Source organism: Novosphingobium sp. (genome assembly GCF_965228995.1).
GTDB lineage: Bacteria > Pseudomonadota > Alphaproteobacteria > Sphingomonadales > Sphingomonadaceae > Novosphingobium.
This window is the reverse complement of the sequence record NZ_OZ245852.1, coordinates 797,750-852,544: the sequence shown is the minus strand read 5'-3', so window position 1 is coordinate 852,544 and position 54,795 is coordinate 797,750. Positions and strand designations below refer to the sequence as shown.

Annotated in this window: 58 protein-coding genes (2 of these 58 only partly in view); 25 read left to right on the top strand and 33 right to left on the bottom strand. The window is 65.4% G+C overall.

The features are described from left to right. Nucleotides 1–1,129, top strand: the 3' portion of a protein-coding gene (locus ACO056_RS03900; RefSeq protein WP_421855298.1) for a RelA/SpoT domain-containing protein. It extends 158 nt beyond the left edge of the window; the window shows 1,129 of its 1,287 coding nt (coding positions 159–1,287); its start codon lies beyond the left edge, outside the window; it ends in the stop codon at nt 1,127–1,129. Between the two features lie 521 nt (nt 1,130–1,650). Here the strand turns inward: ACO056_RS03900 and ACO056_RS03895 are convergent. The 3 genes from ACO056_RS03895 to gyrB form a co-directional block, all read right to left on the bottom strand. After that, a complete protein-coding gene (locus tag ACO056_RS03895; protein ID WP_421852095.1) occupies nt 1,651–2,034 on the bottom strand; it encodes a hypothetical protein in 384 nt (127 codons plus the stop codon). Between the two features lie 221 nt (nt 2,035–2,255). Next, the gene (locus ACO056_RS03890) at nt 2,256–2,510 is read right to left on the bottom strand and encodes a hypothetical protein (protein WP_421852092.1); all 255 of its coding nucleotides are present in this window, start codon (nt 2,508–2,510) and stop codon (nt 2,256–2,258) included. Continuing rightward, entirely contained in the window at nt 2,510–5,047 is a 2,538-nt protein-coding gene (gene gyrB, locus ACO056_RS03885) for a DNA topoisomerase (ATP-hydrolyzing) subunit B (protein WP_421855295.1), read from the bottom strand. The genes ACO056_RS03890 and gyrB overlap by 1 nt, the downstream gene beginning before the upstream one ends. A gap of 162 nt (nt 5,048–5,209) precedes the next feature. On the opposite strand from gyrB, the gene ACO056_RS03880 reads away from it, so the two are divergent. Beyond that, complete coding sequence (locus tag ACO056_RS03880; RefSeq protein WP_421852089.1) at nt 5,210–6,640, top strand: M20/M25/M40 family metallo-hydrolase; 1,431 nt, start codon at nt 5,210–5,212, stop codon at nt 6,638–6,640. A 237-nt stretch (nt 6,641–6,877) separates the two neighbouring features. After that, entirely contained in the window at nt 6,878–7,501 is a 624-nt protein-coding gene (locus ACO056_RS03875) for an HNH endonuclease (protein WP_421852086.1), read from the top strand. On the opposite strand, the gene ACO056_RS03870 is transcribed toward ACO056_RS03875, so the two are convergent. The 3 genes from ACO056_RS03870 to ACO056_RS03860 form a co-directional block, all read right to left on the bottom strand. Then, a complete protein-coding gene (locus ACO056_RS03870; RefSeq protein ID WP_421852083.1) occupies nt 7,474–8,727 on the bottom strand; it encodes a TCR/Tet family MFS transporter in 1,254 nt (417 codons plus the stop codon). The genes ACO056_RS03875 and ACO056_RS03870 overlap by 28 nt on opposite strands. Nucleotides 8,728–8,752: 25 nt before the next feature. After that, complete coding sequence (locus ACO056_RS03865; RefSeq protein ID WP_421852080.1) at nt 8,753–9,763, bottom strand: NAD(P)H-dependent flavin oxidoreductase; 1,011 nt, start codon at nt 9,761–9,763, stop codon at nt 8,753–8,755. Between the two features lie 257 nt (nt 9,764–10,020). After that, nucleotides 10,021–11,301, bottom strand: a complete 1,281-nt coding sequence (locus ACO056_RS03860) for an aspartate kinase (RefSeq protein ID WP_421852077.1) — start codon at nt 11,299–11,301, stop codon at nt 10,021–10,023. A 78-nt stretch (nt 11,302–11,379) separates the two neighbouring features. On the opposite strand from ACO056_RS03860, the gene ubiG reads away from it, so the two are divergent. Both ubiG and ACO056_RS03850 read left to right on the top strand, forming a co-directional pair. After that, nucleotides 11,380–12,141 carry a bifunctional 2-polyprenyl-6-hydroxyphenol methylase/3-demethylubiquinol 3-O-methyltransferase UbiG gene (ubiG, locus tag ACO056_RS03855; RefSeq protein ID WP_421852074.1) on the top strand — a complete coding sequence of 254 codons (762 nt, stop codon included), beginning with the start codon at nt 11,380–11,382 and terminating at the stop codon, nt 12,139–12,141. After that, nucleotides 12,141–12,326, top strand: a complete 186-nt coding sequence (locus ACO056_RS03850) for a hypothetical protein (protein WP_421852070.1) — start codon at nt 12,141–12,143, stop codon at nt 12,324–12,326. Before ubiG ends, ACO056_RS03850 begins: the two co-directional genes overlap by 1 nt. A 291-nt stretch (nt 12,327–12,617) precedes the next feature. On the opposite strand, the gene ACO056_RS03845 is transcribed toward ACO056_RS03850, so the two are convergent. From ACO056_RS03845 to ACO056_RS03835, 3 genes are all read right to left on the bottom strand, one after another. Beyond that, nucleotides 12,618–13,025, bottom strand: a complete 408-nt coding sequence (locus ACO056_RS03845) for an acyl-CoA thioesterase (RefSeq protein WP_421852067.1) — start codon at nt 13,023–13,025, stop codon at nt 12,618–12,620. A gap of 65 nt (nt 13,026–13,090) precedes the next feature. Next, nucleotides 13,091–13,438, bottom strand: coding sequence for an arsenate reductase (locus tag ACO056_RS03840; protein WP_421852064.1), 348 nt, complete (start codon nt 13,436–13,438; stop codon nt 13,091–13,093). After that, a complete protein-coding gene (locus ACO056_RS03835; RefSeq protein ID WP_421855292.1) occupies nt 13,435–13,746 on the bottom strand; it encodes an antibiotic biosynthesis monooxygenase family protein in 312 nt (103 codons plus the stop codon). The genes ACO056_RS03840 and ACO056_RS03835 overlap by 4 nt, the downstream gene beginning before the upstream one ends. Nucleotides 13,747–13,907: 161 nt before the next feature. On the opposite strand from ACO056_RS03835, the gene aroC reads away from it, so the two are divergent. After that, nucleotides 13,908–14,993 (top strand): chorismate synthase, encoded by a 1,086-nt coding sequence (gene aroC, locus ACO056_RS03830; protein ID WP_421852061.1) that lies wholly within the window; start codon nt 13,908–13,910, stop codon nt 14,991–14,993. A 148-nt stretch (nt 14,994–15,141) separates the two neighbouring features. Next, entirely contained in the window at nt 15,142–16,452 is a 1,311-nt protein-coding gene (locus ACO056_RS03825) for a dicarboxylate/amino acid:cation symporter (RefSeq protein ID WP_421852058.1), read from the top strand. Nucleotides 16,453–16,455: 3 nt separating this feature from the next. On the opposite strand, the gene ACO056_RS03820 is transcribed toward ACO056_RS03825, so the two are convergent. The 3 genes from ACO056_RS03820 to dapB are packed head-to-tail and all read right to left on the bottom strand — an operon-like array spanning nt 16,456 to nt 18,340. Continuing rightward, the gene (locus ACO056_RS03820) at nt 16,456–16,902 is read right to left on the bottom strand and encodes a hypothetical protein (RefSeq protein WP_421852055.1); all 447 of its coding nucleotides are present in this window, start codon (nt 16,900–16,902) and stop codon (nt 16,456–16,458) included. After that, a complete protein-coding gene (gene nth / locus ACO056_RS03815) occupies nt 16,899–17,606 on the bottom strand; it encodes an endonuclease III (protein ID WP_421852052.1) in 708 nt (235 codons plus the stop codon). The genes ACO056_RS03820 and nth overlap by 4 nt, the downstream gene beginning before the upstream one ends. Next, entirely contained in the window at nt 17,603–18,340 is a 738-nt protein-coding gene (gene dapB, locus ACO056_RS03810) for a 4-hydroxy-tetrahydrodipicolinate reductase (RefSeq protein ID WP_421852049.1), read from the bottom strand. The genes nth and dapB overlap by 4 nt, the downstream gene beginning before the upstream one ends. Before the next feature lie 38 nt (nt 18,341–18,378). On the opposite strand from dapB, the gene ACO056_RS03805 reads away from it, so the two are divergent. Then, on the top strand, nt 18,379–19,095 hold the full coding sequence (locus ACO056_RS03805; RefSeq protein WP_421855289.1) for an NAD-dependent deacylase: 717 nt from the start codon (nt 18,379–18,381) through the stop codon (nt 19,093–19,095). Nucleotides 19,096–19,233: 138 nt separating this feature from the next. On the opposite strand, the gene ACO056_RS03800 is transcribed toward ACO056_RS03805, so the two are convergent. The 7 genes from ACO056_RS03800 to ACO056_RS03770 all read right to left on the bottom strand — a co-directional run bounded on the left by ACO056_RS03800 (nt 19,234) and on the right by ACO056_RS03770 (nt 28,331). Then, nucleotides 19,234–19,995 carry a HesA/MoeB/ThiF family protein gene (locus ACO056_RS03800; RefSeq protein WP_421852046.1) on the bottom strand — a complete coding sequence of 254 codons (762 nt, stop codon included), beginning with the start codon at nt 19,993–19,995 and terminating at the stop codon, nt 19,234–19,236. Between the two features lie 195 nt (nt 19,996–20,190). Continuing rightward, nucleotides 20,191–21,594, bottom strand: coding sequence for a chromosomal replication initiator protein DnaA (gene dnaA, locus ACO056_RS03795; RefSeq protein ID WP_421855286.1), 1,404 nt, complete (start codon nt 21,592–21,594; stop codon nt 20,191–20,193). A 558-nt stretch (nt 21,595–22,152) separates the two neighbouring features. Beyond that, nucleotides 22,153–22,413: a 30S ribosomal protein S20 gene (rpsT, locus tag ACO056_RS03790; protein WP_421852043.1), complete on the bottom strand. Its 261-nt coding sequence runs from the start codon at nt 22,411–22,413 to the stop codon at nt 22,153–22,155. A gap of 148 nt (nt 22,414–22,561) precedes the next feature. Continuing rightward, on the bottom strand, nt 22,562–23,980 hold the full coding sequence (locus tag ACO056_RS03785; RefSeq protein ID WP_421852040.1) for a cytochrome P450: 1,419 nt from the start codon (nt 23,978–23,980) through the stop codon (nt 22,562–22,564). A 57-nt stretch (nt 23,981–24,037) separates the two neighbouring features. After that, the gene (gene hemH / locus ACO056_RS03780; protein WP_421852037.1) at nt 24,038–25,051 is read right to left on the bottom strand and encodes a ferrochelatase; all 1,014 of its coding nucleotides are present in this window, start codon (nt 25,049–25,051) and stop codon (nt 24,038–24,040) included. An 8-nt stretch (nt 25,052–25,059) separates the two neighbouring features. Beyond that, a complete protein-coding gene (locus tag ACO056_RS03775) occupies nt 25,060–27,363 on the bottom strand; it encodes a molybdopterin cofactor-binding domain-containing protein (protein ID WP_421852034.1) in 2,304 nt (767 codons plus the stop codon). A gap of 38 nt (nt 27,364–27,401) precedes the next feature. Continuing rightward, nucleotides 27,402–28,331, bottom strand: coding sequence for an Mrp/NBP35 family ATP-binding protein (locus ACO056_RS03770; RefSeq protein ID WP_421852031.1), 930 nt, complete (start codon nt 28,329–28,331; stop codon nt 27,402–27,404). Between the two features lie 192 nt (nt 28,332–28,523). Here ACO056_RS03770 and hflK point away from each other — a divergent pair, with 192 nt between their 5' ends. The 3 genes from hflK (at nt 28,524) to ACO056_RS03755 (ending at nt 32,181) form a co-directional block, all read left to right on the top strand. Continuing rightward, nucleotides 28,524–29,624, top strand: coding sequence for an FtsH protease activity modulator HflK (hflK, locus tag ACO056_RS03765; protein ID WP_421852028.1), 1,101 nt, complete (start codon nt 28,524–28,526; stop codon nt 29,622–29,624). 1 nt (nt 29,625) lies between these two features. Further along, nucleotides 29,626–30,483, top strand: a complete 858-nt coding sequence (gene hflC / locus ACO056_RS03760; protein WP_421852025.1) for a protease modulator HflC — start codon at nt 29,626–29,628, stop codon at nt 30,481–30,483. 141 nt (nt 30,484–30,624) lie between these two features. Next, nucleotides 30,625–32,181 (top strand): Do family serine endopeptidase, encoded by a 1,557-nt coding sequence (locus ACO056_RS03755; RefSeq protein WP_421852022.1) that lies wholly within the window; start codon nt 30,625–30,627, stop codon nt 32,179–32,181. 63 nt (nt 32,182–32,244) lie between these two features. Here the strand turns inward: ACO056_RS03755 and ACO056_RS03750 are convergent, their stop codons facing one another. The 8 genes from ACO056_RS03750 to ACO056_RS03715 all read right to left on the bottom strand — a co-directional run bounded on the left by ACO056_RS03750 (nt 32,245) and on the right by ACO056_RS03715 (nt 39,127). Further along, the gene (locus tag ACO056_RS03750) at nt 32,245–32,619 is read right to left on the bottom strand and encodes a limonene-1,2-epoxide hydrolase family protein (RefSeq protein WP_421852019.1); all 375 of its coding nucleotides are present in this window, start codon (nt 32,617–32,619) and stop codon (nt 32,245–32,247) included. A 71-nt stretch (nt 32,620–32,690) separates the two neighbouring features. After that, nucleotides 32,691–33,533 (bottom strand): helix-turn-helix domain-containing protein, encoded by an 843-nt coding sequence (locus tag ACO056_RS03745; RefSeq protein WP_421852016.1) that lies wholly within the window; start codon nt 33,531–33,533, stop codon nt 32,691–32,693. A 56-nt stretch (nt 33,534–33,589) separates the two neighbouring features. After that, on the bottom strand, nt 33,590–35,731 hold the full coding sequence (locus ACO056_RS03740; protein ID WP_421852013.1) for a transglycosylase domain-containing protein: 2,142 nt from the start codon (nt 35,729–35,731) through the stop codon (nt 33,590–33,592). Nucleotides 35,732–35,878: 147 nt separating this feature from the next. Continuing rightward, a complete protein-coding gene (gene msrB / locus ACO056_RS03735; RefSeq protein ID WP_421852010.1) occupies nt 35,879–36,277 on the bottom strand; it encodes a peptide-methionine (R)-S-oxide reductase MsrB in 399 nt (132 codons plus the stop codon). Between the two features lie 113 nt (nt 36,278–36,390). Continuing rightward, on the bottom strand, nt 36,391–36,852 hold the full coding sequence (locus tag ACO056_RS03730; RefSeq protein WP_421852007.1) for an NfeD family protein: 462 nt from the start codon (nt 36,850–36,852) through the stop codon (nt 36,391–36,393). Between the two features lie 4 nt (nt 36,853–36,856). Continuing rightward, complete coding sequence (locus ACO056_RS03725; protein ID WP_421855284.1) at nt 36,857–37,801, bottom strand: SPFH domain-containing protein; 945 nt, start codon at nt 37,799–37,801, stop codon at nt 36,857–36,859. Between the two features lie 107 nt (nt 37,802–37,908). After that, complete coding sequence (locus ACO056_RS03720) at nt 37,909–38,598, bottom strand: hypothetical protein (protein WP_421852004.1); 690 nt, start codon at nt 38,596–38,598, stop codon at nt 37,909–37,911. A 163-nt stretch (nt 38,599–38,761) separates the two neighbouring features. Then, nucleotides 38,762–39,127, bottom strand: coding sequence for a CC_3452 family protein (locus ACO056_RS03715; RefSeq protein ID WP_421852002.1), 366 nt, complete (start codon nt 39,125–39,127; stop codon nt 38,762–38,764). A gap of 229 nt (nt 39,128–39,356) precedes the next feature. Here ACO056_RS03715 and ACO056_RS03710 point away from each other — a divergent pair, with 229 nt between their 5' ends. Then, nucleotides 39,357–39,857, top strand: a complete 501-nt coding sequence (locus ACO056_RS03710; protein WP_421851999.1) for a winged helix-turn-helix transcriptional regulator — start codon at nt 39,357–39,359, stop codon at nt 39,855–39,857. A gap of 129 nt (nt 39,858–39,986) precedes the next feature. On the opposite strand, the gene ACO056_RS03705 is transcribed toward ACO056_RS03710, so the two are convergent. After that, a complete protein-coding gene (locus ACO056_RS03705; RefSeq protein WP_421851996.1) occupies nt 39,987–40,328 on the bottom strand; it encodes a UrcA family protein in 342 nt (113 codons plus the stop codon). A 284-nt stretch (nt 40,329–40,612) separates the two neighbouring features. On the opposite strand from ACO056_RS03705, the gene ACO056_RS03700 reads away from it, so the two are divergent. The 5 genes from ACO056_RS03700 to ACO056_RS03680 all read left to right on the top strand — a co-directional run bounded on the left by ACO056_RS03700 (nt 40,613) and on the right by ACO056_RS03680 (nt 43,496). Beyond that, nucleotides 40,613–40,879, top strand: coding sequence for a hypothetical protein (locus tag ACO056_RS03700; RefSeq protein WP_421851993.1), 267 nt, complete (start codon nt 40,613–40,615; stop codon nt 40,877–40,879). Nucleotides 40,880–40,889: 10 nt separating this feature from the next. Continuing rightward, nucleotides 40,890–41,636 carry a metallophosphoesterase family protein gene (locus ACO056_RS03695; protein ID WP_421851990.1) on the top strand — a complete coding sequence of 249 codons (747 nt, stop codon included), beginning with the start codon at nt 40,890–40,892 and terminating at the stop codon, nt 41,634–41,636. 447 nt (nt 41,637–42,083) lie between these two features. After that, nucleotides 42,084–42,716, top strand: coding sequence for a winged helix-turn-helix domain-containing protein (locus tag ACO056_RS03690; RefSeq protein WP_421851987.1), 633 nt, complete (start codon nt 42,084–42,086; stop codon nt 42,714–42,716). Between the two features lie 248 nt (nt 42,717–42,964). After that, the gene (gene infA / locus ACO056_RS03685) at nt 42,965–43,225 is read left to right on the top strand and encodes a translation initiation factor IF-1 (RefSeq protein ID WP_421851984.1); all 261 of its coding nucleotides are present in this window, start codon (nt 42,965–42,967) and stop codon (nt 43,223–43,225) included. A 106-nt stretch (nt 43,226–43,331) separates the two neighbouring features. Beyond that, nucleotides 43,332–43,496 carry a hypothetical protein gene (locus tag ACO056_RS03680; protein ID WP_421851981.1) on the top strand — a complete coding sequence of 55 codons (165 nt, stop codon included), beginning with the start codon at nt 43,332–43,334 and terminating at the stop codon, nt 43,494–43,496. A gap of 79 nt (nt 43,497–43,575) precedes the next feature. Here ACO056_RS03680 and ACO056_RS03675 read toward each other — a convergent pair whose 3' ends face one another. Next, nucleotides 43,576–44,199, bottom strand: a complete 624-nt coding sequence (locus tag ACO056_RS03675; RefSeq protein ID WP_421851979.1) for a c-type cytochrome — start codon at nt 44,197–44,199, stop codon at nt 43,576–43,578. Between the two features lie 191 nt (nt 44,200–44,390). Here ACO056_RS03675 and ACO056_RS03670 point away from each other — a divergent pair, with 191 nt between their 5' ends. The 7 genes from ACO056_RS03670 to ACO056_RS03640 all read left to right on the top strand — a co-directional run bounded on the left by ACO056_RS03670 (nt 44,391) and on the right by ACO056_RS03640 (nt 51,598). Then, on the top strand, nt 44,391–45,281 hold the full coding sequence (locus ACO056_RS03670) for a prephenate dehydratase (protein ID WP_421851976.1): 891 nt from the start codon (nt 44,391–44,393) through the stop codon (nt 45,279–45,281). A gap of 69 nt (nt 45,282–45,350) precedes the next feature. Beyond that, entirely contained in the window at nt 45,351–46,004 is a 654-nt protein-coding gene (locus ACO056_RS03665) for a hypothetical protein (RefSeq protein ID WP_421851973.1), read from the top strand. 8 nt (nt 46,005–46,012) lie between these two features. After that, entirely contained in the window at nt 46,013–47,329 is a 1,317-nt protein-coding gene (locus ACO056_RS03660; protein ID WP_421851970.1) for a DUF4350 domain-containing protein, read from the top strand. Then, nucleotides 47,326–48,282 carry an AAA family ATPase gene (locus tag ACO056_RS03655; RefSeq protein ID WP_421851967.1) on the top strand — a complete coding sequence of 319 codons (957 nt, stop codon included), beginning with the start codon at nt 47,326–47,328 and terminating at the stop codon, nt 48,280–48,282. The genes ACO056_RS03660 and ACO056_RS03655 overlap by 4 nt, the downstream gene beginning before the upstream one ends. A gap of 3 nt (nt 48,283–48,285) precedes the next feature. Beyond that, the gene (locus tag ACO056_RS03650) at nt 48,286–49,623 is read left to right on the top strand and encodes a DUF58 domain-containing protein (protein ID WP_421851964.1); all 1,338 of its coding nucleotides are present in this window, start codon (nt 48,286–48,288) and stop codon (nt 49,621–49,623) included. Beyond that, on the top strand, nt 49,620–50,696 hold the full coding sequence (locus ACO056_RS03645) for a stage II sporulation protein M (protein WP_421851961.1): 1,077 nt from the start codon (nt 49,620–49,622) through the stop codon (nt 50,694–50,696). The genes ACO056_RS03650 and ACO056_RS03645 overlap by 4 nt, the downstream gene beginning before the upstream one ends. Continuing rightward, entirely contained in the window at nt 50,696–51,598 is a 903-nt protein-coding gene (locus ACO056_RS03640; protein ID WP_421851958.1) for an RDD family protein, read from the top strand. The genes ACO056_RS03645 and ACO056_RS03640 overlap by 1 nt, the downstream gene beginning before the upstream one ends. 49 nt (nt 51,599–51,647) lie before the next feature. Here the strand turns inward: ACO056_RS03640 and ACO056_RS03635 are convergent, their stop codons facing one another. After that, nucleotides 51,648–52,094, bottom strand: coding sequence for a hypothetical protein (locus ACO056_RS03635; protein WP_421851955.1), 447 nt, complete (start codon nt 52,092–52,094; stop codon nt 51,648–51,650). Between the two features lie 121 nt (nt 52,095–52,215). Next, nucleotides 52,216–53,145 carry an isoaspartyl peptidase/L-asparaginase family protein gene (locus ACO056_RS03630; protein WP_421851952.1) on the bottom strand — a complete coding sequence of 310 codons (930 nt, stop codon included), beginning with the start codon at nt 53,143–53,145 and terminating at the stop codon, nt 52,216–52,218. Nucleotides 53,146–53,227: 82 nt separating this feature from the next. Between ACO056_RS03630 and ACO056_RS03625 the strand changes: the two genes are divergently transcribed. Further along, entirely contained in the window at nt 53,228–53,695 is a 468-nt protein-coding gene (locus ACO056_RS03625; protein ID WP_421851949.1) for a GNAT family N-acetyltransferase, read from the top strand. Nucleotides 53,696–53,698: 3 nt separating this feature from the next. Here the strand turns inward: ACO056_RS03625 and ACO056_RS03620 are convergent, their stop codons facing one another. Further along, complete coding sequence (locus ACO056_RS03620; protein WP_421851946.1) at nt 53,699–54,475, bottom strand: energy transducer TonB; 777 nt, start codon at nt 54,473–54,475, stop codon at nt 53,699–53,701. 197 nt (nt 54,476–54,672) lie between these two features. Then, nucleotides 54,673–54,795, bottom strand: partial view of an electron transfer flavoprotein subunit alpha/FixB family protein gene (locus ACO056_RS03615; RefSeq protein ID WP_421851943.1) — the 3' end only. 807 nt of this gene lie beyond the right edge of the window; the window shows 123 of its 930 coding nt (coding positions 808–930); its start codon lies off the right edge, out of view — the gene reads right to left on this strand; it ends in the stop codon at nt 54,673–54,675.

The window sequence follows — 54,795 nt, the reverse complement described above, 5'->3', positions numbered from 1 at the left end:
TTCAACAATTCAAAGATGGCTAACTGAATACGGTAAATCATATTATATTGCACAACGCCTTAAGCGCAAACCGCAGATCGCGCGAAAGTTGCGCCGTCTAAGGACGCGCTTGAGTCAGCTGCAAGATATTGGTGGACTCCGAATTATCGTAGCTGATAATAAAGCCGTCGATGATCTGAACAATTTTTTGGATGATCAGATACGAAGTTCGTCTAAGATATCGGTCAAGAGAACAACTGATTACCGTGAACGCGGCCGTGACTTGACGGGCTACAGAGCCGTTCACAAATTGATATTGTGCGAAGAGGCGACTCTTGAACTACAGATTCGCAGTCGAATTCAGCATTACTGGGCTGAAAACATTGAGAAGACATCAATCATCACCCAAACATTTCTCAAAGAGGGAGAGGGTCCTCCAGAACTCCTTGAGTATTTTCGATTTCTTTCAGATATATTTTATGAAGTTGAAAATCACAACTCTATCGCTGGTATAAATAGACTGGATTTTGAGAAAAAAAGACTTGATGCAGAGGCAATTGTCAACTCTCACAAGCTCTCAAGGTCACTGTCAAGTTTCATTGATGAAGATGTTATTAAGACGCTTGGTTCAGTAGAAAAAGGCCGCCGTCAAAGTTTAAATAATTGGATACTTATATTTGACTGGAATTCTGGAAATTTCGTTCTATGGGATGAGGTGGACAGGGATCCCGATATAGCGATAAAGAAGTATGCTGACTTTGAGAAGATTTACAAATCAGAAGATGGTTATGAAGTTGTTCTAATCGGATCATCTGACATCTCTACGGTGAGAGAGACACACAGCCATTACTTTGGTATCTCACCGCCCGAAAATATCTTGCAGAGCCTTGATGACTCTCTAATTGGCATATCATCACATCTAGATTTGAATGTCGATGCACGCCAAATACTTGCAGCGATGTATCGAAAAAAATTTTGGAATACAAAGGCGACTTCGCCTGAAACATTGAAGAATCACTTTTGCAAGAACGTCGCCAACTTCGACACAGCTCTCAGGGCCCTTATAACGAAGGGATTTGTTGTCGAGAGATCACTTGGTGGAATATCACTGGACTTAAAGAAGAAGGCTACGATGGAAGGTTATATCTGAACTCGTGTCGCATCGGTCTCGGTGTCTCACCAAATAACTGAGAAGCGGCAACTCGTTCGGCCCGCTTGACAAAACAAACCAAATAGGTTATACGCCCCACCCAGATCGGGAGCAGGCTAGGCCGGCCTTGCCCTCGCTCCTCTGGTCCGAAGCCACGCGCATAGGGCCAGCGCGACCGGTGCGGGCTGCGGGTTAAAGGCGGGACGTTCTCCCAAGACCTTGGCCAGGCATCTACCGCGCCAGCGCAATCAGTGCCCATGGGTGTGAAAACACCGCAGGATGCCGGCTAGTATGCGAGCCGCCCCCGGTATCCGGACGCTGATCTTCCCAGGCTGAGCCGGGTCAGGACCTGCCCCATCCGGCCACTCGCAAACGATGCAGCACCCGGCGTCCCATCCCGCAGCGAATTCCTTCAAGGAAGTCATGCAGGCGCCGCACCGGTCGCGCGATCTCCCCTCGCTGCCAGCCGCTGCTCCCCCGTGCCCCCAAATCCAACAGGCCCGGAAATCCGGCAGACAAGCCTACTCCGGCAACCACCCCAGCATCTTCGCCAGCAGCACCGCGTCCAGCCCCGCCAGCAGTGCATAGACCGCAAGCCACAAGAGCGGCCGCGGCACTTGCGCCAGATCGGGGCGGCCGGCGGGATGGCAGAGCGAGACGCCCGTACCCACCGCTGGCTTCTTCACCGGGCCGTAAATTGCCTCGATCACCTCGTGCTCGCCGCCCTCGCTGGTAAAGCGATAGACCGGCGCATAGCTGCACGCGCCTTCGTCCCAGATCGAGCGATAGCCCGCCACCACCCCCTCCACCCGTAGCGCAGGGCGCGTCAGCCGCACGAAGTCGCGGCGCGCCAGCACCCACAGGCAGAAGAGGCACAGCGCCTGTCCGGCAATGAGGAAGACCATTTCCATCGCCACACAAATGGCATCAGAGAATTAAATCCGGGTTGCCCCTCATCCCGTTCGTGTCGAGCGAAGTCGAGACACCTCACGCCGCGCTTAGTGTCTCGACTTCGGGGCTTCGCCCCGCAGTTTATCCCGAGCTTGTCGAGGGGCTCGGCACGAACGGGTTTAGGTGGTGCGTAAATCCCTAAACGCCCGGTGTGCAAGGGCGATGGCCCTTGCGTCTACTCTGCTTCCTTGAGTCTCTCCGCCAGCACCGCGATCTCTCCCGGCTCCAGCAGCCACGTCCGCGTCGCCCGGCCCTCGCGGTGGACCGGCACCGTCAGCAGCAAACGCGCTTTCTCCCGCGCGTGCGGCTTGTAGAGCGCGAAGTGCATCGCGCATTCGCGGATCGTGCCGATGATCGGCACGCGGCCTTCGAGGTCGATCATCGTCGCGGCCTGATCCCACGGGATCTCGGCCAGAGTAGCGCCCGCCATCAAATGTCCAGGTTCGCCACGTTGAGTGCATTTTCCTGAATGAAGTCGCGGCGCGGCTCGACCACGTCGCCCATCAGGCGGGTGAAGATCTCGTCGGTCACGTCGGCGTCTTCCATCTTCACCTGCAGCAGCGAGCGCTGGGTGGGATCGAGCGTGGTCTCCCACAGCTGATCGGCGTTCATCTCGCCCAGACCCTTGTAGCGCGAGATGGAGAGGCCCTTGCGGCCCGCCGCCAGCACTTGCGCTAGGAGTTCGGAAGGCCGGGTGATCCCCGCCCCTTCCTTGGCTGCGGCGCGCACCGGTGCGGCAGTTTCGGCTTCGCCTTCCTGCTCTTCGGCGCTGACTTCGGGCTCCGGCTCGGCCGCGACAGCGCTGCTCCGCACCAGCCGCGCCGGGGTGGCATAGACTTCGGCGTGCTCACCGGCGAGGCGGGCGAGCTTGCGCGCTTCGGCACTGGCGAGGAAGCCCGCCTCGATCGTGTGATTGTCGGTCACCCCGCGCCACAGCTTCTCGATCTGGTAGCCGCCGTCAGGCGCCACGCGCGCGGTCCAGCGGGCTTCGCGCTCACCGCGGTCCATCCAGCGCACGCTGGCCGCGAGCGCTGCCTCGCGCGCTTCTGCCGTCATCTCGGGATCGAGCGCGCCTGCCAGCGCCAGCGCCTCGATGATCGTGGGATCGTAACGCTTGGGCGCGAAGGCCATCAGGTTGCGCAGCCGCAGCGCGTGCTCGACAAGGCCGGCAAGGTCCGCCCCGCTGCGCGCGCCGCCCGCGGTTTCCAGCATGCGACCCGCCAGCCCCGCCTCGACAAGGTAGCGATCGAGCGCCGGGCCGTCCTTCAAGTAGACCTCGCTGCGCCCCTTGGCCACTTTGTAGAGCGGCGGCTGCGCGATGAAGAGGTGACCTTCGCGGATGATCTCGGGCATCTGGCGGTGGAAGAAGGTGAGCAGCAGCGTGCGGATATGCGCGCCGTCGACGTCGGCGTCGGTCATGATCACGATCTTGTGATAGCGCAACTTGCCGAGGTTGAATTCATCGCGGATGCCGGTGCCCATGGCCTGGATCAGCGTGCCGACTTCCTTCGAACCGATGATCCGGTCAAACCGCGCCCGCTCGACATTCAGGATCTTGCCCTTGAGCGGCAGGATCGCCTGGAAGTGCCGATCACGCCCCTGTTTGGCCGAGCCGCCGGCGCTGTCACCCTCGACGAGGAACAGCTCGCACTTGGCGGGATCGCGCTCCTGGCAATCGGCCAGCTTGCCGGGCAGGCTGGCAATGTCCATCGCGCCCTTGCGCCGGGTCAGTTCGCGCGCCTTCTTGGCGGCTTCGCGCGCGGCGGCGGCGTCGATCACCTTCTGGATCACGGCGCGGGCGTGGGCAGGGTTTTCCTCCAGCCATTCGCTCATCTTGTCGGCCATCAGGCTTTCGAGCGGCTGGCGCACTTCGGAGCTGACCAGCTTGTCCTTCGTCTGGCTCGAAAACTTGGGGTCCGGCAGCTTGACCGAAACGATCGCGGTCAGCCCCTCGCGCATGTCATCGCCCGTAAGGCTGACCTTCTCCTTCTTCAGCATGCCCGAACGGTCGGCATAGCCGTTCAGCGTCCGCGTCAGCGCCGCGCGGAAGGCAGCGAGGTGCGTGCCGCCATCGCGCTGCGGGATGTTGTTGGTGAAGGCGAGGACGTTTTCGTAGTAGCTGTCGTTCCACTCGAGCGCGACATCGATGCCCACGCCGTCGCGGCTCGCGGAAATGGCGATCGGCTCGGGCATCAGGGGCGACTTGTTGCGATCGAGGTACTGCACGAACGCGCCGATGCCGCCGACATAGTAGAGATCGTGCTCGGCCACTTCCTCGTGCCGCTTGTCGCGCAGCAGGATGCGCACGCCGGAATTGAGGAACGCCAGTTCGCGGTAGCGGTGCTCCAGCTTGTCGAAATCGAACTCGAGCACGTTCTTGAACGTGTCGTGGCTGGCGGCAAATGTGACACGGGTGCCCTTCTTGACGCCGCCCTTGCCGTCTGCCGGAGCGGGGCCAAGGACCTTGAGCGGGGCGACCGCGTCGCCATGCTCGAAGCGCATCCAGTGCTCCTCGCCGTCGCGCCAGATCGTCAGCTCCAGCCACTCGCTGAGGGCATTGACCACCGAGACGCCGACGCCGTGGAGGCCGCCGGAAACCTTGTAGGCATTATCGTCGCTGGTGTTCTCGAACTTCCCGCCCGCGTGGAGCTGGGTCATGATCACTTCGGCGGCAGAAACGCCTTCTTCGGCATGGATGCCGGTGGGGATGCCGCGGCCGTTGTCCTCGACCGAAACCGAACCATCCGGGTTCAATTCGATGAGAACGAGATCGCAGTGCCCGGCCAGCGCCTCGTCAATCGCGTTGTCGGAAACCTCGAACACCATGTGGTGCAGGCCCGAGCCATCGTCGGTATCGCCGATATACATGCCGGGGCGCTTGCGCACCGCATCGAGCCCCCGCAGGACCTTGATGGAATCGGCGCCATATTCGTTGGCGTTGGGGATGTTTTCGTTCGTACTGGCCATCATTCCGACATAGGCATTAAAGGCCGATTTCCCAAGCGAATCCGGCCTGTTTTGCACAAGGGCGAACCCCTTTTCACGCATCGAACCGAGGGGGGCTGGCGGCGGCTCGCCAATCGTGCTGAAACGCGCCTCGCAACTTCAATACAAAGGACTTTGTGCCCCATGCGCAAGCTGCTGACCGGCGCCATTTCAGCCGCCCTGCTCTCTTCGCCAGCGCTCGCCGCGCCGACCGCGAAGGCCGATCCCTATGGCGGCGAGGCAGCGTTCCGCAGCCTCTACAAGGAGCTCGTCGAAACCAACACGACCCTCTCGTCCGGCAGCTGCACACTGGCGGCAGAGCGCATGGCGGCGCGGCTCAAGGCCTCGGGTTTCACCGATGATCAGCTGACCGTGTTCTCCACGCCCGAGAAGCCCAGGGAAGGCGGCCTCGTCGCGGTGATGCCGGGCACTTCGAAGACCGAGAAGCCGATCCTGCTGCTCGCCCACCTCGATGTGGTCGAAGCCAAGCGCGAAGACTGGGTGCGCGATCCCTTCACGCTGATCGAGGAGAACGGGTACTTCTATGCGCGCGGCGTTGCCGACGACAAGGCGATGGCGGCGGCCTGGGTCGATACGCTGATCCGCCTCAAGCAGGAAGGCTTCAAGCCGAAGCGCACGCTCAAGCTCGCTTTAACGTGCGGCGAGGAGACAACTTACGCGTTCAACGGCGCAGAGTGGCTGGCCAAGAACAAGCGCGATCTGATCGACGCGGCCTATGCGCTCAATGAAGGCGGCGGCGGTCGCACCAATGGCAAGGGCGTGTCCGAAGGCGGCAAGCTCGTCGTCGAATCGATCCAGGTCGGCGAAAAGGGCGTGCAGAACTACCGCCTCGAAACGCGCAACCCGGGCGGCCACAGCTCGATTCCGGTGCGCGACAACGCGATCTACGAACTCGCCGCCGCGCTGGTGAAGCTGCAGAACTACGATTTCAAGCTTGAGCTGTCCGACACCACCCGCGCCTTCTTTGCCAGGGCCGGCGCCGCGCGCAATGACGATCTCGGCAAGGCCATGCAGGCAATTGCAACCAACCCGGCGGATAGCGCGGCCGAAGCGGTGCTCAACAAGGACCGCACGTTCCATTCGATGCTGCGCACCACCTGCGTCGCCACCCTGATCGATGGCGGTCATGCCAACAATGCGCTGCCGCAGCGCGCCGGGGCCAATGTCAATTGCCGCATCTTCCCCGGCCATTCGATTGAGGACGTGCAGCAGGAACTGCAGGCGGTCGTCGCCGATACGGGCGTGACGATCACACCGGTGCCGCCGCTGCGCCCGCTGGCCAAGACGCCGCCGCTGGATCCCGCAATCATCGGCCCGATGGAAAATCTCGCCGCAAAGTACTTCCCCGGCGTGCCGGTGGTGCCGACGATGTCGACCGGCGCGACCGACGGGATCTTCCTCGCCGCGGTGGGCATCCCGACATACGGCGTGCCCGGCGCGTGGGGGAACCCGGACGGCAACGGCGTCCACGGCCTCAACGAACGGATCGAGATCAAGTCGCTGATGACCGGCCGCGCCTATCTCTACGAACTCTTGAAGGCCTACACCAAGTAGGCACCCCGCTGTAATCGCTCGCTTTAGCCGGAATTGTCCCCATCCTGTCCGCAGGTCTATGCACCTGTGGACAGGATGGCATGCCTCCCCTTGACGCATGTCTTGGCCCTGTGGTCTTTTTACGGCCATGCGTCACGAAGCGGTCATCCGCATCCCTCAAATCGCACCCGGCAGGCGCCTCGCGCCCATTCCGGGCGGGACCGTCGGCGCATTCTTGCGAAAGGGCCGAACGGAAGCATGCTTCACAGGTCGCTGATCGAACGGGCGGCTGCGGCCAGGCCCCATAGCGGTGAGACCGCCTTGCTCGGGCATGATCGCCATCTGTCGAACTGCCCGGCGCTGGTGCTCAATGCCGATTACACCCCGCTAAGCTATTATCCGCTGAGCCTCTGGCCGTGGCAGACCGCGATCAAGGCGGTGTTCCTCGAGCGGGTCGATATCGTCGCCACTTATGACCGCGAGGTCCATAGCGCCTCGCTCGACATGAAGATCCCCTCGGTCATCGCGCTGCGCCAGTTCGTCAAGCCGAGCGAGTTTCCCGCCTTCACGCGCTTCAACCTGTTCCTGCGCGACAAGTTCCAGTGCCAGTATTGCGGCAGCCCGGACCAACTGACCTTCGACCACGTCGTCCCGCGCCGGCTTGGCGGGCGCACCACGTGGGAAAACGTCGCCGCCGCCTGCGCGCCCTGCAACATGCGCAAGGGCGGGCGCACTCCGGCGCAGGCGCAGATGCGCCTGATCACCGAACCGATCCGCCCCACCTCGTGGCAATTGCAGGACCGCGGCCGCCTGTTCCCGCCGGGCCACCTCCACGAAAGCTGGCGCGACTGGCTCTACTGGGACGTCGAGCTCGAAGGCTGATCGCCCGCGCCAAGCAGGCGCGCACCGTTCAGGAATAGCAGCATCGCCACCACGGAAATGGCTGCAGCCAGCAGCATCGTCACGCCGGGCAGGTTGATGATCGCAGCGGGACCGCTGAAGTGCGCCAGCGTCTGGGTATAGAGCGGCGGGCCGATGATCGCCGCGATCGAATTGATCGATTGGGTCGCGCCCTGCAATTCGCCCTGGCTGCGCGCATCGACCGCCTTGCTGTTCATCGCCGCGATCGAAGGCTGCACCATTCCGGAGAGCGCACCTACGGCAATCGCGAGGTAGACGACCCAGGTTGCTGTCGCGACCGTGTAGAGCACCGCCGCGGTCGCCAGCGACGCGACGCCGAGCATCACCGTCCGCTTCTCGCCCAGCTTGGGCATCACCAGCCGCAGCCCGAAACCCTGCACCAGCGCGCTGGTGATCCCGACCATGGCGAGCGCAAGGCCCACATCGCGCGTCGAAAAACCGTAGGCCGCAATGGCGAAATAGGCCCAGGTCGAAGGGTAGACGATATAGGCCAGCTGCCACACCGCCAGCGCGCCGACGAACCACAGCACGGTCTTGCTCTGTTTGCGCAGCGCGCGCAGCGAAGCAAGCGCATTGGCGCGGCGCCAATCGAACGGGCGGCGACTTTCGGGTGGCAGCGATTCCTTGAGGAACACGAGCCCGAACAGGAAGTTGGTCAGCGCCAGCACCGCAGCTGCCTCGAACGGCAGGCGCTGGTCGATCGAGCCCAGCACTCCGCCCAGCGCCGGCCCGATGACGAAGCCGATGCCGAAGGCCATCCCCATCAGGCCAAAGCTCGCCGCGCGCTTTTCGGGCACGGTGACATCGGCAACATAGGCATAAGCGGCGGAAAAGCTCGCGCCCGTAGCGCCCGCGACAAGGCGCCCGATGATGAGCCACCAGAAGGCCGGGGCCATGGCCTGGAGCAGATAATCCAGCCCCATCGCCAGAATCGCCGCCAGCAGCACCGGCCGCCGCCCGAACCGGTCAGACAAGTTCCCGATCACCGGCGCGCACACGAACTGCATCACGGCATAGCCCGCGCCGAGCCAGCCTGCATATTCCGCCGCCACCGAAATCGGCACGTGCGCCAGAGACATGATCAGCCCGGGCAACACCGGCAAGGCAATGCCGAAGCCCAGCATGTCGATCAGCACGATGGCAAAGACGAAGCCGATAGAGGCCCGATGCGGCATGGGCTTTGGCACGGCGTTTACCTTTATCGATCCGCGATCAGCCGCGCGTGAGCGCGGCCTCGCACTCCGTCATCAGTTCGTCCATGATCGCGCTCACGGGCTCTTCCTTCGTCACCATGCCGACCGACTGCCCGGCCATGACCGAGCCGCGTTCGACATCGCCGTCGATCACCGCACGGCGCAGCGCGCCTGCCCAGAAGTGCTCGATCTCGAGCTGCGCCTCGCCCATGTCGACCACGCCTTCATCGAGCCGCCGCGCGACTTCGACCTGCTTGGCGTTGAATTCCTCGCTGCCCTTGTTGCGCAGCGCGCGCACAGGGATCACCGGGAGGCGCGGATCGATCTGCACGCTCGCCACCGCATCGCGCGCATTGGCGCGGAAGAACGCGGTCTTGAACGCCGGATGCGCGATGGATTCGCTGGCGCAGGCAAAGCGAGTGCCCAGCTGCACCCCGCTCGCACCCATTTCGAGGTAGCTCGCGATCATCTCGCCCCGGCCGATGCCGCCCGCCACGAACACGATGTGGTCCTGGGCCAGCGCGGGCAGGAATTCCTGCGCCAGCACCGAAGTCGAGACCGGGCCGATATGTCCGCCGGCTTCGGAACCCTCGATCACCAACGCATCGGCGCCCGAGCGGAACAGCTTCCTGGCCAGCGCCAGCGTCGGTGCGAAGACCAGCACCTTGGCGCCGAATGCCTTGATCGCCTCGACCGCGCCCTTGGGCGGAATGCCGCCTGCGAGCACGACATGGCTCACCTTGTGCCGCGCGCAGACCTCGATCAGATCGAACAGGCGCGGATGCATCGTGATCAGGTTCACGCCGAAGGGCTTCGTCGTCAGCGCCGCTGTCGCGGTGATTTCGGCGTCGAGCAATTCCGGCGTCATCGCCCCGCAGGCAATCACGCCAAATCCCCCGGCATTGCTGATCGCAGCGACGAGATTGCGTTCGGAAACCCAGCTCATCGCGCCGCACAGCACGGCATGTTCGGTGCCAAGGAATTCGGCGCCGCGCGCCATGAGCGCAGCGGTCTTGGGGTATGCGGTCATCAGAAAGCTCTCGTCCAGCGCGGCCTGCAAGGGAGCGCCCTTAGGGCCGCTTCGTGGCGGCAACAAGGCGGGATCTTCGCGGCCTGATCGCCAATCTCGATTTCTGTGCGCAAGGTTTGTCGTTTCCCCGATGGCCGTACAGCGCGCAGAAAGGTGGCATCAGCCAATTGCGCCAAAGCCGAGAGCCGGTCCAGCAAGGCCCGGTCCCGGGTCGCACCCCGCCTTCCGGTCCCGCAACGGCACCGGGAGGCGGGACTTCAGGCCGCGTCCAGCTCGTAAGCGGTATGCAGCACGCGCACGGCGAGTTCGACTTCGTCGGAATCGATCAGCACCGAGACCTTGATCTCGCTGGTCGAGATCGCCTGGATATTGATCCCCCGGTCCGCCAGCGCCTTGAACATGGTCGAGGCGACGCCCGCGTGGCTGCGCATGCCGACGCCCACCACCGAGACTTTAGCGACCTTGCTGTCCGCGATCATGCGGTAGTAGCCGATCGTGTCCTTGCGCTCTTCGAGCAGCGCCTGCGTGCGGGCGAGGTCCGCCTGCGGGCAGGTGAAGGTCACGTCGGTCTCGCCTTTGTCCTTGGCGATATTCTGGATGATCATGTCGACGTTGATGTTCGCTTCAGCGAGCGGCCCGAAGATCGCGGCGACCGCACCCGGGCGGTCTGGCACGCGGGTCAGCGTCACCTTGGCCTCGTTCTTGTCGGCGGCAATGCCGGTGATCAGCTGGCGTTCCATCTCTTGTCCTTCTTCGCTGTCGGCCAGAATGCGGTCCAGTTCCTCGTCGGAAACGATCATCGTGCCGGGGATGCTGTCTGCCGGCGGCGCGCTTTCATCGATGAACGAGGAGAGCACCTGCACCCGCACCCCCTCCTTCATCGCGAGGCTCACCGAACGGGTCTGCAGCACCTTCGAGCCGACCGAGGCGAGCTCGAGCATTTCCTCGTACGTCACGTACTTGAGCTTGCGCGCCTTCGCCACGATGCGCGGATCGGTGGTGTAGACGCCGTCGACATCGGTGTAGATGTCGCAGCGATCCGCCTGCACCGCCGCTGCCACCGCCACCGCCGAAGTGTCCGAGCCGCCCCGGCCCAGCGTGGTCACGCGGCCATCGCCGTCCATGCCCTGAAAGCCCGGGATCACCGCAATCTCGCCCGCCGCCATCGAGGCGAGGAGCGCAGGCGAATCGATCGTTTCGATGCGCGCGGCGGCATGCGCATCATCAGTGCGCACCGGCAGCTGCCAACCGAGCCACGAGCGCGCCTTGCAGCCGAGCGCCTGCAGATGGAGCGCGAGGAGACCCGAGGTGATCTGCTCGCCCGCCGCCACGACAACGTCGTATTCGGCGCGGTCATAGAGCGCGTTGGCCTCGCGGCAGAAGGTCACCAGCCGGTCGGTCTCGCCCGCCATGGCCGAGACGACGACGGCGACTTCATGTCCCGCTTCCTGCTGGCGCTTGACGATGCCGGCCACGCGGCGGATGCGCTCGGTCCCGGCCATCGAAGTGCCGCCGAATTTCATCACGATCCGGGCCACGTCACCTCCCCCGCAGCATTGCTGAACATTCCCACACGGCCCCTCGACCGTATGGACGCGGCGCTTTAGAGTCGCCGCATGAGCAATGCAACCACCGCCACGACAATGACGCCAACGATCAGGGCCGAGGAAGCCGCCCATTTCGGCAAGTTGGCGGCCGAATGGTGGGATCCCAAGGGCAGTTCGGCCATGCTGCACAAGCTCAACCCGGTGCGGTTGGGCTTTCTGCGCGCGGCCATCGATTCGCATTTCGCGGCCGATCCGCGCAGCTTGCGGCCGCTTGCGGGCCGCCGCGCGCTCGATGTCGGCTGCGGCGCGGGCCTGCTGGCGGAACCGCTCGCACGGATGGGCGCTGGCGTTACGGCGGTGGATGCAGCCGAGGAAAACATTGCCGCTGCCCGTGCCCATGCCGAAGCCGGCGGCCTTGCCATCGATTATCGCCACGGCGAACTGGCAGCGCTCGGCCTCACCGGCTTCGATCTCGTTACTTCGATGGAAGTCATCGAGCACGTGGCCGACAAGGCCGCCTTTGTTGCGGCCCTCGTGGCGACGGTGGCCGAGGACGGTCTGCTGGTGCTTTCCACCCCCAACCGCACCGCCGCCTCGCGCTTGCTGCTTGTCGGCGCGGCGGAAACGGTCGGCATGGTGCCCCGGGGCACGCACCACTGGGAGGACTTCATCACCCCGCTGGAACTAAGCGACCTGCTGGCCGAAGCCGGCTTCGCGATGGGCAATCCCAAGGGCATTTCGTGGAGCCCGCTCAAGGGCCTCCACCTCTCGGATGACTTGTCGCTCAACTACATCGTCACCGCCCGCAAGGCAGATGGGGAGCAAGCCTGATGGCCACCGGCAAAGTCTTCGAACGGCACAAGCAGGCCTGGACCACCGACGAAGTGCAGAAGCTGCATATGCTGGCAAAGAAAGGCATGGCGCTCAAAGGCCTCGCCAAAGCGCTCACCCGCAGCGAGGAATCAATCAAGATTCGCGCCAAGGCGGATGGATTGGCAATCGAGAAGCTGCGCTGAGGGAAAGGGGCCGTCCCCCTTTTCAACCACCGTTCGTGTCGAGCGAAGTCGAGGCACCTGGCGCAAACGCGTCGCCTCGCCATCCCCGCACCAAACGCCTCGTCTTCCCCGCACCAAACGCCTCGTCATCCCCGCACCAAACGCCTCGCCATCCCCGCACCAAACACCTCGTCATCCCCGCACCATACCCTTCGTCATCCCCGCGAAGGCGGGGATCCAGAGCGGTCACAGCGCCGCAGCTCACGGGATTTCCGCCTGCGCGGGAATGACGAAGTGAGGGTTACGAAGCGTTCAGCCCGCCGAAGCAGGCAAAAACCGCTCCACCAGATCACGCGCCAGCCGTGCCGGGCGCAAGGTGGCGGCATCGAGGCAGCACCAGCTCGATTTCACTTCAGCCAGCACGACCTCGCCGCGCTTGATGATCGTCTCGTAGAACGCCCGCGCGCCCTGGACGCGCTCCAGAATCACGTGGGCGATCACCGGATCGTTGAGGAACGTCGGCCGCCGGTAGGTGATGTTGTGATTGGTCGCGACCCAGACATGATCGGCAATCGCCTGCGCCGGCGCAAAGGCGCGCCAGTGCCCCACTACGGCATCCTGCACCCAGCGGAGGTAGGACGCGTTGTTGACGTGCCCCATGAAGTCGATGTCAGCAGGATCGACAGTGATCGCATAAGCGAAAGGAACGGTGGTATTCACATTGATGTAGATAACACGGAAGCGCCTCTTTGAACAGGGCAGCTCGCGTTTCTTTTCATGTCCATTCAACCCAGAATGGAGCTCCATTCGGCTTCCTTGAACCCCACCAGCAGCCCGCCCGGATGCTCCACGATCGGCCGCTTGATCACCGAAGTATTGGCCGCCAGCACTGCGGGCGCACCATCGCCGGTGAGCGCGGCCCGATCTGCTTCGGAGAGCTTGCGGAAGGTCGTCCCCGCCCGGTTGACCACCTTGTCGCGCCCAGCCGCCGCGATCCACTCCGCAATCCGCGCCGGGTCCGCGCCTGCCTTCTTGTAGTCGTGGAACGCGTAGGCGATTCCCTGTGCCTCGAGCCAGGTGCGGGCCTTCTTGACCGTGTCGCAGTTGGGCATGCCGTAGAGCGTGATGGTCATGCGCCGGTCCTCGAAAAGCGGTGCACACGGCTGGGCGTGCCAGCAAACAGCGTGTAGTCCTCGTAATAGGCCTCGCGGCCCTTCGCCTGCATCTCGGCATGTTCGGCCACCCGCCGCCACGCCAGCGCCGCCGCTTCGTCCACCCATTCGCTGATCGCCACGACTTCGCCATCATCGGCGGTGTAGCTCTTGAACGAGAGGTAGCCGGGCTGTGCAGCGGCGAGCAGCTCCATCGCATCGGCATCGGCGGAATAGGCCGCCGCATCGATATCGGCGCGCTTGCGGTTGCGGAAGACGACGAGGAACATGGGGCGAGCCATAGCGCCAGTTTCCACCACCCCCAACCCCCTCCTCTAAAGAGGAAGGGGCTTTTTGCTGCTGCTCCCCCTCCTCTTTAGAGGAGGGGGCCGGGGGGTGGTGCCCGCCGCAGAATGGACATTTCCGCGCGCTTGCGACAAAGCGATGAGCCATGAGCTTCAACACCTTCGGCCACGCATTCCGCTTCACCACCTGGGGGGAAAGCCACGGACCCGCCCTCGGCGCGGTCGTCGATGGCTGCCCGCCGGGCCTTGCCATCAGCGAAGCACAGATCCAGCCCTTCCTCGATGCGCGCCGCCCCGGCCAATCGCGCTTCACCACGCAGCGGCAGGAACCGGATCAGGTCCGCATCCTCTCGGGCGTCTTCGAAGGCAAGACGACCGGCACCCCGATTAGCCTGATGATCGAGAACGTCGACCAGCGCTCGAAGGACTACGGCGATGTCGCCAAGGCCTATCGCCCCGGCCACGCCGACTATGCCTATGATGCGAAGTACGGCTTTCGCGACTATCGCGGCGGCGGGCGTTCCTCTGCGCGCGAAACCGCCGCGCGTGTGGCGGCGGGCGCAGTCGCCCGGCTCGTCATCCCCGAAGTCAGCGTGCTCGGCTGGGTCAGCGCCATCGGCGGCGATGCGATCGATCCGGCCAACTTCGATCCTGCCGAGATCGCCCGCAACCCCTTCTTCTGCCCCGACGCCGCAGCCGCCGCGCGCTGGGAGAAGCTGGTGGATGACGCCCGCAAGGCCGGCTCCTCGCTTGGCGCCGTCGTCGAATGCACCGCTACTGGCGTGCCCGCCGGTTGGGGCGCGCCGCTCTATGCCAAGCTTGATGCCGAACTCGCCCACGCGATGATGGGCATCAACGCGGTCAAGGGTGTCGAGATCGGCGATGGTTTCGCTGCCGCTGCCAACACCGGCGAAGGCAATGCCGACCCCATGCGGCCCGGTGCCGACACACCCGAATTCCTCGCCAACCACGCGGGCGGCATCGCAGGCGGCATCTCCACCGGCCAGCCAGTCCACGTGCGCGTCGCCTTCAAGCCGACCTCCTCGATCCTCACCCCGGTGCCCACGATCACGCGCGCCAATGAACAAGGAAAGCACGAGGCGACCGAGCTCTTCACCAAGGGCCGCCACGACCCCTGCGTCGGCATTCGCGGCGTGCCGGTGGTCGAGGCGATGATGGCGCTGGTGCTGGCGGATCAGAAGCTGATGCACCGGGGGCAGTGCGGCGGCTGACGGGGCCCGCCCTTCCTCAACGTCGCCACCCCCGCGAAGGCGGTGATGACTAAGGAATTGCGGCGGTCCCTGGCTTGCCTAAACCATCCGCCCCGCTAGTCTCGCGCGCCAAACCACACGGCCAACAAATACTCGGGGAGCCGAACACTTGGGCAAGCGCCTGACCCTCTATATCCTGATCGCCCTGTTTGCCGGCATCGGCGTGGGCTACGCGCTCAATGTCTCCTACCCGGCGGGGGACAAGCAGCTGGCGGACATTGCCGATCTCCTCAAGCTGCTGCCCGAGGTGTTCCTGCATCTCATCAAGATGATCATCGCCCCGCTGATCTTCGCGACCCTCGTCACCGGCATCGCCAGCATGGGCGATAGTTCCGCGCTCGGGCGCATCGGCGGGCGGGCGCTTGCCTGGTTCATCACTGCAAGCCTGATCTCGATCGGGCTCGGCCTCGTGCTCGTCAATCTGTTCCAGCCCGGAGCGGGGCTCAACATCACTTCGGCCACGCCGGTCAGCGATCTGGCGACGGCTGACTTCACCTTGCGCCACTTCGTGCTCGAGGTGTTTCCGACGAGTGCGCTCGACGCGATGGCCAAGAACAACGTGCTCCAGATCCTCGTGTTCTCGATCTTCGCCGGCCTTGGCCTCTCCGCAATGGGCGAGGAGGCGGCACCGCTGGTGCGGGGCGCCGAGGCGCTGGCGACGCTCATGCTGACGATCACCGGCTATGTCATGCGCGCCGCGCCCATGGCGGTGTTCGGCGCCATGGCCTCGGTCATCGCGACACGCGGGGTGGGCATCATTCTGACCTATGGGGCGTTCGTCGGCGAGTTCTATTTCGGGCTGCTCCTGCTGTGGACGCTGCTGCTTGGCATGGGGGGGCTGTTCCTCGGCAAGCGCGTATTTTTGCTGGCCCGCTATATCCGCGAGCCGATCCTGCTGGCGTTCTCCACCGCGAGTTCGGAAAGCGCGCTGCCCAAGCTGTTCGAACAGCTCGACCGGTTCGGGGTGCCGCGCCGCATTTCGGGCTTCATGCTGCCGCTGGGCTACAGCTTCAATCTCGATGGCTCGATGATGTACACGAGCTTCGCGACGCTGTTCATTGCGCAGGCCTACAACATTCCGCTTTCGGCCGGGCAGCAGATCGCGATGCTGCTCACGCTGATGGTCACCTCGAAGGGCATCGCCAGCGTGCCGCGCGCCAGCCTCGTGGTGATCGCAGCAACGCTCACCCAGTTCGGCCTGCCGGTCGAGGGTGTGGCGCTCCTCCTCGGCGTCGATACCTTCCTCGACATGGGCCGCACCGCGACCAACGTGGTGGGCAATGCCGTGGCGACTTCGGTGATCACCAAGTGGGAAGGCATGCTGCAAGTGCCGCTTGACCCCGACGCGCCCGAAGCGACACCCCCGCACGACACGCCGGAGCAGGGCCGGCGGGGGCTGCATCTCGATCCAGAGGCCTGACGCCTACTTTTTCGCCTCTTTGTCCAGCGTCACCGGCTGAAACATCCCCAGCCCGCAGGCATTGAGCGGGCCGCGCGGGCCGCCGCCACTGGGGATGACCCGGATGATATCGACGTTGCACAGCTGCGACAGCGAGGTCGCGTAGGAAAACGCCCGCTCGAAGCCGAGCGACGAGCAGCGGTTGGGCAGCGTGTTGCGATACCACTTTGTCCCGCTCACGCGGAAGTCGACGGTCCAGTCGTCGCGGACCCTGCTTTCCTGGATCGAGGTGATCGGAATGCAGCTCACCGCAGGGCCGGTCGTTGTGGCGAGCGGCACGTTGGCGGCATGGCCGTTGTTGTTCGATGCATCGCCAGGCCGCGGCGCGCAGGCACCGAGCGACAGGGCGGCAGCGGTCGTGACAGTCAGGAAGGCGGCGATCCTCAGGGTAACTGGCCTCAAAGCACTCATGGCTTTTTCTCCTTGGCTTTCCGCGCTCCGCCCCCCCGAGTCGCAGGCTTCGTTGCGGATTTCGCCCCCTTCTCGAGAACTTTCTCCTTGAAGCCGCAAAGGTCAACCACCTCGCAGCGCCAGCATTCCGGCTGCCTCGCCTTGCACACATAGCGCCCGTGCAGGATCAGCCAGTGATGCGCGCCCACGCGAAACGGCTGCGGCACCTTCTTCTCGAGCTGCTTCTCCACCGCCAGCGGGGTCTTGCCCTTGGCGAGGCCGGTGCGATTGCCGACACGGAAGATATGCGTGTCGACCGCGAAGGTCTCCGCCCCGAAGGCGCAGTTGAGCACGACATTGGCGGTCTTGCGGCCCACACCGGGCAGAAGCGTCAGCGCATCGCGGTCACTCGGCACCTCCCCGCCATGCTCGCGCACGAGGATTTCGGCCATGGCGATCACGTTCTTCGCCTTGCTGTTGAACAGGCCAATCGTCTTGATGTGCGCCTTGAGGCCTTCTTCGCCGAGCTCCAGCATCTGCGCCGGGGTCTTCACTCTGGCAAACAGCGCGCGCGTCGCCTTGTTGACGCCGACGTCAGTCGCCTGCGCCGAAAGCGTCACCGCCACGAGCAGTTGATAGACATTGCCATATTCAAGCTCGGTCTCCGGCGCGGGATTGGCCTCGGCCAGCCGGCGGAAGAACTCGAAGACTGTGTCCTTCTTCAAAGCCCGAGCACCTCCGGCATCGTATAGCGCCCCGGCTCCCTGCCGAGCAGCCAGAGCGCCGCACGCACTGCCCCGCGCGCGAAGATCGCGCGGTTCTCGGCGAGATGCGAGAACGAGAGGCGCTCGTTGTCGGCAAGGAAATGCACCGTGTGATCGCCCGCCACGCTGCCACCGCGCAGCGCCGCGAAGCCGATTGTCCCGGCCTTGCGCGCACCGGTCACCCCGTCGCGCCCCGCGACCCGTTCCTCGGCCAGCCGCACGCCCCGGCCTGCTGCCGCCGCTTCACCCAGCAGCAATGCGGTGCCCGAAGGCGCATCGACCTTCATGCGGTGGTGCGTCTCGACGATCTCGATGTCCCAGTCCTCGCCCAGCCGGCTCGCCGCCTCGCGCACCAGATGCGCGAGCAGCGTGACGCCGAGCGAGGTATTGCCCGTCTGCAGCACCGGCACGCTCACCGCCGCGGCATCGACCAGCCAGTGATGCCGCTCGGCAAGGCCCGTCGTGCCGACCACGATAGGAATGCCGGCATGGATCGCCGCGTCGAGATTGAATTCCAGCGCCGCCGGCGCCGAGAAATCGACCAGCACATCGCTCGCCTGCGCGAGCGCCACCGGGTCACCGCCCTGATCGATCCCGCCCGCATGTTCATGCCCTGCCGCGATGATCGCTTCGACCAGCGCCTGCCCCATGCGTCCTGCGCTGCCGATAATGCCGATGCGTGCCCCAGAGTTCATTATTGCTCACCTCGTGTCTGGCGTGCTTCATGGCCGCGATGCGCAACCTTCGCAACATCGTCATCCTGACAGGCGCCGGGGTCTCTGCCGAAAGCGGGATCGATACCTTCCGCAACGCCGGGGGCCTGTGGGAACAGCACCGCGTCGAGGACGTGGCGACGCCCGAAGGCTTCGCGCGCGATCCCGACCTTGTCCTGCGCTTCTATGACATGCGCCGCGAAGCCATCCAGACCAAGCTGCCCAACGCCGCCCACCACGCACTGGGCCGACTGGAGCGCGAATGGCCGAAGAAAGTGCCCGGCGGCAGCGTCACCCTCGTCACACAGAACGTCGATGATCTCCACGAACGCGGCGGCGCGCTCGGCGTAATCCACATGCACGGCGAGCACCTCACCGTGTGGTGCATCGCCTGCGACACGCGCCACCGCTGGACCGGTCCGCTGATCGACCGCCCGCCTTGCCCCGCCTGCACCGCGCCCTTCCTGCGGCCCGATGTCGTGTGGTTCGGCGAAGTCCCCTACCGCATGGACGAAATCTTCGCGGCGCTTTCGGATGCCGATCTGTTCGTCTCGATCGGCACTTCGGGCGCTGTCTATCCGGCCGCCGGTTTCGTGCGCAGCGCCCGCGAACTCGGGGCTGCGACACTCGAACTCAATCTCGAACGCTCGCAAGGTTCCTCGTGGTTCGATGAAACCCGCCTCGGCCCCGCGAGCGAGATTGTCCCCGCGTGGGTCGAGGAACTGCTAGGCGGCTGAATGGGTTCGCGCAGGGGCCGCAGAGAACGCCGAGAAAGATGCTCCGCAGGAGCAGTCCTCGTTCACTGGACCGAAAAAGTATCGGCTCCGCCGAAACTATCGGCAACTCTGCGGTCTCTGCGGCCTCTGCGCGAACCTTCAATCGCGGCAGGCCGAACACTCCGGGTCCTTCGCAATCCGCATCGTGCGCAGCGCGGGTTTCAGCCCGTCGAGCACATGGACCTGCCCCCACTGCGGATCGCCCAGCGTGGAAACGCCTTCCAGCAAGACCCGCATCGCCGCCATCGCGCCAAACGCGCCCACCATGCCGACCATCGCGCCCAGCACCCCGGTATCCGCGCAGGTATCGCAATCCTCCGCATCGAACGCATCGCCGACGAAGCAGCGATAGCAGGCGTGGCCCTCGCGGTGCCCGGCAAAGTTCGCCACCTGCCCCTGAAACCGCCCCAGGGCCGCACTGGTAAGCGGTACGCCCGCCGTGACGCAGGCGTCGGAAACCGCAAGCCGCGTGGCGAAATTGTCGCAGCCATCGAGCACGACGTCAGCATCGGCGATCAACTCTGCCGCATTGGCCCGCGTAAGCCGCGTGACATGCGCCGCACCCACCAGCGCCGGATCAAACGCGCGGAGCCACTCCGCAGCTGCCTCGGCCTTCGGGCGGCCAATGTCACCCGTCGCAAAGATGGTCTGGCGCTGAAGGTTCGAGGCATCGACCACATCGTCGTCGATCAGAGTCAGCCGCCCGATCCCGGCCCCCGCCAGATACTGCAACGCCGGGCTGCCGATGCCGCCAAGCCCGACAAGTACGACATGACTTGCCACCAGCTTCGCCTGCCCCGCGCCGCCCACTTCGGGAAGGACGATATGGCGGGCGAAGCGGTCGAGGCGGTCGGGGGTCATGGATTTGCAGTTAGGGAGGAAGAAGGAGAAATGCGAGGGCCATCGCCCTCGCGCTCCCGGTCATTGGTGCATGACGGATCGGTTGTGCATCCCGGCGAAGCCGGAGGAATGAAGCCGCTTCGCGGAATCTGCGCAACCGCTGGGCGTTACGCCGATTCCCGGGAGCGCGAGGGGCAATGGCCCTCGCACCTTCCCTTAATCTTCCAGCTGCCGCAGCAGCGTCCGCACATCGCCGTCCATATCGGCATCGCGTGTGCGCAGTTCCTCGATCAGGCGCACCGCGTGGATCACGGTCGAGTGATCGCGCCCGCCGAACTTGCGGCCAATCTCGGGGTAGGAGCGCGGCGTGAGCACCTTGGCGAGGTACATCGCCACCTGGCGCGGGCGCACGACCGCGCGGGCGCGGCGCTTGCTGGCCATTTCGGTGCGATCGACGCGGTAGAACTGGCAGACCATGCGCTGGATCTCGTCGATCGTGATCCGGCGGCGGTTGGCCGAGAGGATATCGGTGAGCTGCTCTTCCGCCAGCTGGAGCGAGACCGGCTGGCCGGTAAGCTGGGCATAGGCGATCAGCTTGTTGAGCCCGCCGACGAGTTCGCGCACGTTGCGGTTGATCGTCCGCGCAAGGAACTCGATCACGTCCGCCGGGACTTGCGTGCTGGTGAAGCGCGCGAGGCGGTGTTCGAGGATCTTGCGGCGCAGGTCGATGTCGGCCGGCTGGATATCGGCAACGAGGCCCATCGAGAGGCGCGAGAGCAGGCGCTGCTCGACGCCGTCCAGCGCTTGCGGCGCGCGGTCGGCGGCGACGACGAGGCGCTTGCCCGCGCTCATCAGCGCGTCGATCGTGTGGAGGAATTCCTCCTGCGTGGAGGCTTTGCCGATGATGAACTGGATATCATCGACCAGCAGCAGATCGAACCCGCGCAGCCGCGCCTTGAATTCCAGCATCTCGTTCGAGCGCATGGCCTGCACGAACTCGATCATGAAGCGTTCGGCCGAGCAGTAGAAGATACGCGCGCCCGGGCGGGCGGCGGCATAGGCGTGGCCGATGGCGTGCAGCAGGTGCGTCTTGCCCTGCCCGGTCGCGCCCTTGAGGTACAGCGGCGAGAACTGGGGCGTTTCGAGCGCCGCCATGCGCTGCGCGGCGTTGACCGCGAGCACGTTGGCCGAGCCGCTGACGAATTCGGCGAAAGTCAGCGAGGGATCGAGCCCGGTGACGGCCGCATCGGCGCTGAGCGGCACCGCGGACTGGCGCTGAACCGGCGCAATCGGCCCGGTGTCGTTGGCGGGCATGCCGCCCATGCGCAGTTCGGGCATGGCGCGGCGGCGCGGATGCACGGTGATGCGCACCTGACGCACTTCCGAGCGCGCAATCTTCCACGCCAGCGAGAGCCTGTCAGCAAAGCGGTCTGCGACCCAGTTCGCGGAAAACTCGGTCGGCAGGAACAAGTCGAGCGTACCGGTTTCCTTGCAGAACGAGCCGACCTGGATCGGCTTGATCCACTGGCTGTGCAGCTGGGGTCCGAGGTCCTTTTTCAGGCCCTGACTGATGTCGGCCCAATCTGCTGCAAGATCGAGCGCTTCCTGGTCCTCGATCATCGCGCTGTCCCGTCCTTTCCGACCCGGCGCGGCATCAGCCGCCTGGGCCGCGGCGCCCCGTCCGCCGCTGCCTGCAAATTCATCCGTTTTCACGCTTCGCTGCCCTCACCCGATTGCCTGCACCAGCACCCCCTGCCGCAGGCATAATTCTACCCCGTACCGGGAAAGCACCCCTGCTCCCGGTCATGAAACTTGCGATTGTCGTGACCCCGAATTGGCTGCCGGACCTGCTGAGGCAGGTGCCGCGTCGCATCGGGAATATCTGTCTATTGGCCTTGGGGAGGGATTCGCAAGCACTCGATCGCAAAAAAACTGAAATAAAGAATCTTGACTAAGCAAACGTGGCGGAAATCAATCAAATCATTGAATTTGTTGGATTTTGCCTGGAAGCGCCTGCGAATCGGCAGAAAACTGCGACTTGTGCGTGACAAGTCCAACCCCGGACACTGCGACATGTCTTGTAACGGGGGTGAAACAAAACGCGGCCGGTGTCAGAGACACCAGCCGCGTTCCGTTATCATACGTAGCACTGGCCACCGAGGGCCCGTGCAAAACGAATCAGAGTGAAGCGACTCGCTTCGACAGGCGCGACATCTTGCGCGCGACGGTGTTCTTGTGGAGCACACCGCGAGCCACACCACGCGCCAGCTCGGGCTGGGCAGCCTTGAGCGCATCGGCAGCCGCCGTCTTGTCACCGCCCGCGATCGCGGCCTCAACCTTCTTCACGAAGGTGCGGATGCGCGAAAGACGGTTGCCGTTGATCTCGGCACGGTTGGCGTTGCGACGGATGCGCTTACGGGCTTGCGGCGTATTGGCCATGTCTGTCCTGTTTCAAGAGCTCTGGCAGCCCGCTTGCCACGGGCCGCAAACAATCTGGTTCACCCCGGCAAGGCGGCAAGCCTCCCGGGAAAGCGCGGCCCATAGCTGCGGCATGGCGAATCGTCAACAGTTTGAGACGCCGACCCGCTCAAGCCAACCGCACGAATGTCACCGGCAGGCCATCGCGCGGCTTCGGAATTGGCCAGGCCTGCCATGCGGGCGTGTAGCCCGGCTCCACCTCGATCCGGTAGCGGGTGAGGATGTGGTGCACCAGCAGCTTGGTCTGCATCGTCGCGAAATGGAGGCCGAGGCACATGTGTGCGCCGCCGCCATAGGGGATCCATGCGTACTTGTGGCGCGAAGCCACCGCTTCGGGCGTGAAGCGCATCGGATCAAAGCGCTCAGGATCGGGCCACAACGCCGGATCGGCATGGACCGCGGAAGCGCTCACGTCGACATCGGTGCCGGCCGGAATCCGGAAACCGCGGAACGTGAAATCCTTCAAGGCCCGGCGCGGGGTCGAAGGCACCGGCGGCATGATCCGCAGCGCCTCCTTCATCGCCATTTCCGCAAGCTCCAGCTTGCCGAGCGCATCAAACGCCAGCGGCACGCCGTCACCGCCCGCCGCCGCACGTGCCTCGGCGCGCAGCTTTTCCTGCCAATCGGGGTTTTTCGCGAGGTGCCAGATGAGCGTGGTGAACGAGCTGGTGATCGTGTCGTGCGCGGCCATCATCAGGAAGATCATGTGATCGACCACGACATCTTCGGGCAGCAGGTCGCCGTCGCCGTCCTCTCGCCGGGCGAGTGCGAACTGGCTGAACATGTCCTGCCCCGGATTGGCGCGCCGCTCGCGCAGCAAGCCAGTGAAATACTCGACCATCAGCCGGCGCCCGGCATAGCCCCGGCCCATCGCGGTGAACGGCAGCGGCCGGCGGATCGGCGCGACCGCGGCCTGCACCATGTCGACAAAGGCCTTGTTGAGCCGGTCTGCTTCGGGGCCGAACGGCAGGCCAAGAAAGCTCGTCGCCGCCGTCTGCAGCGTCAGCGCCTTGATTGCGGGATAGAACTTGCGGGGCCCCTCCCCCCAGGCTTCCACGCCGGCCGCGATATCGACGTTGAGCAGATCGCAGTAGTGCCGCATCGGCTCTGGCTTGAAGGCGATCGACAGCGCCTTCCTGTCCGCGCGGTGGGCTGCGAAATCCATCAGCATCAGCCCGCGCGGGAAAAGCAGGTTGAGCACCGGCCCCCAGCCCTGCTCGGAAGAAAAGATCTTGTCGCGATCGAACAGCACAAGCTCGTTGGCATCGGGCCCGATCAACACGACCTGCCGCCGCCCGAACCCGCGTGTGCGATAAACGTCGCCATGCTTGGCGCGCATCCGCTTTCCGAAACCGATCGGATCGGCCAGCAGCTGGAACGTCGTGCCGACAAGCGGCCAGCCGTCCTCGCCGGGAATTGCATCGAGTTCGCTCTCGTCCTTCAGGCGGATCCAGTGCGGATTGCCGCGCTCGGACTGCGCATCGTGCGGGCGGATGGACCGCGATGGGGGTGCTGCCAGACTAGCCAAGGCTGTACTCCTGCGGACATTAATCGAACGATTAATGACACGCATGTCAGCAGAAAGTCAAATCCAGCCAGCCAGCTCGCGCCGGATCAGTGCCTCGAGCATGTCCATGCCCGCCTCGCCGGTATTGAGGCAGGTGAGCGCGGCGAAATGCGTGCCGCCCGCCGCTTCAAAGTCTTCTCGTCCGCGAATGCCGAGTTCCTCGATTGTCTCGAGGCAATCAGACGAAAAGCCGGGCGCGGCGACGACCATGCGGCGAATGCCGTTGGCGCCTTGCACCTTGATCACATCGTCGGTCGCGGGCTCGAGCCACTTGGCCCGGCCGAAGCGCGACTGGAAGCTGGTCGCCAGCTTGAGCTCCGGATGCGATCCGGCAAAGCGCTCGCCCAGGAGGCGCGCGGTCTTCTGGCAGTGGCAATGATAGGGATCGCCGAGCCGCAATGTGCGTTCGGGCATGCCGTGGAAGCTCAGCACCAGCAGTTCGGGCTCGAAATCGAGCGCGGCGATCTGCGCGGAAAGATCCTTGTGCAGGGCTGTGATCGCCAGCGGATCATCGAAATAGGGCGGCAGCGTGCGCAGCGCGGGCAGGCGGCGGCGATCCTTGATCCAGTTCGCCACGGCATCGAGCGCGCTCGCCGTGGTCGCACCCGAATACTGCGGATAGAGCGGCGCAACGAGGATGCGCTCGCAGCCATCGGCGAGCAGCTTGTCGAGCTCCACCGCCATCGCGGGCTTCTGGTAGCGCATCGCGTAACGCACGATGGCGGCATCCCCCAGCCGGGCCTGCAGCGCGCGGGCCTGCGCGGCGGTGTGGAAAGCAAGCGGCGAACCGTCTTCGGTCCAGACCTGGCTATAGGCATGCGCCGATTTGCGCGGCCGCGTGCGCAGCACCAGTCCGCGCAGGATCGGCTGCCAGAAGATCTGCGGAATTTCCACCACGCGGCGGTCTGACAGGAACTCGGCCAGATAGCGCCGCACGGCGCCTTCATCGGGCGCGTCAGGCGTGCCGAGGTTGACCAGCAGCACCCCGATCTTGCCGGTGATGATCCGGGGATGGTCGGCAGGTTGGTCCATGGCGCTCGTTACAGCCCTTCGGAAAGCAGCGGAAGGCGGCGGAAGCGCAGTCCTGTGGCAGAAAACAGCGCATTGGCAATGGCCGGTGCGACTGCGGTGGTGGCGAGTTCGCCTGGATCGAAGGGTTGCTCGTCCGATTCGGCAAACGCAATATCAACCTTCGGGCAATCGGCAAGCAGGGGCAGGCCCAATTGTGCAAGCCGGCCCGCAGTCGGCAGGCCCGCGGCATAGCCGGTGCTGCCGCCAATCGCCTGCGCCAGCGCAAAGAGCATTCCGCCCTCGACCTGCTGGCGCGCCAGATCGACGTTCACGATGCGCCCGATATCGACCCACGCCGAAAGCTGGTCGACCCGGATCGCGCCTTCTTCCTGCCGCGCGGTGGCGACCACGGCGATGAACCCGCTGCGCAGGCCTTCGGGCGCGGCCAGATCCATGCGGTGGCAGGCAATGCCTTGCCCCGAAGCATCCGCCCCGCCGCCCCACATCGCCATCCGCGCTGCCCCGACAAGGCACGCGGCGAGCCGCGGCTGCCCCGAAAGCATGCCGATCCGGTAGGACAATGGCTCGGCCCCGCCAAAATGTGCGCATTCATCGATGAAGCTCTCGGTGAAGAACGCCCCGTAGCCATGCGCATTGCCGCGATAGCGCGCCGTGGGCAGCGGCAGCGCGGTCGGCACGTGATCGACCGCGCGTTCGGGTATCCCGTAAAGCGGCATCGCGCCCTCGCACGCGAGCGGATCGGCGCGGCCTTTTGCTGCGGCCTGCGCGTCCACGGCTTCCATATCGTCGAGCAGCCGCGCGCCCGCCTCGATCGCGGTGGCCGGCAGCGCCATGCGCGTGCGCCATCCGAGCAACTGGCGCTTGTCCGGCCCGATCGAGGCGGAAAGCAGCGCGGAAACCGGCGTGCGCGGATAGCCTGCGAGCGCTTCCTCCCAGCGCGACCAGGTTAGCTGCACCGGCCGGCCCAGCGCCTTGGCGATGGCCACGGCCTCAACCGCGATCCGCGAATCGAGCCGCGCATCGAAACTACCGCCCGCATGCATCGGATAGACCACGACATGGCCGCGCGGCACACCCGCAGCGCGCGCCGCCTGCCGCCGCACCAGTTCGGGTGCCTGCGTGGCTAGCCACAGCTCCAGCTTGTCGCCGGTCAGCCGCGCGGTGGCAGTCGCCGTCTCGAGCGGGGCGTGGAGCGCGGGCTCTACATCATAACGGGCGGTGAGGCTGGGCTTGGCGAGCAGCGCATCGGGATCGCCTTCCGCCATCACCCGGGCGCCCGCGCCTTTGCGCAGGGCCGTGTCGATGCGGTTTTCCAGCGCGGCGGAATCGGCGATTCGGCCCGCGGCGTGAAAGCGCGGCTCCATTGCGAGAACCGCCTTGTGCGCGGCATGCCAGGTCTTGGCCGCGACCGCGACCCAGCGCTTCGACTGGACCACGCCGACCACGCCCGGAACCTTTTCCGCCGCCTTGCGGTCGAAGCTCGAAAGCACGGTATCGCCCTGCGGCCCATGCACGATCGCGGCATGGACCATCCCCGGCACGCGCACATCGCCCGCAAACACGAAGCTGCCATCGGCCTTGGCGGGCAGATCGAGGCGGGGGAAGCGCGGCCTTGCGCCATCGGGAAACTGGCCGGGGCGCTCCGAGGCCGGTTCGGCGCGCAAGGCGGGTGGATCGGGCGGATCGTAGGTCACAGCATCCGCGATCAGAGCCGCGAAGCCCAGTTTCTGATAATTGGGCCGCTGCTTGCCGTTCACCACGAAATGTTCCGCAGTATCCAGCGTCTCCCAGCGGACATTCCAGCGCGCCGCCGCGGCTTGCATCAGCATCGCCCGGAGCCCGGCGGCCGCCCTGCGCAAAGGCGCCTCGAACGCGGCAAGCGCGGTGCCCTCTGCCGTCATCATCATCGGCTCGCGCTCAGCGTGCATGCGCGCCAGCCAGTCGTCAGGGCTATCGGCGAGCGCGGGCAGGAGGCGCGGCGACCAGAGCGGCGCCCAGCGCGCGGCGAGTACCGGATCACCGTAGACCGGGCTGGGCGGCGCGGGTTCCACCCCGACACGCTTCCAGTCCGCACCAAGCTCGACCGCGACGATCTGCGCCATCAGCGTCGTGATGCCCTGCCCCATCTCGCAGACCGGCACGGCCACGCTTATCGCGCCATCGGCGGCGAGGCGGATGAAGCTGTCGAACACATGCTCGCCCGGTGCAGCGACCAGGGCGCTGGCATAGCGGCGCGGCGAGAGCGCGAAGGCCACGAGCAGCGCGCCCGCGCCGCCCGCGCCGATCAGCAGCCCCCGCCGGGTCAGCCTCATGCGCCCAGTCTCATCGTTTCAGTCTCATCGTTTCGACCTCATCCCTTCTGCGCGTCGAGCCAGGCAAGGACGCGCTGCGCGATACCGGCAAAGATTGCGGCCTCCGGACCGTCACCGGCGGCAGACGGCTCGCCCGCGTCGCTCGATTGGCGGATCGCAAGGTTGAGCGGTACGCGGCCGAGGAAGGGCAGGCCCATCGTCCTGGCCGCCGCTTCCGCGCCGCCCATGCCGAACGGATCGCTCGACTCGCCGCAATGCGGACAGACATAGCCCGCCATGTTCTCGACCATGCCGATCAGTGGCACATCGCCCTGCTCGAACAGCCGGATCGCACGCGCTGCATCCATCAGCGCGAGATCCTGCGGGGTCGAGACGATCACCGCGCCCGCCGGCTTGTGCTTCTGGAGCATGGTCAATTGCACATCACCGGTCCCCGGCGGCAGATCGACGACGAGGATTTCGGCATCCCCCCAGTGGGCATCGATCAGCTGGCCGAGCGCATTGCCCGCCATCGGCCCGCGCCAGGCAATCGCCTGCCCGGGCTGGACGAGGTGCCCCATCGATAGCATCGGCACGCCCCACGGGCTTGGTACCGGATGGATCTTCTGGTTCTCGGCCTCGGGCTTGCGGCCTTCGGTCGCCAGCAGGCGCGGCTGCGAGGGGCCGTAGATATCGGCGTCGACGAGGCCAACCTTGCGCCCGAGCCGTGCCATCGCCACCGCGAGATTGGCCGAAAGCGTCGATTTGCCGACGCCGCCCTTGCCCGAGCCCACCGCAATGATGCGCCGCGTGACGCGCTCGGCGGTCATCCCCACGCGCACTTCGGCAGCGCCGGCAGCGCGCGCCGCTTCGCGCACCTTGGCTTCAAGCGCTTCGCGGTCGGTGCGGTCCAGCCCGCTCACTTCGAGGATAATCGAGGCGGTCTCGCCCTCTGCCCGCGCGGTTTGCAATCGCGCGCCGGCAGCCATCCGGACTGCCTGTTCCAGTGCCAATTGATCGAGGCTCAATGCCAACGTCCCATGTCTAGCGAGCATATGCCCTAACGGACGCCCCCTAGCAGAGGAAATTTGGCAGGGAGACACTGTTTTTAACCGCAGAGCGTACCTATAGTCGGTCGCATGAATTCTTTTGTCGGACGAATGTCGCGGATCGGCCTAGCCATGGCCGGCAAGAAAAGCCCCTGGGGTGGAGGCGAGGCGGAGAGCGGAGAGCCCTCGGGCCAACCTGCCGCCGATGGCGGAGACGCTTCTCCGGATAGCCCACCCCCGCCGCCGCGCGGCAACGGGCCGCGCAATCCGTGGTTGCCGCCTTCATCGGGCGAGGGGCGCCGCGGGCAGACCCTCGAAGACCTGTTCAAGCGCCGCGGTGGCGGCGGTGGCGGAAGCGGCGGCCCCGGCTTCCGCCTGCCCCAGCTCCCCGGCGGTGGTTCATGGGCTCCGGTGGCGATCGGGATCGTCGTTCTGCTCTGGCTCGGCACCACGATGGTGCACCGCGTCTCCCCGCAGGAAAAGGGCGTGGTCACCACCTTCGGTGCCTATAGCCACACCATCGATTCCGGCGTCTCGCTCACGCTGCCCTGGCCGATCCAGGCCGTGACGGTCGAAGACGTTACCTCGATCCGCCGCGATTCGATCCCTGAAGGCGATGGCGAGCGACTGATGCTGACGGGGGACCAGAACCTCGTCGACCTGACTTATCTCGTGCGCTGGAACATCAAGGACCTCAAGCTCTACACCTTCCAGCTCGCCGAGCCTGACGCGACGGTGAAGGAAGTGGCAGAGGCGGCGATGCGCCAGTCGATTGCCGAGGTAACGCTCAACGATGCAATGGGTTCGGGCCGCGCTTCGATCGAAGCCAATGTGCGCGAGCGGATGCAGCGCATTCTCGATGCCTACCGTTCGGGTGTGAAGATCCAGGGTGTGGAGATCAAGAAGACCGATCCGCCCGCCAAGGTCGTCGATGCATTCAAGGAAGTGCTCGCCGCCCAGCAGGACGCGCAGAGCGAGGTCAACCGCGCCGAACAATGGGCCAACCAGCTGACCCAGCGCGCGCAGGGTGAGGCGACAGCGTTCGACAAGGTCTACGCCCAGTACAAACTCGCCCCGGAAGTGACCCGGCGGCGCATGTATTACGAAACGATGGAGCGCGTGCTGAGCCAGACCGACAAGGTCATTCTCGAAGCGCCCGGGGTCATGCCCTACCTGCCGCTGCCCGGGCTCAAGCAGACACCGCCTGCCGACAACACCACGGAGCGCCGCTGAGATGGAACAGACCCTGATCCGCCTGTGGCAAGAACAGAAGGCAGTGCTTGTCGCGCTCGCCATCGGCATCGTCTTGCTGCTCAGCTGCGTGACCGTGGTGGGCGAAGAGGAGCAGGCGGTGATCGTCCGGCTCGGTGAGCCCAACCGGGTCGTCAACCGCTTCCGCCCCAATGCCGATTTCGGCCAGACGGGCGCCGGCATCGTGCTGCGCATTCCCTTCATCGAGCAAGTCGTGCGGATCGACAAGCGCGTGCTCGATGTCGATCTCGAACGCCAGCAAGTCACTTCAGCGGACCAGCGCCGCCTTGAAGTCGATGCCTATGCGCGCTTCCGCGTGATCGATCCGGTGAAGATGTACGAAACCGCCGGAACGGTCGACAAGGTGGCCGAACAGCTCCAGCCGATCCTCAACTCGGTGCTGCGTCAGGAACTGGGCAAGCGCACGTTCGGCTCGTTGCTCACCGCCGATCGCGGGCAGGCCATGGTCAATATCCGCAAGGGTCTGGACAAGGAGGCGCGCGAATACGGCGCGCAGGTGATCGACGTGCGGATCAAGAGGGCGGACTTGCCCGATGGCGCTCCGCTCGAAAGCGCGTTCACCCGCATGACCACCGCGCGCCAGCAGGAAGCCGCGACGATCCGCGCGGGCGGGCAGAAGAACGCCCAGATCATCCGCGCCACTGCGGAAGCCACCGCTGCCCAGGTCTATGCCGAAAGCTTCGGCAAGGACCCGGACTTCTACGACTTCTACCGCGCGATGCAGAGCTACGACGCAACCTTCGCACAGAAGGGCAGCAGCACGCAGATCGTGCTTTCTCCCGACAACGCCTACCTTCGCCAGTTCAGGGGCGGCAAGTAACCACGCTCGTTTCCGGGCGAACATGTTATTCAATCCCGGTTCAGGCGCTCGGATGTGAAAACGAGGCGCGCGGAATCGGAACAGGGGACCAGGTGCGCGGGCCACTCGCGTTCCGCCGCTGATATGAAGAGGATTTGCCACGTGCGATACGCTTACGGAGTGACTACGGCGCTGCTCCTCGCCGGCAGCGCGCTGACCCTGACAACGGGCTTCCCGGCCGGAGCCCAAGTGGCGCAGAACGATTCGGCGCAGATGCAGTCGGTCGTTCCGCGCGGCGGTGCCCCGGCCAGCTTTGCCGACCTCACCCAGCAGCTTCAGCCGGCGGTGGTCAACATCTCGACCCGCCAGCGCGTGAAGGTACAGAACAACAATCCCTTTGCCGGTACGCCCTTCGGCGATCTGTTCGGCGGGGGGCAGGGCGGTGGCGGCGGCCAGCCGCAGACGCGCGAGGCGCAGTCGCTGGGCTCGGGCTTCCTCGTCTCGTCGGACGGTTATCTCGTCACCAACAACCACGTGATTACCGCCGAAGGGCAGGGGGAGATCGAATCGATCACCGTCACCATGACCGACGGGACCGATTATCCGGCCAAGCTGATCGGCCGCGATGCCGCCTCCGATCTTGCGGTGCTCAAGATCAGCGGGCCCAAGCCCTTCCCGTTCGTGAAGTTCGGCGATTCGCGCCACGCCCGCGTGGGTGACTGGATCATCGCCATCGGCAACCCGTTCGGCCTTGGCGGCACGGTGACGAGCGGCATCATCTCGGCGGTCTATCGCAACACCGGTTCGGGCTCTGCCTATGACCGCTATCTGCAGACCGACGCATCGATCAACCGCGGCAACTCGGGCGGCCCGATGTTCGACATGGCCGGCAACGTGATCGGCATCAACAACGCGATCTTCTCGCCCACCGGCGGCAGCGTCGGCATCGGCTTCGCGATCCCCGCCGAAATTGCCGCCCCGATTGTGGAGAAGCTGCGCAATGGTCAGCCGATCGAGCGCGGCTACCTTGGCGTGCGCATCCAGCAGCTGTCCGACGATCTCGCCGCCAGCCTCGGCCTGGCCAAGAACCGCGGCGAATTCATTCAGTCGGTCGAGCCCAATCAGGGCGCGGCCAAGGCGGGGCTGCAGCCTGGTGACGTTGTCGTGCGTGTCGACGGCAAGGACGTGACGCCGGACCAGACCCTGTCGTTCATCGTGGCGAACACCGCGCCCGGCAAGCGCATTCCGATCGACCTCATCCGCAACGGCCAGCGCCTCACGGTGCAGGCGGTGGTCGGCAAGCGGCCGAGCGAGGAAGAGCTTGCGCAGCAGACCTTCGATCCCGATGCGCAGCAGGGTGACGACAACAGCTTCGGCGCCGACGGACAGGCCAAGCCGAGCAAGCCCGCCGGCCCCGTGGTCCAGCAGGCACTCGGAATCGCCGCGATCCCGCTAACCCCGCAGATCGCCCGCCAGCTTGGCGCGAGCGAGGATACCAAGGGCGTGGTGATCACCGCGGTCGACGATTCGGCGGACGCGGCGGCCAAGGGTCTGCAGCGCGGAGACATCGTGCTCTCAGCCAACTACAAGCCGGTGACCACGGCGACCGAGCTCGAAGCCGTGGTTCGCCAGGCCAAGACCGAAAACCGCGAGGCTGTGCTGCTGCGGATCCAGCGCCGCGGGCAGCCGCCGATCTACTTGCCGATCCGCATCCGCTGATCGTTCAGAGCTGCGAAAAGGGGTTGGCGGACACACGTTCGCCAGCCCCTTTTTTGTGTGCATTCAGCCGGTCGGCCACTGCGCCAGGATCGTCGCCGCATCGAAATAGTCGCGCCAGTAGGTGATCTTGCCGTGGTGGACTTCGAAGACACCGGTCACCGGCAGTTCGACCCATTTGTCCGCGAGCCGGTGCCGATCGAGCCGCTCCAGCACCACGAGATGCCCCGCGGCCAGTTCGCGCAGGATGCGGAACTCGTTTTCCAGCGTCGGTGCAAAGAACGGCTCCAGCACTGCGCGCACCCCGGCGGGGCCAGTTACGGTGCCGATCGGCGGCGGGTTCGTATACTCGCAGGTCTCCGCCACGTGCCGGAGCGCGGTATCGTAATCGAGCGGCTCCATCGCCTTCATGAAAGCCTTGACGATTTCGAGTGGTGTCATCGGTCCTCTCCTTGTCCTTGCGTCAGGAGGAGCATGAACCGGCTATGGAATGCTGCCAATTACGCCGCAGGTTATTGCGGCGGGTACTCGGGGCGGACCGGCGGCAGCGGCAGCTGGCGAAACAGCGCTTCGGTTTCTGCGTCGGCGGGAAACAGCGTCTCGATGCGCAGCTCGTCGGTCGTCACGTCCTGCGCGGTGCCAAAGGTGGCAATCACCGCGAACAGCGCAATCCGCTGCTCCCCCACTGCCAGCTTGAACGGCACCACTGGCAGCAGAGCGCTGTCCATCGCCGACCACAGCACATCGGGCTCCTGAAACGGCGCGAGTTCACCCAGCACCGCCTGCATGTCCGCCCCGCCCAGCTCATGCGCCTCGCGCGTGGCGCGCTGCCACAGCAGGGGGCCGACTGCAGCCCAGTTTGTCACCAGCGAACGTATGCCTTGCGGGTGGAAGAACAGGCGCATCAGATTGCGCTCGATCCCGCTTTCCGGCCCGCCCACCCGTTCCCAGATGTCCGCGCCGAGCAGCGCGGACAGCGCCTCGAACGGGCGATTCGCGATCAGCACGTTCCATGCCCGGTCGAGCGCCAGCGCAGGGTACGGCTCGTGCGCGCCCAGCATCATGCGCACCGCGCCCATCACTTGCGCCATCTGCGGATCGTCGAGCGCACGGGCGGCGTAGAGCGGCGCAAAGCCCGCTGCTGTCAGCCACAGGTTGCGGGTGCGCAGCGGCACTTCAAGCGCCTCACCCAGTTGCAGGATCATCGCCCGGCTGGGGTTGGCGCGCGCGGATTCGAGGAAGCTGATATGCCGCTGCGAAACGCCCGCAGTCAGCGCGAGGTCCAGCTGCGACCAGCGCCGCTTCTGCCGCCATTCGCGCAGCAGGCGTGCGAATCCATCCGGGCTCATATCCATGGCGGTAGTGTCGCAGCCCGGCGGAGCAGCTTCAATAACCCCTGAGGTAATTGATCCTAGATCGGCTTGGGACTCGCTGCCGGTTTCGGGCGGGGCCGCGGCGCCGGATCGGCTTGCTTGCCGGTTGCGCGGCTGAGGAAATCGTCGCCCGCCGCCGGCGGGCCATCCGGCACCGGAACGCCCTGCTCACCGCCCGGCAACGCGCCGTCACCCGCCGGGGCGCGGTTCTGCGCGCCGTTCTGGGCACCGGGTTCGACGATATTGCCATCGGGATCGGCATAGAAATAGCCATCCGGATTGGCCTGCATCACTTCGTCATCCGGTTCGAGCTGCCACTGCGGCAGCTTGAGATCGGTGTCGAACTTCTCGGGCGGCCGCTTGGCAGTGGCGATCTTCATGTAGGCGGCAAAGGCGCGCGCTGGCGCGGTGCCGCCTTGCAGGCCGGGCACGGGGTGCGCATCATCGCGGCCCATCCATACCCCGGTGGTGATCCCGCTCGAGAAGCCAAGGAACCAGCCGTCCTTGTTCGAGCTCGTCGTGCCGGTCTTGCCGGCCACGGGCCTGCCGATCTGCGCGGCGCGGCCGGTGCCGATGCTGACCGCCGATTGCAGCAGATCGGTGATCCCCGCCGCAACGAAGTTCGGCACCAGTTGCTGCGCCGGATCGGGCCGGTGGCTGTAGAGCACTTCGCCCTCGGTCGAGGTGATCTTGCGGATGCCGTAAGGCGTCACCGCCATGCCCTTGGCCTGCACCGCCGCGAATGCGCGCACCATGTCGATCACGCGGACATCGGAGGAGCCCAGCACCATCGAGGGCAGCGTGTTGATCGGGGTGGTAATGCCGAAGCGCCGGGCCATTTGTGCCACCGCGCCGAAGCCGACTTCGTTGCCGAGCTGCGCCGCCACCGTGTTCTTGGAATAGGCGAAGGCACTGCGCACGTCGATTTCGCCGGCATAGGTCCCGCCCGAATTGCGCGGGCTCCAGCCGTCGATCGTCACCGGCTCGTCCTTGACCTTGGCGTCAGGAGTATAACCCGCTTCAAGCGCGGCCAGATAAACGAACAGCTTCCACGCCGAACCCGGCTGGCGCACGGCATTGACCGCGCGGTTGTAGTTCGAGGTCACGTAATCCGTGCCGCCGACCATCGCCAGCACCGCGCCGTCGCGGTCGAGGCTGACGAGAGCGCCTTGCGCGCCCTTGGGCACATTGGCCTGAATCGCATCGGTCGCCGCATGCTGCGCGGCGGGATCCAGCGTGGTCCACACCTCGATCGGCTGGTCGTTCTCGGGCAGCAGGAGATCAAGCTGCGGCAGCACCCAATCCGTGAAGTAGCGCGCCGAATTCTGGCCCTGCTCCTGCGCCAGCTTGACTGTCTTGAAATCGGTCGCGGCGGCTTCGGCCGGGGTGATCTTGCCAGCCTCCTGCATGGTCTGCACGACGACCTTGGCGCGGTCGACCGCAGCGGCGGCATCCGCGGTCGGCGAATAATGCGAGGGCGCCTTGACGAGGCCCGCAATGATTGCAGCTTCGGCAAGGGTCAGCTGCTCGCCCGAATGGCCGAAGAACTTGCGCGCCGCCGAATCGACGCCATAGGCACCGCCGCCGAAGTAGACCTTGTTGAGATAGAGCTCGAGCACCTGGTCCTTGGTGAACTTCTGCTCGATCGCCATGGCCAGCAGCGCCTCACGAATCTTGCGATCGAAGGTGCGGCTGTTGTTGAGGAAAATGTTGCGCGCCAATTGCTGCGTGATCGTCGAGCCGCCCTGCCGCCAGTGCCCGCTCTGGATGCGCACCATCACCGAACGCACGATGCCGATAGGATCAACGCCCCAGTGTTCGCGGAAACGCCGGTCTTCGACCGAGATCATCGCGTCCTTGAGCGTCTGCGGAATGCGCTCGTAAGGCACCCAGCGCCCGTAGCTCGGCCCAAGCGTGACAATCTCGGACCCATCGCTTGCGCGCACGACGATGGTCTGCCCGGTCTGCGTCGTTTTCATCCGCTCGTAGCTTGGCAGCGAACGTTCGGTAACGAACACCGCCACCGCCACCGCCATCGCGCCGAGCAGTGTGAGTGCTGCGCCCCAGATCAGGATGCGGCGCAGCCAGCGGCGGACGAACGAAGGCTCCTGCGGATCGCGCGGGCGCCGCGAAGACGAGCGCCCCGATTCGGAGCGGCGGGGGAAATCCCGTCTGGCCATCAGCTTTGCGTCAGCTCCCTCATGCAACCCGCCCCTGCGTGACGACGGGCGCGCCTCCTCGCGGCGCGTGATGCATAGGCGATTCGGAACGCAGGGTTAACCCGCAGGATGCGATTGGGCCGGGGACAAGCGGCAAGCGGTATTTTTTCAGTCTTCGGGCGTGAAATCGAGCGCGGCGCTGTTCATGCAGTAACGCAGCCCGTTCGGCCCTGGGCCATCGGGGAACACGTGGCCGAGGTGCCCGTCGCAGCGCGCGCAGCGCACTTCGGTGCGGATCATGCCGTGGCTCATGTCGCGGTGCTCGTCGACCACTTCAGGATCGACCGGCGCGGTGAAGCTCGGCCAGCCCGAGCCGCTATCGTACTTGGTGGCGGATTCGAACAGCGGCGCACCGCAGCCGGCGCAGTGGTACTGGCCGGTGAGCTTGTTCTTCTCGTACTTGCCGGTGAAGGCCCGCTCGGTACCGCCCTGGCGCAGCACCTGGTACTGCTCGGGCGAAAGCCGCTCGCGCCATTCGGCTTCGGTCAGGTTCATCTTGTCGGGCATGAGTCGGATCGTCCTGTCTCGGGGAGGAAAACGGAAGGTTCGGGCCAAATATGGGAAGCCCGCGCGTACTCGGCAAGCAGGCTATCGAGGCATCTGCCGCGCGCGGGGCACGGTCAGTGGAGATGTTCGACGACGAGCACGGTGCCATCCGCCGCGGTCACCCGCATCCGCGTGCCGGGCTGCGCATCGGGCCCGCGTGCGAGCCATTCCGTATCGCCATGGCGCACGCGCCCGCTGCCGCCTTCGATCACATGGGTGACAACCACGCTCTGCCCGACAATCTGCCCGCCCCGGTCGTTGAGCATCGGATCGGCGCTTGCCACCGGATGCCGCAACACCCAGCGCCGCGCCGCCGCCAGTGACAACGCGCATAGGATGACGAAGAGCAGGATCTCCCCCTCGAGCCCCACCGGCATGCTCGCCGCCACGAGCCCGGTGACGAGCGCGGCCGCTGCCAGCCAGATCAGGAAATAGCCCGGCGCGAGCAACTCGGCGATGGCGAGCGCGACGCCCAGCGCCATCCAGCCCCAATGCCATCCAACGGGCAGGCCGAAAAGCTGCGTCACAAGCGCCATGGCCTCAGCCCTGCACCGGCGGTGGGGCGGGCGGCGGAGGTGATACCACACGCGGCACGCGGGGGCTGGCGGGCGGCGGAGGCGGCCCGCCGGGCCGTGCACCCACTGCATCGTTGATCAGGTCGCCAATCCCGCCAAGCGCGCCGACAAGCTGCGTCGCCTCGATCGGGAAGAGGATCGTCTTGGCATTGGGGGAGGTGGCGAACTCCTTCACCGCCTCGACGTATTTCTGCGCGACGAAGTAGTTGAGCGCCTGCGTGCCCGAAGCGGCGATCGCTTCCGAAACCACCGCCGTCGCACGCGCTTCTGCCTGGGCAGAGCGCTCGCGCGCCTCGGCATCGCGGAAGGCGGCTTCCTTGCGGCCCTCGGCTTCCAGGATCTGCGCCTGCTTCTGCCCCTCGGCCTTGAGGATTTCCGAGGCGCGCGAGCCTTCGGCTTCAAGGATCTGGGCGCGCTTCTCGCGCTCGGCCTTCATCTGGCGGGCCATCGCGTTGGAGATATCGGCAGGCGGGCGGATGTCCTTGATCTCGACGCGCGTGATCTTGAGGCCCCATGGCGAGGTCGCGTGATCCACCACATTGAGTAGCCGGGCGTTGATCTCATCGCGCTTCGACAGCGTCTCGTCGAGGTCCATCGAGCCCATCACCGTCCGCAGGTTCGTGGTGGTGAGCTGCATGATCGCAAGGTAGAGATTCGAAACCTCGTAAGCCGCCTTGCCCGCATCGAGCACCTGGAAGAACACGATCGCATCGACACCGACCATGGCATTGTCGCGGGTGATGATTTCCTGCCCCGGAATATCGAGCACCTGCTCCATCATGTTCACCTTGTGGCCGATCCGGTCGATGAACGGCACGATGAAATGGAGCCCCGGCTGCGCGGCGAGCGAAAAGCGGCCGAGCCGTTCGACGGTATAGACATGGCCCTGACGGACCACGCGGATCCCCATCGCCAGATAGACCACCGCCAGCCCCACGATCAGGATCAGCACCGCTTCCACGCCCAGTCCCCTCAAATGCCGTACTTGCGGTCCCAGACTACCGCAGCCTCGGCGTATTAGTAGTGCGATTTCGCATCCGGCGCGGCGAGATCGTAGCAATGTGCGATATCGTAGTTGTCCACTCCGCCCGGGCGGCTCGCCGCCTCGGCGCGCATCGCATCGCGCGCTGCCTCTACCGCCGCATCCGCGCTATCGCCGCTCTTGCCGCTGGCGATGATGGCGCCGCGTGCGCGGGTGGAGAGCACTTGCGCCAGGGTCTGGAGATCGCGCACGCCGGTCCCGTCCGGCCCTTTCGCGCGCTCCTCTTCCCACGCCAGCGTCAGGATCGCGGCGCATTGCGCGAGATCGGGGGTCTGCAGCGGCGGTACCGCGGCATCGAGCCGGGCAAGGCAGGGCCTGACTTCGGCGGCGAGTTCGCGGTCAGGATCAGCAGCCGCGCGGCGCTGCATTGCGGTCACCTCGGCCACAAGCAGATCGCGCACCGCGTCCTGCGTCATCCCGCCCTGCGCCACCGCACGCGCGCCGACATCGGCGAAGAAGCGCTTGCCCCGCACCGCAAGCGGCGGGAGCGCGAGCGCCGCCGCGCTGCCCCGCGCCTGCTCGGACGCGGCAATCGCGAAGGCCGCCGCGCAATGGAGGTCTGCCTTCAGCGCCGCGTCAGGCGCGGCGGATGGGGACGGTGCAGCCGCCACTGGGGCAGTCAGAAGCGCCAGGATCAGCGCAGCGGGGGTGAGGGAACGCAGCATCGCCCGCAGCATAGGGACAGGGCCACTAACCGTCAGCAACTATCGAACCGGGCACAAAAAAACGGCTGCGGACGATCCAGGGAGATCGTGCCGCAGCCGTGTTAGGGGCGCGCTTCAGGGTGTGGGTGGAAGGCGCGCTGAAGAGACGTGTAATCCGGTTGGTTCAGGCCTTGGGCGTGTTGCAGCGGGCCATGTCTTCGGCCGCCAGTTCGCCCTTGGGAGTGACGAAGCGGCTGATCGTGCCGACCTTGGCGGCCAGCTTGGTGCACAGGACGACCGGGCGGGCGGTGTCTTGCCCTGCCGAGCAGGTGTCACCAGCGCAGTTCCACAGCACATCGCCCAGCATCAGCTTGGCAGGCTTGGCGACCGGTGCCGCGAGCGTCACCGAATAATAGGAGTTGCCGTCGGCCGCGCGGGCCGGGTTCGCGGTAACCGCGAAAGTGGCAGCGGTGCCGACGAGCGCGAGCACAGCCGGGAGCAGCTGGCGCCACATGGTCGAACCGGCGGCGCTGTTGCGGATGGCAATCATGATAGTTCCCCTTGGTCTTGTCAGAGTCTGGTTAGGACCCCCGTGATTGGCGAGGGCCTGCTCGGAAACTGCGGGGTTGGCGGTCCGGGCCGATGCTTGCGGCGCTGGTCCGGACCGCCGGGTGGAGAGGATGCGATTTCCGTTGCGAATCGATACCTACTTCAATAGGTTTCGAGTTGCAACTAGAAACTTATATTGCTCTCAAGAATGAGGTATGTCACAAAGCGTCATGGGAAAACTCCGCGAATCCCTCGCCGACCTCGTCGTCTGTGGCCTCCCCTGCGCTTTGGAGGCGATGGGCGAACGATGGTCCTTCATGATCTTGAGGGCTGCCTTCAACGGGGTATGCCACTTCGAGGAGTTTCTCGATTCGCTCGGAATCGCGCGCAATATCCTTTCCAACCGGCTTTCCCGGCTGGTCGAGGCAGGCATTCTCAAGCGCGAGCATTGTGCGGATGACCGCCGCCGCATCGAATACCGCCTGACACCCAAAGGCATGGACCTGCTCCCCGCCATGCTGGCGCTGCGCCAGTGGGGCGAAAAGTGGGAAATGAACGTGCCGGCCAATCCCGTCCTGTGCGACAGCCGCGACGGGTTGCCGATCCTGCCCATCACCATTCGCGCGCACGATGATCGCGTGCTCGAAGGAGCAGACCTGATGTGGCGCGAATGGTCCGATGTCGAGGCGAGCAAGAAGGAAGCTGCCGCGCATCTGCGCGTGGCGAACTAACCCCAAAAAAGCGGGCTGCCACCTGACCGGTCCCGGGGGCAGGATTATCGGTCTGGTGGCAGCCCTCAACGTCGGCAGCGGCTGGGACTGGATGCCGGCTGCATCACACGTCTCTTGAATTCGGAACCTTCAGCGCGCGGCGACCTTGACGGTGCTGAACCGCATACCGCGATCCGCCATGGCGCGCTGCGCGGACTGGATTGCATTGCGATAGCAGCGGCGCGCTTCCATCGTTTCAGCCAGCGGGTGCGGGCCATAGTTGGCTTCGCAGACCGCCGAAGCGGCGCGGCGGAGGCGGGAATCGAACGCGGACTGGCCTGCGGCGGTCGCGAGATCGAGATCGGTGTACTTCACCATCCGGTGCTGGACCTGCACATCGGCTTCGGCCGAGGTGGCGGAGTGGGCAAAGGCGGGCTGGGCGGCAAACACCAGGCCAGCAAGGCCAGTTGCGATCAGAGCAGTCTTGAACATGGCAAGTTCCTTAGCTTGGGTTGCACTTGGTGCCGGGTCGCTGTGGGCGGCCTGGCGGGGAGCGGTGGTTGGGCTGGCTGGTCCGATCCGGAAGCCTTGCCACCGCCGCATGCCCATTTTGCTAGGCGATTCGCGAACGCGCCGCGCGCCGTGGTCGACCGAGCCGTCCATCGTGCCGACAAACCGCCGCCGCGCCCGACCAACGGCTTATCCGGCTCCACGAGCGACAAGTCCGCCGTTCGCCGGCGTGACAGAGCGGTGCCGTCCCCCTATCCTCGGTCGGCATGGCGATTCTGATCATCTTCCTGCTCGGCGTCGGAAATTTCGCGCTGCACCGGGCAGTCACGGACAGTGGCCATCCGCTGCTGGACCGGCTGCCCTGGTACTATCACGCGCTTAGCAGCCGCTTTTCGCTCGCCGTGGAGTTCCTGATGCTGCTCGGCGGGTTGTTGCTCGCATCCGAAGGGATCGCGTGGGGCGCGCTCGGCTATCTCACCTACAGCCTGCTCAATGCGATTTCGGCGTGGCTAATCCTGTCCGGAAAGGTTTAGGGCACGGGCCATGATCCGCCTGTTCCACATCAGCGACGTGCACTTCGGGCTGGAAGATACCGCCGCGCTCGCATGGGTCGCGGAGTGCGTCGCGCGCGAGCGGCCTGATGCTGTCGCCATCACCGGCGATCTCACGATGCGGGCACGACACCGCGAATTTGCCGCCGCGGCCGCGTGGATCCACAGCCTTGGCGTGCCCGTCACGGTCGAGGTCGGGAACCACGACCTCCCCTATTTCAATCTCGCAGAACGCTTTCTCGATCCCTATCGGCGCTTCCGCGCGCTGCAGGGGGCGGTAGACCAGGGCATTGCCTTGCCCGGACTTGCCATTGTCCCGCTCAAGACCACGGCGCGCGCGCAGCTACGGCTCAACTGGTCGAGGGGTCACGTCAGCGAGCGGAGCCTCTCCACCTGCCTCGCCGCGCTGGACGCGCTGGCGCCCGGCACCCGTGCGCTCGTCGCCTGCCATCACCCGCTGGTCGAGACCGGGACGCGCGGCAAGGCGCTTACTCGCGGCGGTTCACGCGCGCTTGCGGCCCTCGCCCAGCGCGGCGTCCTGGGCGTGCTGTCCGGCCATGTGCATGATGCGTTCGACATCATGCACCCCACCGCAAACGGGCCCGTGCGCATGATCGGCGCCGGCACCCTGTCACAACGCCTGCGCGCGACCCCGGCGGGTTTCAATGAACTGATCGTCGACGGAAGCGAGCTAACTGTGAAGGTGCGGCATGAGGCATCAGCGCCCGCAAACCGGTGAAAACTCATAATTATAGTTATGATTTTCTGTCTCTAGTTCGTTATATTTTTTCCAGCATCGTTCATTGTATTTTGGCCGTTTCTTTACCTTTACGACGGTTCCGCGGCTGAATCGCGGGATCACCTTGAGTCGATCCATCTTTAAAAATTAACGGGTCACTGACCTGCAACCGCTACCTTGTAACGCCTATTTTAGGGCTAAGCGAAGGCTTGTGCGTTTGCGGCATTGCTCCGCCGACGCAGGCGCTTCGCAAAACAACAATCATAAAAACTCCCCCTATGGACATATATGTCTTCCTATAGTTCGATAGGGGAATCGCCGGGTGCTCTGAATGGGCTACCAGCCGCCTTACTCACGCAGTTGGAGGCCTCGTTGCCCACCACCGCCTCAGTTTCCGATGATCGGTACTTCATGCAAGCGAGCGCCGGACAGGTCCGCTACCTGTCAATGAATGATCTCCATCGCGATGCCCGCGATAACTGGCTGCAAAGCGCCTTGCCGGGGCTGGAGCAGCACACCTTCGTCGATCTGGAAACGCGGTTTCTGTCGATCGCGGAGCAGGATTACGACGCGCTGGTGATCGGCGGCAACGATCCTGTCCGCGCGGCGCGCTTCCTGCGTGTCAATCGGCCGATTCTTGCGCGCAAGGTCAAGATCGCACTGATGCACGGCAGCCTTGCCAGCAAGCGGGCCAAGGCCCTCAACGCCGGCTTCGACGATGTGTTCGACAGCGCACGGATGGCGCCCGAGGAGGCAGCCGCGCGCTGCACCGTTATCCTCGCCCGCTACCAGGCGGCGGCACATCAGGCGCGCGCCGAACAGGAACTGGCAAGCTCGCTCGATCGCATCGCCCACCTGCATCTCCTCGGCAAGCGCGAGCGGCATCTGCTGACGCTGCTGGCCAACCGACTCGGTGAGCCGGTGTCGCACTACAAGCTCAGAACCGAGCTCAGCCATGGCAATGACGAGCTTTCGTACAACTATCTCAAGGTCCTCGCCTCAAACCTGCGAGCCAAGCTCAAGCCGCCCTACGTCCTTGTTCCCGGAGGGCAGGGTTCGTACAAGATAGCCAGCTTGTAAGAGACCCGCCGCCAGAGCAACATTGACTTTCCGGCAGCGACCACCCATATCGGCGAGGCTATCGTCGCCTGCGACGGATTTTCATGAACCGGATTTCTGTCCGGGCCGAATTTTCCCCTCTCACGCCACCAGCACCGGCCGCACTGTTTGCTGCCGCGTACCCTGTTCATGTGAAAGGGGCCCTGATGCCCGCAGAATATCGTCCACGTCCCGCCGCCACTCCTGCCCATAACAAGGTGGGCTGAGCCATGGCGAAGGAAGACGTGATGACGCTTGATGGCCAGATCGACGAGATCCTGCCTGATGGACGCTTCGGCGTGATGCTGGAAAACGAACACCGCATCATCGCCTATACCGCCGGCAAGATGCGCAAGTTCCGCATCCGCTCGATCGTGGGAGACCGCGTGAAAGTGGAAATGACGCCGTACGACCTGTCCAAGGGTCGCATCGTCTTCCGCGAAAAGGTCGCGGGCGGCGGCGGCGGCGGCGCTTTCAAGAAGCGGCGCTAGCACTCCGCAAAACTACCGAGGCCGCTTGAGCGCGCAGGCTTTCCTGCCGCGCGCCGGCTTCGCATATTCTCAACACATCGGCGCGCGATGCGCGCCAGGGATTTTCATGACACCGATTTTGAACACCGCGCACGCCTACACGATCAACCACAGCTTTCTGCCCCGCAGCCGCGTTTCCCGGATCGAGCGCATCACCGCGCCGCCACGGCGAACTTCATCCGTGCTGACCCCGCAGGAACTGCGCCAGCTCGTCCAGCAGATGGTCGACTGACCCGGAAACGAAAAAGGCCCCTACCTCCGCGCATTCCGGCGCGGAGGTAGGGGCCTTTTTTTGTAAGTTCGCTCTACGCTTACTTGGCGGCTTCGCTTGCCGCGGGCGCGGCCGCGCTGGCATCGGCCGCCGGGGCGGATGCATCGGCGGCAGCCGGCGCAGCAGCCGCTTCGGCTGCGGGAAGCGGCAGGTTGCTGCCCTGCGAGTTCAGGTACAGGATCACGTCAGCACGCTGCTGCGGATCGCCGATGCCAGCGAACGACATCTTGGTGCCGGTCGCGTACTTCGCAGGCGAAGTCAGCCATTCATCGAGGCTGGCGAAATCCCACTTGCCACCCTTGCCCTTGAGCGCATCCGAGAAGGCATAACCACCGCGGCCCTGCCCCTGGCCTTCGCCGACCACACCCCACAGGTTCGGACCGATGCCGTTGGCCCCGCCCTGTGTGATCGTGTGGCAGGCCTTGCACTTGGCGAACGTGGCTTCACCCTTGGCGACATCGCCCTTGGCCAGACGCGTGGCGATCGGTTCGACCGCAGCGGCGGCGCCGCCCTCGGCTTCGACGCCCTCGATCACATAGCCCATCTTGGCCGGACGGTTTTCCTTGTCAGCCAGAAAGTAGTGACCCGAAAGGCTCGAAAGCCCCAGCGCAACGATGCCGCCGAACAAGGTCCAACCGGCAATGGTATTGAAACGATCGTCCATTCCGAGCCCCATATGGAGTTGCGCCGCCTGCGTGGCATGCGCCAAATTGCGCCGCCGCTCTAGTCACGCCCCCGCCACCGCGCAAGAGTGATTGCAATAGGTTGAAGGACAAGAATCGCATGGGCGCATGACCTTGCCCTTTGCAAAAGCGCCTTGCCCGGTCCTTCGCCGGAGCCTAAGCGCCTCGGTCCATGGCCAGCTACCCCGTTCCCGCCGCACGCATCGTTGCCGAAATGACCGAGGCCGCCGCCGCCGATCCGGCGCGCGCGGTCGCGTTTCAGGGTGCACCGGGCGCCAATTCGCACCGCGCCGCGCTCGAAGCGCTGCCCTATTGCCTGCCGCTGCCGTGCTTCTCGTTCGAGGATGCGCTGGAGGCCGTGAAGGACGGACGCGCCGGCCAGGCAATCATCCCGATCGAAAACTCGCAGCACGGCCGGGTCGCCGATATCCACTTCCTTCTGCCCGAAAGCGGCCTGTCGATTGTCGGCGAGCACTTCATGCCGATCCAAGCCTGCCTCATGGGCCTTGGCACCGGGCCGTTCACCAGCGCCTGGAGCCACCCGCAGGCGCTTGGCCAGTCGCGCCACTACTTGCGCGAGCGGGGCATTGTGCCGATGTCCTATGCCGATACCGCGGGCGCAGCGGCCTATGTCGTCGAGCTGGGCGATCCCGCCGCCGCCGCCATCGCCCCACGCATTGCGGCCGAGCTTTATGGTCTCACGCTCGTCGAGGAAAACATCGAGGACGCGCACGACAACATGACCCGCTTCGTCATGCTGGCGCGCGAACCGCTCGATCTCGGCACGATCACTGGCCCCGCGATCACCACATTCATCTTCGAGGTCCGCAACATCCCCGCCGCGCTCTACAAGGCGCTCGGCGGTTTTGCGACCAACGGCGTCAACATGACCAAGCTGGAAAGCTACCAGCGCGGCGCCAGCTTTGCCGCCACCGCGTTCTTTGCCGATATCGTCGGCGCACCGGGTGAACCGGCGGTGGACCGCGCGTTCGAAGAGCTTACCTTCTTCGCCAAGGACTTGCGCATTCTCGGCACATATCCGCTCGAACGGGCGCGCGGCTGACCACTCTCTCGCCGATCCGGCGCGATAAACGCTTGCTCCTTGCGGGCAGGCCATGCGACCACTTGCATTGTGGCAGCAGGACCAGGACCGGATAGCGCCAATGCAGGCGAACGCGCCTGGGAAGCAGCGCGCGCGATGCGCGAAATCCAGTACGCCCCCGTCCCGCCCTACAAGGTTCCCCAAAACGAGCCGCCCGAATGGCTGGTCGCGATCTTGCGCTTCCTGGCAAAATTGTTTGAACCGCTCGGCCAGCTGATCGGTGCGCGGTGGAGCGGCTTTGAAGTCGTGCTGGTCGCTCTTGCCGCCGTGGGCGCGCTCTGGATCCTGTGGACGCTATACCAGCGCTGGAGGTTCACCCTTGCGCTGGCCGTGCCCACGGCGGACACGCCGGTAATCGACCGTGCCGCTGCGCTGGCGCTGCTCGAAGATGCCGATGCACTCGCGGCCGAGGGCCGTTTCGACGAGGCAGTCCACCTCCTGCTCCAGCGCAGCGTGCATCATATCGCCGCCGCCCGCCCCGATTGGCTTTCGCCATCGAGCACCGCGCGTGAGATCGGCTCGATCCCCGGTTTGCCCGCTGCTGCGCGGCAGGCCTTCACGCTGATCGCACGCGAGGTCGAGCGCAGTCTCTACGCCCTGCGCGCACTCGCCGCCGAAGACTGGCAGCGTGCCCGCGCAGCCTATGCCTCCTTCGCGCTGCAGAACTTCGAGTCCAGCCGATGAGCGGCCCCATGAGCGGTTCAGCTTCCTCGCAACCCTTCAGCAAGGGCACATCGCTCGGCATCGTGCTGATCGGCGCGCTTGCCTTCATCGCCGTGCTCTACTGGCTCGGCACCGGCGGCGGGGCGACCAATAACGGCGGCGGCCATGCCGCAGGGCGCGGGCTCAATGGCTATGCCGCGCTCGCCGCGATGATCGAAGCCGATGGTGTCACCGTCCGCCGCGCGCGGAGCAAGGACGCGCTCAAGCAGCCCGGCCTCCTCGTGTTGACGCCGCCAGCCGAGGCCAAAGGGGGCGACATTGCCGAGATCGTGGAGGCGCGGCGCACGATCGGCCCGACGCTCGTCGTCACGCCCAAATGGCGCGCCTTCCAGGATATCGCCAACCCGGCGAGCAAGCGCGGCTGGACCCAGCTTGACGGCACGGCGCCGCCCGAATGGAGGGGCTATCACGACGATCTTGGCGTGGGCTTCATCAAGGGCGCGGCGCACGGCTGGCAAGGCGCGGGGGCCATGTCCGCGTCTCGCGGCCGGTTGCCCGATGATCGCACGGTCCAGGCTGGCACCGGCCCCGGCCTTGAATCGCTGATCGAAACCCCCGATGCCGCTATTCTGGCAGGCTATCTCACCGCCGATGGCAGCAACGCTGTGCTGGAACAGTGGATCGGGATGGAGCGCCATCCCGGCAGCGATCCCGATGAAGCGGACGCCAACAACAGCTTCACTTCGAGTTTTCCCGTGGTGTTGGTGTTCGAACCGGACTTGCTCGACAACTGGGGCCTTGCCGACAAGCAGACCGGCCTGATGGCCCGCCGCCTCGTCTATGCCGCGGCGGGCGGCAAACCGGAAAGCGTCACCTTCGATCTCACGCTCAACGGCCTTGGCGCGAGCCGCAACCTGCTGACGCTTGCTTTCGAGCCGCCGTTTCTCGCCGCCACGTTGTGCTTCTTCATGGCGCTGTTCGCCGCCGGCTGGCGCAGCTTCAATCGTTTTGGTCCCGCCCGCGCGGCCGGCCGCGAGATCCCGCTCGGCAAGACCATGCTGGTGCGCAACACGGCCGGCCTGATCCGCCTTGCCCGGCGGCTGCGCCTGATCGCCGCGCCCTATGCGGATGCTTCGCGCGAACGGCTGGTCCTCGCGCTCGGCCTCCCGCGCGGCCGCCCACCCGCCGAAACCGAAGCCGCGATCGACCGTCTGCAGGCCCGGCTCGACCGGCCGGGCCCCCGCTATTCCGAACTTGCCGCACGCTTGCGCGCGGCCCGCCGCAGCACCGACGTGGTGCAGCGCGCGGCTGCGCTTCAACGTCTTGAAAGGGACCTGACCGAATGACTCTTGAAGAAGTCCGCACCATGGCCGGCGCCATCCGCGCCGAAGTGGCCAAGGCCGTCGTCGGGCAGGACAGCGTCGTCGATCACCTGCTGATCGCGCTGCTGGCTGGCGGCCACGTGCTGCTCGAAGGCCCGCCCGGCACCGCCAAGACGTTGCTGGCGCAGAGCTTTGCCACCTCGCTCGGGCTCGATTTCGGGCGCATCCAGTTCACGCCGGATCTGATGCCGGGCGATATTCTCGGCTCCAATCTGTTCAACTTCCAGACGAGCCAGTTCACCCTCACGCGCGGGCCGATTTTCCACGAACTGCTGCTCGGCGATGAAATCAACCGCACCCCGCCCAAGACCCAGGCCGCGCTGCTCGAAGCCATGCAGGAGCGCCGTGTCACGCTCGATGGCGAGACTTATGCGCTGTCGGACCGCTTCATGGTCGTCGCCACGCAGAACCCGATCGAGAGCCAGGGCGTCTATCCGCTCCCCGAAGCGCAGCTTGATCGCTTCCTGTTCAAGCTCCTCGTCGATTACCCCTCTGCCGAAGAGGAAGCCCAGATCGTCACGCGCTTCGGCGCCGGTCGCGGTGCGCCAAGCCCTGCCGCGCTGGGTGTCTGCGCCGTCACGGCGGGCGATGCGATTGCCGCTGCAGTCACCGCCGTCACCACCGTCACGATGTCCGAGACCGTAGTCGACTATATCGTCCGCCTCGTGCGCGCGACGCGCGAGAGCGCTGATCTTGCCGCCGGGGCCAGTCCGCGCGCGGCGGTGGTGCTCGCCGGTGCCACCCGCGCCCGCGCCGCGCTTGATGGTCGCGACTATGTCATCCCCGACGACGTGAAAGCGCTCGCCATCGCTGTGCTGCGTCACCGCATGCTGCTCAGCCCCGCTGCCGAAATCGAAGGCCGCGCGGCGGAAACCATCGTCGCCGACCTCATCCAGCGCACCGAGGCGCCGAGGTAAGCCATGCGCCTGCGCTGGCCCTTCCCGGTGTTCTACCCCTCGGCGCGCACTGCCCTGCTGCTCGCGCTCGCCGCGCCGCTGGCAGTGGTGCTCGCTGCTGCCGCGCCCCGGGCGTGGATCGCTGCGCCCGCACTCGGCGGTGCGCTTCTGGTAATGGTCCTGCTCGATGCCTTGCTCGCCCCTGCGCTGGCAGACCTGCGCATCATCGTGCCGGAGGACGGCGAGGTGGGCGAACCACTGCGGCTCACCGTCCTCGCCGATTTTCGCATCGATTCGCCCCGCGCCGCGCCGGTCGCGGCCTTGGCGCTCGATCCCCGGCTTGCCTTTGGCGGTCGGCTGATCGCGCCGCTTCGGCGGACCAACGGCGTGTGGAGCGCCGAGGTCGAAACGACCCCTACCCGGCGCGGTACCGGCCCGGTCAGCGCGGTATGGCTGCGCTGGGAAGGGCCGCTCGGGCTGGCCAGCCGACAGGTGCGGCAGGACATCGATGCCACCATCCGCATCCGCCCCAATATCGCGCCGGTGCGCAGCCCCGCGCTCCAGTTGTTCCTGCGCGATGCCCAGTTCGGCATGGTCGCCCGCCGCATCCGGGGCGAGGGCACCGAGTTCGAAGCGCTTGCCGAATACGAACCTGGCATGGACCGCCGGCGCATCGATTGGAAGTCGTCGGCCCGCCACGCCCGGCTCTTCGCCAAGGAATACGAGACAGAGCGCAACAACCAGATCGTCTTCGCGTTCGATTGCGGGCAAACCATGTGCGAACCAATCGCCGGCCTCCCGCGCATTGACCGCGCCGTCACCGCCGCACTGACCACCGCGTGGATCGCGCTAGGTGCGCAGGACCGCGTCGCAGTCTATGGCTTTGCCCAGCGGCCCCAGGTGCTGAGCCCCTTCGTCACCGCCCCGCGCGAATTTGCCCGCCTGCAGGAAGCCGCCGCCGCGCTCGACTACACTGCCGAGCAGCCCAACTTCACTCTTGCGCTCTCCACGCTCGCGGCGCGGCTGCGGCGGCGGTCGCTGGTGGTTGTCTTTTCCGAATTCACTGATCCGACCAGCGCCGAACTGATGATCGAATCGATGCGCCGCCTTGTCGAGCGCCACCGCGTGATCTTCGTCGTCATGGCAGATGCCGAACTCGCCGATTTTGTCAGCGCGCCAGTGCAGACAGCGCAGGATGCCGCCATGGCCGTCACCGCCACAACCTTGCAGCACCAGCGCGCGCTCGTGCTCCAACGTCTGCGCCGCGCGGGCATTCTCGTGGTCGAAGCGCCGCACCAGCACATCGGCAACCGGCTGCTCGATGCCTATCTCGCGGTCAAGCGCGCCGGGAGCCTCGGATGAGCGAAAACGCACCCACCCTGCTTGGCCGGCTCGGCGGCTGGTTCAGCCCCGCCGCCAGCGCCCAGATCGCCGCCGCCGAAGACGCGGCGCTGCGCTCCGACCGTTTCCGGCTCGAACGCGAAGGCGAATGGAAGCGGCTTGAGGCCATCGTCACGCGGATCGAGCGCGGACGGTTGCGGAGCGTTTCTGACGAAGACCTCCTCGCGCTTCCCGCACTCTATCGCACGGCCGTCTCCAGCCTTGCCGTAGCGCGCGAAACTTCGCTCGATGCCGAAACGCTGGCCTGGCTCGAAGTGCTCACGCGCCGCGCCTGGTTCATCGTATATGGCCCCCGCGCCGGGTTGGGCGACTGGCTCCTGCGCTTCTTCGGTGGCGGCTGGGGCGCGAGCGTGCGGGCGATTGGCCCGGAGATCCTGATCGCACTGGCGCTGATGGTCTGCGGCACGGTGGCCGGATGGCTGCTCGTCGCCAGCGATCCTGATTGGTACTACGCGCTCATCCCCGGCGACATGACCGATGCCCGCGTACCCGGCGCCAGCCGCGCGGTGCTGCTGGGTACGTTGTTCGGCCAGCAGAACCAGCACGGCCTTGCAGTCTTCGCCGCCGCGCTGTTTTCCAACAACGCGCAAGTCTCGATCCTCGCATTTGCGCTGGGGTTTGCCTTCGGGCTCCCGTCCGCGCTGCTGCTGATCCAGAACACCACCATGCTCGGCGCGCTGCTCTGGCTCTACCACGGGCAGGGACTGACGCTTGAGCTCGTCGGCTGGCTTTCGATCCACGGCACGACCGAGCTTTACGCGATCCTGCTGGCCGGTGCGGCGGGCCTCCATATCGGCCGCGCGATGGCTTTCCCCGGCGAAGCAGCGGTGCTCGATGCCGCCGCTGCCGCCGGTCGCCGCGCCGCGCAGGTCATGGTCGGCGTCGTCCTCATGCTGATCGTGGCCGGCCTGCTTGAAGGCTTTGCCCGCCAGCTGATCGACAATACTGCCGGCCGGCTGATCGTCGGCGCGTTCATGCTGGTGTTCTGGACCGCGTATTTCTTCGTCTGGCGCGGCGCGGGGAAAGACCGGTAATGGCCCGGCGCGAGCCCCGCACCCGCAACCGCACGGTGATCACTCCCGAAGGCGTGGCGCTGCCCTTTGTACTTGCCGCGCGCGGCGCCCGGGCGGCTGCGCTGCTGCTCGATCTGGCGATGATCGGCGCAGCCATGATCGTCACATCGCTCACGCTGATCTGGATCGCGGGCGGTCTCGGCATCAAGATGGCAGATATCGAGGCCGACGTGCCCAAGGCCCGCGCGTTGCAGGCCATCGTCATCGTATGGATCATCGCGATGTTCCTGTTTCGCAACGCATGGTTCCTGTTCTTCGAGCTAGGCCCCCGCGGCGCGACTCCGGGCAAGCGCATAACCGGCATCCGTGTCGCCGCGCGCGGTACCGAGCGGCTGACCACCGAGGCCGTGATCGCGCGCAACATCGTGCGCGATATCGAGCTGTTCATGCCGATCGTGTTCATCGGCGGCGCTGTCGCTTCGGGCAGCGACACCGATCTTGCGGGCTGGGCCGGGGCGATCTGGTTCGCGATCTTCGTGCTGTTTCCGTTCTTCAACCACGATGCCCTGCGCTGCGGCGATGTGATTGCGGGCACCTGGGTGGTCGAAGCGCCGCGCCGCAAGCTTGGTGAGGCACTTTCCGTCAGCGCGCCCACTGCCGCGACCGATCAGGCCTATACCTTCACGGCGCAGGAGCTGGCGGTCTACGGGGAGTTCGAGCTCCAGACGCTCGAACGAATATTGCGCGAGGGCCAAGGTCCGGCGATGGACGAAGTCGCCGATGCGATCAGCCGCAAGATCGGCCGTCCTTATCCCTACCGCGCCGAGCGCGTGTTCCTCGAATCCTATTATCTCCAGCTCCGCGCCCAGCTGGAGCAGGGCCTGCGCCTTGGTCGACGCAAGGCCGACAAGTACGCAGCCTGAGACTTTCCGCGCCGAACGGTCCCACGGCGCGGAAAGAGTCAGCAATCCGTCAGTTGCGCCATTTCCAGCTGCGCAGCAGCTGCGAACCCATCTGGTGGCGATACTTCGCCCGATCCGCCGATGCAGCTTCCATCTGCGCGTTGGTCGTCGCCATGTAGGCGTTGTAGGCGTCCTCGCGCTTCTGTTCCTCGGCCGGATCGCCAAACTTCGTGAAGCGGGTGATGAGGTAGTAGTCGGGTTCACCCGGCCGCCGGAACTCGTTGGAGAGGATCTCGTAGCTGGTGATCCAGCCCTGCTTTACCGCGAAATCCTGCCCCTTGCGCCACATGCCGGCGAGGTGATTGATGTAATCGAGATCATGGCCGTCATCGACGCTGATCATCGAAACCGTCACGTAATCGCCCGGAACGACCGGGACTTGCTGCGCGCTGACAGCAGCGGGTGCCGCGCAAGCGAGCGCGACCGCGGCCATGGCGGCAAATCGAAGAGATTTCATGCGTAATCCTCCTGAGACTGCGCACGAAAGTGCGCGTCGGGTTGCTGCCTGATAGTCGGGCGAACCGTTATATCACAACGTCGGGCGGGCGGAGGCTGCGCCCCTCACGAAGGATAGTCAATCAGCCGAATATTCCGATCTGGCGCAATCCGTCGCTGCTCGCACGGCCGCGGAACATGCCCGGCGTGGTAAAGGCGAAACCGGTCTCGCCAGCGGGCGTCGCGTAGATGACCCCGCCGACCCCGCCCATCGCGCCGACTTCGCCGAGCACGGCCTCGGTCGCCGCCTGCGGTCCCTCGCCGCCGATCCGCATGCGCGCGCAGATCTCGTGCGCCACGGCCGCGCGGATGAACTGCTCGCCAGAACCCGTGCAGCTGATCGCTGCCGAGCGATCGTCGGCATACGTTCCTGCGCCAATCAGCGGCGAATCTCCGATGCGCCCCCAGCGTTTGCCCGTCAGGCCCCCGGTTGACGTGGCCGCCGCCACATGGCCGCCTGCGTCCACCGCCACCGCGCCGACCGTGCCGTACTTCAGCCCCGCATCGAACCAGCCGAGCTTCTTCGCCTTGAGCTCCTGCAATTGCTGCCACCGTGCTTCGGTCGCAAACCAATCCGGATCGACCTGCTCCACTCCCTGCTCGCGCGCGAACTCCTCGGCCCCCGCGCCGCTCAGGAACACATGCGGGCTCTTCTCCATCACCGCGCGTGCGAGCTGCACCGGGTTGCGCGTATGCGTCACCCCGCAGACCGCGCCAGCCCCCCGCGCCTGCCCGTCCATCACCGCCGCATCGAGCTCGTTGGTCCCATGATAGGTGAACACCGCGCCGCGCCCCGCGTTGAAATGCGGATCATCCTCCAGCGCCGAGACCGCGGCGCACACCGCATCCAGCGCACTCCCGCCTGCCGCGAGCACCGCGGTCCCGGCATCGAGCGCCACGCCCAGCGCCGCTTCGTGCGCGGCAACGGCGGCGGCGTCCATCGTCTCGGGCGTCATCGATCCGGCCCCGCCATGAATGGCGATCGCCCAGCGGCTTTTGCTTGTCTCGGTCATGGCCCTGTCGGTACACAAAGCTGCGCGAATGCCAAGGCGGGAAGCCCTCTCCCCTTCAGGGGAGAGGGCCTGCGAGAGGGAAATGATCGAAGGTCTGGAAATCGCGGAAGACGACCTTTCCGGGGCGGACGTGCAAGCGCTGGTGGCCTACCACCTCGGCGGCATGCACGCGGAAAGCCCCGCATGCAAAGTCCACGCCTTGCCGCTCGACAAGCTGCGCCAACCCGGCGTGACGTTCTACACCGCCCGCATCCACGGCGCGCTTGCTGCAATGGGCGCGATCAAGCACCTCGACGCATCCCACGGCGAACTCAAATCCATGCGCGCCGCCCCTGAATGGCGCGGCAAGGGCGTGGGCGAGGCGATGTTGCAGCACCTCCTCACCATAGCCCGCACGCGCGGCTACACCCGCGTGAGCCTCGAAACCGGGCGGACCGAGGCCTTTGCACCTGCGGTGGCGCTTTACCGGAAATATGGCTTCGAGGAATGCCCGGCCTTCGCCGACTACGTGGTGGACGATTTCAGCCAGTGTTTGACGCTGATGCTGTAGTGGTCAAGGGCCGCTGAACCAGTTGATGGCATTGACATAGTAGCTCGGAACAGGTCTTCCGGTCGCATCTTGCGCAGGTTTGAATCTGGCGCGCTCAAGCAGCAGCCTGCAGGTCAGTGCACCCAGCCCCGCAACGGACAAGGGCCTCTGTATGTAGCAGGCAGTCGGTTTGCCCTTCACATCGATCATGAGCCGGAACCGGGCCTGCACATTCATGCGTTGGCGCCGCATCGCTGGCGGCATATCAAAGTCGGTGGCCCACGTACCCGGACTGCCTAGCGGCTCCACCTTGTGTAACAGCGCGGCCTGTTGCCGAGGATCGAGTCCCCAATCACGCACTAGGGCGTCCGTGCACTCGCGCATAGCAGCCATGGGTGCACCCAGCGTATCGATCTGAAAGGTCCTTGCCTCATCGCCCACAACAAGCGTCACGGCGCTGATGACCTTCTCCTGCGCTGGAGAAGGTGCAGGTACGGAGAATTTCCCGAATGGCTGCGCCGAGCGATTGAGCAGATCCCACTTTCCAAAGAGGATCAGCACCGTTCCATCGGGTTCCGACGTCCCGATCATAATTTGCCGGGCCGCCGGCCGGCTGCCATCTGGGCTGAACGAGACGAGACCTTGTGCGAACACGCCACTCGAACTCGTGTGAAATGCAGGGCCCGCCAGAAGAACGTCGACCTGTTCATCCGGCCGGAATCGTTCAAATATCAGCGTGGTGGTTCCGGTATCCGAGATGAACTCGCGCGATATCCGGCAGCTGTCGGACGCGTGGTTCATGGTCCACGGACCGCGTGACGGGGCCTTGTCCGTCTGAGCCTCAGCAGCAGCCGCGAGGCTGAGGGGGAGCAGAAGTGCCGAGCAAATAAGGAGCCATCGGATCATTCTGAAGAAGTATCAGCACTAGCCAGCAGCATAAACGAGAAAAGGCCCCACCGAGGTGGAGCCCTTCCCGTGTTTCCGTCCTGAAGCGAAGTTCAAAGCTTGCCGGTAAGCTCCGGCACCAGCGTGAACAGATCGCCGACGAGGCCGATATCCGCGACCTGGAAGATCGGGGCGTCCTCGTCCTTGTTGATGGCGATGATGGTCTTCGAATCCTT

Coding starts and splice junctions, on each gene's coding strand:
- ACO056_RS03895 (WP_421852095.1), bottom strand. CDS start 2,034: ATGGTCTTCCTCATTGCCGGACAGGCGCTGTGCCTCTTCTGCCTGTGG.
- ACO056_RS03890 (WP_421852092.1), bottom strand. CDS start 2,510: ATGGCGGGCGCTACTCTGGCCGAGATCCCGTGGGATCAGGCCGCGACG.
- gyrB (WP_421855295.1), bottom strand. CDS start 5,047: ATGGCCAGTACGAACGAAAACATCCCCAACGCCAACGAATATGGCGCC.
- ACO056_RS03880 (WP_421852089.1), top strand. CDS start 5,210: ATGCGCAAGCTGCTGACCGGCGCCATTTCAGCCGCCCTGCTCTCTTCG.
- ACO056_RS03875 (WP_421852086.1), top strand. CDS start 6,878: ATGCTTCACAGGTCGCTGATCGAACGGGCGGCTGCGGCCAGGCCCCAT.
- ACO056_RS03865 (WP_421852080.1), bottom strand. CDS start 9,763: ATGACCGCATACCCCAAGACCGCTGCGCTCATGGCGCGCGGCGCCGAA.
- ubiG (WP_421852074.1), top strand. CDS start 11,380: ATGAGCAATGCAACCACCGCCACGACAATGACGCCAACGATCAGGGCC.
- ACO056_RS03850 (WP_421852070.1), top strand. CDS start 12,141: ATGGCCACCGGCAAAGTCTTCGAACGGCACAAGCAGGCCTGGACCACC.
- ACO056_RS03840 (WP_421852064.1), bottom strand. CDS start 13,438: ATGACCATCACGCTCTACGGCATGCCCAACTGCGACACGGTCAAGAAG.
- ACO056_RS03835 (WP_421855292.1), bottom strand. CDS start 13,746: ATGTTCCTCGTCGTCTTCCGCAACCGCAAGCGCGCCGATATCGATGCG.
- aroC (WP_421852061.1), top strand. CDS start 13,908: ATGAGCTTCAACACCTTCGGCCACGCATTCCGCTTCACCACCTGGGGG.
- ACO056_RS03820 (WP_421852055.1), bottom strand. CDS start 16,902: ATGAGTGCTTTGAGGCCAGTTACCCTGAGGATCGCCGCCTTCCTGACT.
- dapB (WP_421852049.1), bottom strand. CDS start 18,340: ATGAACTCTGGGGCACGCATCGGCATTATCGGCAGCGCAGGACGCATG.
- ACO056_RS03805 (WP_421855289.1), top strand. CDS start 18,379: ATGCGCAACCTTCGCAACATCGTCATCCTGACAGGCGCCGGGGTCTCT.
- ACO056_RS03800 (WP_421852046.1), bottom strand. CDS start 19,995: ATGACCCCCGACCGCCTCGACCGCTTCGCCCGCCATATCGTCCTTCCC.
- dnaA (WP_421855286.1), bottom strand. CDS start 21,594: ATGATCGAGGACCAGGAAGCGCTCGATCTTGCAGCAGATTGGGCCGAC.
- rpsT (WP_421852043.1), bottom strand. CDS start 22,413: ATGGCCAATACGCCGCAAGCCCGTAAGCGCATCCGTCGCAACGCCAAC.
- hemH (WP_421852037.1), bottom strand. CDS start 25,051: ATGGACCAACCTGCCGACCATCCCCGGATCATCACCGGCAAGATCGGG.
- ACO056_RS03775 (WP_421852034.1), bottom strand. CDS start 27,363: ATGAGGCTGACCCGGCGGGGGCTGCTGATCGGCGCGGGCGGCGCGGGC.
- ACO056_RS03770 (WP_421852031.1), bottom strand. CDS start 28,331: ATGGCTGCCGGCGCGCGATTGCAAACCGCGCGGGCAGAGGGCGAGACC.
- hflK (WP_421852028.1), top strand. CDS start 28,524: ATGGCCGGCAAGAAAAGCCCCTGGGGTGGAGGCGAGGCGGAGAGCGGA.
- hflC (WP_421852025.1), top strand. CDS start 29,626: ATGGAACAGACCCTGATCCGCCTGTGGCAAGAACAGAAGGCAGTGCTT.
- ACO056_RS03750 (WP_421852019.1), bottom strand. CDS start 32,619: ATGACACCACTCGAAATCGTCAAGGCTTTCATGAAGGCGATGGAGCCG.
- ACO056_RS03745 (WP_421852016.1), bottom strand. CDS start 33,533: ATGGATATGAGCCCGGATGGATTCGCACGCCTGCTGCGCGAATGGCGG.
- ACO056_RS03740 (WP_421852013.1), bottom strand. CDS start 35,731: ATGGCCAGACGGGATTTCCCCCGCCGCTCCGAATCGGGGCGCTCGTCT.
- msrB (WP_421852010.1), bottom strand. CDS start 36,277: ATGCCCGACAAGATGAACCTGACCGAAGCCGAATGGCGCGAGCGGCTT.
- ACO056_RS03730 (WP_421852007.1), bottom strand. CDS start 36,852: ATGGCGCTTGTGACGCAGCTTTTCGGCCTGCCCGTTGGATGGCATTGG.
- ACO056_RS03725 (WP_421855284.1), bottom strand. CDS start 37,801: ATGGGGATCCGCGTGGTCCGTCAGGGCCATGTCTATACCGTCGAACGG.
- ACO056_RS03720 (WP_421852004.1), bottom strand. CDS start 38,598: ATGCTGCGTTCCCTCACCCCCGCTGCGCTGATCCTGGCGCTTCTGACT.
- ACO056_RS03715 (WP_421852002.1), bottom strand. CDS start 39,127: ATGATTGCCATCCGCAACAGCGCCGCCGGTTCGACCATGTGGCGCCAG.
- ACO056_RS03710 (WP_421851999.1), top strand. CDS start 39,357: ATGGGAAAACTCCGCGAATCCCTCGCCGACCTCGTCGTCTGTGGCCTC.
- ACO056_RS03705 (WP_421851996.1), bottom strand. CDS start 40,328: ATGTTCAAGACTGCTCTGATCGCAACTGGCCTTGCTGGCCTGGTGTTT.
- ACO056_RS03700 (WP_421851993.1), top strand. CDS start 40,613: ATGGCGATTCTGATCATCTTCCTGCTCGGCGTCGGAAATTTCGCGCTG.
- ACO056_RS03695 (WP_421851990.1), top strand. CDS start 40,890: ATGATCCGCCTGTTCCACATCAGCGACGTGCACTTCGGGCTGGAAGAT.
- ACO056_RS03690 (WP_421851987.1), top strand. CDS start 42,084: ATGAATGATCTCCATCGCGATGCCCGCGATAACTGGCTGCAAAGCGCC.
- infA (WP_421851984.1), top strand. CDS start 42,965: ATGGCGAAGGAAGACGTGATGACGCTTGATGGCCAGATCGACGAGATC.
- ACO056_RS03680 (WP_421851981.1), top strand. CDS start 43,332: ATGACACCGATTTTGAACACCGCGCACGCCTACACGATCAACCACAGC.
- ACO056_RS03675 (WP_421851979.1), bottom strand. CDS start 44,199: ATGGACGATCGTTTCAATACCATTGCCGGTTGGACCTTGTTCGGCGGC.
- ACO056_RS03670 (WP_421851976.1), top strand. CDS start 44,391: ATGGCCAGCTACCCCGTTCCCGCCGCACGCATCGTTGCCGAAATGACC.
- ACO056_RS03660 (WP_421851970.1), top strand. CDS start 46,013: ATGAGCGGTTCAGCTTCCTCGCAACCCTTCAGCAAGGGCACATCGCTC.
- ACO056_RS03655 (WP_421851967.1), top strand. CDS start 47,326: ATGACTCTTGAAGAAGTCCGCACCATGGCCGGCGCCATCCGCGCCGAA.
- ACO056_RS03650 (WP_421851964.1), top strand. CDS start 48,286: ATGCGCCTGCGCTGGCCCTTCCCGGTGTTCTACCCCTCGGCGCGCACT.
- ACO056_RS03645 (WP_421851961.1), top strand. CDS start 49,620: ATGAGCGAAAACGCACCCACCCTGCTTGGCCGGCTCGGCGGCTGGTTC.
- ACO056_RS03640 (WP_421851958.1), top strand. CDS start 50,696: ATGGCCCGGCGCGAGCCCCGCACCCGCAACCGCACGGTGATCACTCCC.
- ACO056_RS03635 (WP_421851955.1), bottom strand. CDS start 52,094: ATGAAATCTCTTCGATTTGCCGCCATGGCCGCGGTCGCGCTCGCTTGC.
- ACO056_RS03630 (WP_421851952.1), bottom strand. CDS start 53,145: ATGACCGAGACAAGCAAAAGCCGCTGGGCGATCGCCATTCATGGCGGG.
- ACO056_RS03625 (WP_421851949.1), top strand. CDS start 53,228: ATGATCGAAGGTCTGGAAATCGCGGAAGACGACCTTTCCGGGGCGGAC.
- ACO056_RS03620 (WP_421851946.1), bottom strand. CDS start 54,475: ATGAACCACGCGTCCGACAGCTGCCGGATATCGCGCGAGTTCATCTCG.